Genomic DNA, 57,401 nt, shown 5'->3' with positions numbered 1-57,401 from the left:
TTCAGATTTCGGACCATAGTGGCCAGACCATGCAAAACCAGATTGTGGCGGATATCGACATTATCAAATTCTTGCTGAATATAAGGAGCGACAACTTTAGAAGCTCCCCCTGCAAGAAGAATTTTAGGGGTTGCTCCTATTCCTTCCATCTCTCTTACTGCTCTTTCAATAAGACCTAGTTGAGAGTCAACAATTCCGGTTGTAATAGCATCGATAGTATTGGTGGGAAAATCCGTTCTTCTTCCGAATGCTCGTGGCAGATGAGATGTCCCTCTTGCCAAACCTTCGCGCATCATTGCAGGCCCCGGAGCAATTCTTCCCCCTAAAAACACATACTCACCGACGCCGGTCGGAATGACACTATCAATAGTACTGGCAGTCCCTAAATGGCAAACTAAAAGAGGTTCGTCTTTATGAAGCGCGACAGAGCCAATGGCAGCAAACCACCTATCTGCGCCTAAGAGTTCCGGATGGTCGTAGTTGCTCTTAAGAATAAAGTCCCCTCTAAATTCTTTTTTGGCTGTAAACCATGTGCATTGCGCCCCGATGCTGCTAAGAAAGTTCTTTGTACTATGAGCAATCCAGTCGGAAGCAACCGTACAACCGTAGGCATTCTTTACACCGAGTTCTTGCCACTTATCTTTGATTTTTTCATCGAGAATACCTGAGGACTCGTGGACGTAAGTAAATGGATTTTCAGGATCATCTAACAGGGACCACTTTAAAGCCGAGTTACCAAGATCAATAAGAATAGATGCCATCTTACCTTCGCCTTTTTTCTAGATAGAAACCAACTACAAGAAAAACTAAAAGAGCCTCAATTATGTACCTAGAACTTCAAAAAAATACTCGGACACATTTGAAGGTGCTCGATTTTGATCTTTTTCGTTAAAAATCCTGTCCACCACGACCATTTTTAAGAATTTCTCCTGAATTAAACTTTCTTAAAGAATCGTCAATGATCAGCTGAATTTCTCCGTCTGAACTAATTCCATTCTCAGTTCCTTCAACAATTTCTTGTGAAGGAAGTCGAAAACTCAACGTTTTTTGATAGAAATAGTCAAACTTCTGCCATCTTTCCGAGAGAGAAGTATCTTGTAACCCGATACTTTGATTCATTATTTTGAGTACAGAATCCGCCAAAATTCTAATAATTTCCTCCCTTTTGGCCTCCTTATCAGAATGCTCCTCAAAAAGGAATGCAATATTCCGGTTGATTTGTTCTTCTAGTTCGCAATTGGGAAATAAATTAACACCGATACCAAAAACTAGATAGACTCTGCCTGCATACTTAACCGTCTCGATAAGTATTCCGCTTAATTTTCCTTCCGAAGTCATCAAATCATTAGGCCATTTAACCTTGACCTTTGAATTAAGTTTCGAAAACTCTTCAGCAATATTTACGGCCAAGAGAGGGCTCAAAGTCATTAGGTCTCGAGTACTTCCCGTATGTTCCACAACCATAGAGAACTTCAGACAGCTCTCCGAATCATCCACCCAGGCTCTTCCCTTCGTGCCTTTTCCTTTGACTTGCCTCTCGGCCACAACCACATAAGGAGCGCACACCGCTCCATCAAGAACTTTCCTCTTGAGGTACTCATTGGTCGAATCAACTTCCGGAAGAAACTCAAAAGTGATGTCTTGCTTAGACAGCTTTTTAGAAACGGATTCAATTGAAAGGTAATCAGACATTTTTGGAACTAAACATTTCAGCAGAATTTCTAATTTATTTGAAGTTACATGCTTCGGTAAAATGGGGGGTTCGAACCATCGAGGAAAAAATGGCCGTAAAAGAGATAGAAATGACCGTTCGAGGGAAAAGTGGAAATCTGGAAACCAGACTTTCCATCCCCGGTTGCGCCCCTAAGGGAATTGCATTTCTTTCTCATCCCCATCCTCTCTTCGGTGGAAACATGAATAATAAAGTTATCCATGCTCTAAATAAATCTTTCCTCCAGGAAAATTGGATCACTGTCCGTCATAACTTCCGCGGAGTCGGTAAAAGTCAGGGAGTTTATGACAACGGCGCAGGAGAAACAGAGGATCTTTTAGCCTTGGTACAGTTTTATTTGGAGCTGCCGGAAATCAAAGCACTCTTTTCTTCTAAACCGAAAACTTGCTTTTCGGGATTCTCCTTTGGCACTTATGTGAGCTGCAAGGCAGCTTCTTCTAATGCCCCGGATTTCTTGCTTCTGCTCGGAACTGCCGCGGAAAAATGGAAGTTCGATTTACCTGCTGTTCCGACATTTCTAATACACGGAGAAAAGGATGAAGTGATCCCCTTGAAGGATGCGCTGGAATGGGCCGGACATTTCGGCCAAGCTGTCACCGTTATTCCTAATACCGATCATTTCTTCTCAAAACAAATACCTCTGCTGCAGACCATGATAAAGCGGGCTATTACATGGATGAATCACTATGACCCCCTATAAATTTCTCACTGTAGTATCTTTGACTGCTGCTTTGGCTCTCGGCTCATCTCCTGCCTGGTGCAATAAGGCACCTGCCAAATCCGGAGCTCTCGAACAAGAACACAAGTTGATGTCAGAGGAGCCTTCTTTTGTCTCCTTTGATTTACTCAGCGGTAATTCTTTTGAGACGAATCTTTCCAAACTTGAGATAGACAATATCGAACTTCTTTCTGACCTATTGTCGACTTACGGATTGATTCATTTAATACAAGAAAAGAAAATTGATCCGGCTAAAGAGATAGAACTGACTTCGGCACCGACAACTAAGGCATCTCTGCGTTTGGATCCTGAAAAGAAAATAAAGATCAAAGAACTAGTTACCGCTCTTCTGTTTCTCAAATCACCTGATGCCAGACTGACTTTGCAAAAAATCCTAACTGATCACTTTGTCGATGCAAAGATTAAAGTAGGTGAAAATGGAGTATTCGATTTAAAAACTTCAAAAATCGACTGCTCGGTTGAAGACTTAACCAATGCTCTGAGCACCGTATTTTTCGAGCTCGAAAAAATGGGCGTCAATCCCTTTGATGAAAAATTCGTCATCGGTGACATTAGCTACCCTTCTCAGCTAAAAGCCAGCAGAGGGGAAAAGACGAACATTGTTATGCTCATCGACAAGGACACGAAAGCAGTCCTCTCCTTAGCCCGCATTGACCATCCTAAAAAGAAGAATGCCAGAAAGGAACCCGGTTCTCTCGTCATCAATACTGCAAGCAATCCTCTGCCTGCCGGCCAAATCATTAAGCGTTCTTCAAATTTGCTCTCTGATGCCGCTAATAATTTTGAGACCTTGAAAATCATCTCCAAAGGTAAAATCATCTCTACCGTAGATTTGAAAGGCACGGATAAAAAACAGGTAGTGATGATTGCTCCGGACGATATTTTTATCTCTTTAAAAAAAATCGACCTGCAAGAGCTTAGGCACAATAAAGTTGAACTCCTAATCGAAAGAGATGAACCAATGAAGCTGCCGATTATTTCCGGTTCTCAAATTGGTACCTTACGCATTGTATTTAACGGCCAAACCCTTAAGAATGTACCATTGATGGCCAATGAAAACGTCTATCCTAGCGTGAAACAGAAAGTCATCGACAAGTTAAATGCCATAATAGATTAGATTGAGGAGTCATCAAAATGTCTGAAGACGTCAAAAAACAAGAACAATTAGAAGAAGAGCTTCCTGCAAAGCTGCTTCAATTCCCATGTGATTTTCCTCTCAAGATCGTCGGTATCAAAGCTGATGACTACAAAGATAGAATTGTTGAAGTCATTAAGAAATACGACCCGGATTACAATCCTGCTGAAGCAAATTTGAAAGAATCTGCTAAGGGCAACTATCTCTCTTTGGGTGTCGTGGTCAGAGCTACCTCTCAAGACCAACTCGACGACTTATACAAAGCGTTAGTTGATCATGAATATACGAAATTTGTTTTGTAACTTTGAATCAGCTTTTATTTCGTCATCTAGGCCTTGTTGATTATCTGGAAACCTGGCAAAAAATGAAAAATTTCGTCCAAGATCGCACAGCCGATTTGGACGAAATTTGGTTTTGCGAGCATCCTTCTGTATTTACGGTAGGCAGACAAGGCAGTCCGAGTCACCTTTTAAATCCGCAGGATGTACCGGTTGTCTATACGGATCGAGGCGGTGAAGTTACTTACCATGGTCCGGGACAAATCGTTGTCTATCCACTCATTCATTTACGTAAAAGAGGATTGCTCCCCAAAGCCTATCTGGAAACTTTAGAAAGCGCGGTTATCGACACATTGAAAGAAGTCAGCATTACCGGCTTCTTAGTCCCCGGAGCTCCCGGCGTTTACGTACCAGGACCCGATTGTACCGGTCCATTCAACGGTGCGCAGAAGATTTGCTCTATAGGCATTCGAATCTCCAATGACTGCACATACCACGGCCTTTCTTTAAATTTCGATGCAGACCTGTCTTTCTTTGAAAGAATCAATCCTTGCGGATACAAAGGATTAAAGACGGCCAATATTAAGTCGTTAAACTCAGCTTGTTCTAAACAAGAAATAATTAAAATTCTTGAGAGAAAATTATCGGAGTACTTGATTGAAAAAAGACATTAAACCGCATTCCTTAGAAGCTTGGCTTGCATTTTTCCGCCCTAAGACCTTGTGGATAGCTGCTGCTCCGGTTTTAGTGGGGACAGGATTAGCTTTAGCTTTTGACGGTAAATTTAATTTTTGGATTTTCCTTCTGACATTGTTAGGTGCGATGACCATTCAAGCTATGTCAAATATGGTCAATGACTATGCTTACAACGTCAGAAAAGCCGAACGCTCCGATCGCGTCGGTATTCCGAGAGCCACCACGGAAGGCTGGATTTCCATGGACGCTGCTAAAAAAATGATTGGAGCCATGATAGTTCTTGCCTGCCTATTTGGTATTGCTCTTATCGTCATCGGCGGCTGGGCTATTGCGCTAATCGCTTTTCTCTCTATTCTTTGCGGGTACTGCTACATGGGTGGTCCAAAACCAATTGCCTACACGCCGTTCGGAGAATTTTTAGTTTTTCTTTTCTACGGATTATTTGCAGTCGGCGGTACATTCTGGCTGCAGACTTTAAGCTTCAATATTCTGGTTCTTATTCCCGGCACTGCTTTGGGTTTAATTGGTGCTGCCGTGCTCTTTATCAATAACTACCGTGATGTTGAGCATGATTTATCGGTCGGCCGCAGAACGCTTGCAGCGGTTATAGGTAAAAAAGTCGGGGTGTTCGTCTACTCCTGCATGATTTATATCCCGTTTATCATCGTTGGCTGGTTAAGTATTGCTAACCATTCTTATTGGCCGTTCTTGTTTGTTTTGCTTGCTCTTCCTAGAGCCAGTTTCTTGCCCTCCATTCTGAAGAAAACACAGCAGGCTGACATAACCTTCTTGATGCTTAGAACCATCAAACTCGAAGTTCTTTTTGCTCTCTTGCTTACAATCGCGGGAATTGGCGTGTTTTACTTAACATGGCCTCTCGGCAGTCTTTCTGCCTCCACGATTTTTGCTATTCCTTTTTAAGACAGGATTCTAATGACGGACTTTATTCCCAAGGAACAGAGGACAACTAAAAAAATAAAGCAGCATGAAGTTTATCGTTTAAATGAAGTGAAGCTGCCTAAACCTTCCTGGCTTAAAGTCCGGATTCCTGCCAATGCTCTCAAAGTTAAAGAAGTCAGGGAATTATTAGCTAACAAAGGCATGCATACTGTTTGCCAGGAAGCAAACTGCCCTAACCTAAATGAGTGCTTCAATAAGAAACGTGCTACCTTTTTACTAATGGGACAGATTTGTACCCGAAGATGTCCTTTCTGCGATGTAGCGCACGGTAAACCTTTGCCTCTCGATCCGGAAGAAGCCGACCATATCGTCGAAAGCATCAAACGTTTAGGCATTAAATTCGCCGTTCTTACCAGCGTGGACAGGGATGATCTGAAAGACGGCGGTGCTTCTCACTTTGTACATTGCGTAAAAAAAATTCAGACTGAAACTGATGCAAAGGTAGAAATCCTGATTCCTGATTTCCGAGGAAGATTAGAGCGCGCTCTTGAAACATTAAAAGAAGTAAAGCCCGATGTGCTCAACCACAATATTGAAACGGTTCCTCGTTTATATCGTGAAGTTAAGCCGGGCGGCAGCTACGAGCATTCTTTAAGTCTATTGAAGAAGTGGTCGGAGATTTATCCGGATTGTCCGACAAAGAGCGGCTTGATGGTGGGTCTCGGAGAAACCGATGAAGAAATCATACAAGTCCTTAAGGACTTAAGAGCCAACAATGTTCAGATGGTCACGATCGGCCAGTACTTAGCACCTAGCAAGTATCACTATCCTGTGCAAAGGTATGTCCATCCGGACACATTTAAAAAATATGCACAGACTGCTAAAGAACTTGGCTTTAGCAGCTGTGCAAGCGGTGTATTAATCAGATCAAGTTACGGAGCTGCCGAGCAGGCTTCCGAATTCAATCAATTACTTAATGACGGTCAGAACATCTGATAAATTCTCAACGGACCAAACTTTTTCCGCAAGATTCTTTTTCAGATCTTCCCAATGCCTGAGTCCTTCCGGCGTCAGATTTTCTTTTTTGAAATTTCTGCCGGTCTGAATAAAGTCGTCATCAATCACTCCCGGTTTGAGTGCGACCTTAACAGTTTTGTCTCTTAAAGAAATTTCGAAGTACATATGGCCGTAAACGCCTTCAGGAGCGCACGAAGGAGCCTCCTTAAGTACTTCATACCTTCCGGCGGTAACGGCCCTAGAAATCATTTCTACGGCGTCTCTGAGCCCCGGACCCGGAAAAGCAGTTTTGAAGCTGATATCTTCTCTTCTCGGAATTTCTCCGTCTTCAGAAAGATAGTTAAGAGCCCAGTACATCAAGCGATAGCCTAAGGACAAACCGCCGATGCTGTCTTTTCCGTGGTAAAGAACGCAAGCATGGAACGGGATGTCTAATTCAACACCCTTTTCAACAACCTTGACGATTTCTTTATTCATCATTTCTGCATTGCCATTGGTAAGACGAGATCTTTAACGTTGACGGTTTTCTCCATCATGCCGTTTTCCTTAAGGAACTTCTGGTCAGCTTCCAAGCCTTTGATATCTTCGTCAGTCAAAGTATCGTAGTAGTTGCTCCAGTTCTTTAAAGTTTCTGCGTCTTTAAGAGAGATACCGTGTTCTTTAGCACCGATTTCTAAGGCTTCTTTCGGATTGGCCTTAATCCAAGCGAGAGCGTCTCTGTTGACTTTAACAATTCTCTTCAAGATTTCAGGATTTTCATCGGCAAACTTCTTAGAAGCTGTCATGACGAGGTTCGGTTCTGTGTAGCCGTCGGCTGTAGCAATAGTTTTTGCTCCGTTTGCATTTGCCTTGATAACGCCGCCGGCAGCCAAGAGAGCTGCGTCAACTTTACCGGCCATCATGGCTGTCATGCCCTTTGGAATATCCATGGAGATGAAGTTAACATCTTTCGGATCGATGCCGTTCTTTGTCAAAGCAGCAACTAATGTCTGATGAAGAACTGTGCCTTTCGGACCGACAACAGTCTTACCCTTCAAGTCTTTGACCGTCATCTGCGGGCCCGGTTTGCCGACGATAGCAAAAACTTTTGTCGGGTGAGCTACGCCTGTTGCGACGACAACAGGATTACCGGCAGAGTTAGCCATTAATAATGAAGCTGTGTTCATTGTGGCGCTGACGTCCAAAGAACCGGCTGCCATAGCCTGAGTCTGTTTAGCACCGGAAGTGATGTCGTGCCATTTGATTTTGATACCGTCTTTCTTGAACTCGTTCTCGAGCATGTTGTTATGCTTCATCACCATGTTCTGCAGATTGAACGGGGCCTTCACATAAGCAATATTGATTTCTGAAGGAGCCGCAAATACGCTGGCAGCAGCCATGGAAAGTACGAGAGCAGAGAGTACTGATTTCAGTTTCATTATTAATAATCCTTATTTAAAAACAGAGTGTAGGAGGTAATTTTGGTAGTTCAAAAGACGAGAATCTCCAATTTGCCGTGGGGTTTCTACGTCGATTTTTAAATCTTTTTCGGCTTTCCCATGATTCAGATAGATAACTCGATGACTAAGAAAAACAGCTTCATTTATGTCATGAGTGATCATCAGCATCGTCATCGATAGTTCTTTTTGCAGTCTGGAGAAATCAGACTGTAACTTAGTTCTGGTCATAAAATCCAGAGCACTAAAAGGTTCATCTAATAGGAGAATATCCGGTTTAGATATCACCCCGCGGGCCAAACCAACACGTTGAGCCATCCCCCCGGAAAGTTCACTTGGGTACAAGTCCTGAATATCACCGAGACAAACTAACTCGAGAGCTTCCTTAACAAGTTTTTTTCTAATTGTTTCTTCTTCATGACGAATGGGAAGCTCAAGATTCTGTCCTACCGTTTTCCAGGGCAGGAGCCGAGCTTCTTGAAACACATAAGAAATTCTCGGTTCTTTAATTTCTTGTCCGTCTTTGTCATAAAAAATGACCCTTCCTTCGTCGGCCTCTTCAATGCCGCTGATGAGCTTTAAAAGGGTTGTCTTACCGCAGCCGCTTTTACCGATAACGGTTGTAAGTTCATTGGCAGAAATATCCAAAGAGAAATTATCAATTGGAGTGATAATGCCTTTAGCAGAGTTAAAACTTTTCTTTAAGTTTTCTATTTTGATTCCGGAAGCCATTATTTCTTCATCCAAGGAGAAAATTTATGAGTAATCCATACAAATAACTGATCTCCCAAAATGCCGAGAATGGCAATACTGAAAATGCCCACAAACACTTTATCGGTTTGGGACATTTCGCTCGCGTCTCCAATCAGATATCCGAGTCCGGACGATGCGGCAATCAACTCGGCACCGACCAACGCTCTCCAGGAATAACCGAATCCCAAACGAAGTCCGGTAAGAACGCTGGGAAGGGATCCGGGAAGCTCTACATGGAAAAATTTTTCTTTTTTATTAAGACGTAAAACGGTAGCCAGCTCAGTGAAATTCTTATCTATCTGTCTGAAACCTGATAAGGCATTGAAGTAGATAGGAAAGAAACTAGCCAAAATTACGATAGCGACTTTTGAAGCCTCTCCGATGCCGAGCCAAAGAATAAGCAAAGGAACCAATGAGAGAGGCGGGATGAATCGCAGGGCTTCCATTACTAACTTCAATCTGCTCTCGGTTTTAGTCGAGTAATAGCAAATATAAGCAGTCGGAAGCGCTATTAAAGCTGCGATGCAGAAACCGCCCAAAGATCTCATGGAACTCGCCAAAATATGGGTTCCTAAGGTCCCATCTTTGATGAGCTGTCCAAAACTTTCTAAGACCTGCTCCGGAGGAGGAAGCAAGAATGAGTTAAAAATGCCTAAATGTGCAACGAAAGCCCAGACGATCAAAATCACCGCCGGAACAATCAGCAAATTAAAAGCATTTTTACTCACTTGGAATCCTCAAAAATTTTTGTTATTTTAAATGAGAATTATTATCAATTCACTATTTTAATTTATAGGAATTGTTTCTGCTCCGGTCTGGACTTCCGTTTTTTCAGTGACTGCGGAGGGGTTCTCTTTGATTAACTTTCTTCTCTCCAATTCTTCCGGCGTAATGATTTCCATGAGGGTCACCACTTTGACAACTCCGGGGACTTTAGCGGCCACTGCAGTGATGATATCTGCCTCGCGCTGAGTTACCGTTCCCATCAAATAAGCGATTCCTCGGTCGACGGTTACTTTCAGAGAAGTTAACGTAACATCCTTATTATCTAGAAGAGCTGCTCTGACTTTACTTGCTGTTAACGAGTCGTTCATTCTTGTAGTAAAAGGAACGTTATTCATTACTGCCAGTTCGTTATAGACGTTAGTTACACCGTTAATAGACTTAACGATTTCACCGGCCTTTTCTTTGTCATCTTCAGAACCGACTTCGCCGGTCAGCAATACTCTCCCTTCGTAGGCCGTAACCGTAATATGACTGGAGGAGAAATTTGCTTGAGCCAACTGGACGCTAGCCTTTGTTTCAATTACTCCGTCATTAGTTACGTCACCAACGCTGCGTCTATCGACTGCAACGGCTGTTCCACCTACGGCAGCTGAACCGATAAGTACCGGGGCACAGCCGCTAAGGACCAAAGAAGAGGTTAAACATGTCAATACTAAAAGTTTTTTCATCAATAACCTTTTTTACTTTGTGTAGAAAACATTTTATTCACTTAACACTTGGTAACTTTACTCGATTATTTCCTTTTTGGATTGTCTGATTTCAATTATTGGAAGTGGTGAAGAACCGATTTAGGCGAAAAAAACTCTCAACTTATGTCAGTAATTTGTTGACAATATTTGAGTAACTTATAAATTTTGTGGATAAGTGCACTTTAAAAAAGTTATCCACAATTCGTCTACATTGATTTCTTATAAATATCCACAATGCAAATTAATATTAACTTATTGTTATTAAATAATTTTTATAAGTTATCAACGAAAAATTCAAACACTTCTATATCTATTTAATAGATAATATATACATAGGAGATAAAGAAGCTGCCTTCCGAAATGTGTAAAAGAAAAGACAACTATCTTTGAGCAAATCTCGATCAAGACCTAATCAATAATTCTTTTCTTCCTTGCTGCTTCTTGAGAATTAAGCTCACTGAAGATTTTGAGCTAAATTTTTTAACTGTTATTTAGCTATCAAAACCCACAAATATTGTTAATTCTTTGATTTAATAAAAGATTTTCTTTATAGAAATCCATCAAAATACAACCTGTCTTCCTGGTTAAGATTTTGTATTGCACCGGTAGCAAAGAGGCGGAAAGAAATAGCTTATAGCCGGCAATAATAACTGGAAGAGAAACTTGCCGAAAATCTGATTCCTATATAGTCTGTTTGAAGCCAGAATAATCCACAAAAATCTGTGGATAACGGTTGGCTTTCTTGTGGATATTAAGATTACAAAACTTTTGCCTGAGTTATTCACACACTCTCTACCAAGTTATTAGTTTGATTTCAACACTCACAACATTTATAACTCTTTGAAAATAATCAAACAAATTAAGTTATCCACAAAAAAGAATATGTCTACTATTACATCTCCATAAAAATTATACAAATGACAAGATATAAGTAGTTCAAGCTAAATAAGTGAATAACAACGGAGTTACTATTTGGGTAAGAAGATCGCTAGAAGCGGGACCCCGCTCCGGTGAGGACGCAGACATAAGTCTGCGGTAGTTCACAAGCGATCCGTCAAATGAAGCTTGATTCGCAGATTCTCTTGATACTTCATCTTTGTCAGATCGCGTTATCTATCCTTAATTTAGAGAAGAGTTTATTTGTTGTTGAAAAAATCTCTATTGAGGCGAGTCTCTAATACTTTCGCCAAAATCTCTAATTGCTTTTTGTACTCGGGAGCGGTGTTCTTCGGACTTTGGTCGTTGACGAAGCGTCCCATATTAGTTGCGCCCCAAAAACCTGCGGTGTCATCATCAACAACCTTATAAGCATTCAAGTACTTATCCCATACTTTATCCAATTTTCCGATACCATCTCCCACTGTACCTTGGCCGCCTCCAAGCCAACCAGCATTCATAATGGTATAGATGCCTTTTCCTTTGAGCATTCCTTCTAAGCCTTTGGGAGTGTCCTTATAAGCGAACTGCTTAGAAAAAACTCTCTCCATATAACCTTTAGTGATTGCATTTGGGCTATCGTGCCAATTTGGATAACAGAAGATAATGTAGTCAGCTTGAGAAACAAATTTTTGCTCAGGAACAATGTCTTGTGGCGTAGGACCAAAGCCGTCTTTGGCGTGGTAAAAAGTTTCCGGAGAGAGAACCGGATTGAATTTAAGTTTGTATAAGTCTCTTACTTCAACCTCATATCCTTTTTGTTTAAAAAAATTGATAGCCGAATTAACCAAAAAACCTTCTAAAGAGCTCTCGAAACGCGGATCTCCAACAACAAATAAAACTTTCTTGGCTTTACTGTCAGTAAATCCTGTAGAAATGGCTCTAACACGAAGAGATTCGGGAACAATCGTAGCAGATGTTACTGCATCAATGCTTTTATTTTCTGTCGTCGGCTTCGGAATAGACGCTGAAGAAACGGCATCAGCAGCATGAACCGAAAATGAAATAGCAGAGAGGATGGAAAGAAGAAGAGTCGTTGACTTAACCATAGATAGCTCCATTTAGCATTGCCTCAGGAATCGGATCATTTACGCGACGCCTAGAGGCGAAGATTAAAAGATCACGACGACGGCGAAACGTTAAAGGAGGCACAGAGTGCTACCTAGCCATGACTGTAGCTTTGTAAAAGCGTTTTTCATTTTAGCTCGACAGAGAGAAGGCTTAAAGCCGGGAAATTCCCGGATACTACTTGGTAGTCAACTCACAACTTTGTGGTTGTGAAAAATTTCATCAATAAAATTGACTGCTAATAATCCACAAAAAGATGTGAATTGTTGTTTGATTCTTTGTGAATATCTTTTGGCTTCAGAGAAAAAGAAAATTATTCACAAAACACATACCAAGTTATCAGGGATTTTTTAACAGAGTAAACAATTCTAATAGTTTGAAAATATTGAATTATTTAGAATTATCCACAGAAAATAGTTTTCCTTCTACTATTACTTTATTAAGATCTTAATTTTTAAAAAGATCTACGTAGTTCAAAGAATTTCCGTGGATAAACAAAATGCTGCCTTAAAGAAAATCCAGGCGGACAAATCAATAAAGGCAGCTTAGGCGTTTTTAAATATTAACGATTTCAGTCTTAACGATATCTTTCATTTCAGAATTCAATACGGCATCATAAAGTTTTCCTTTAAAGCCAATCCATACCTCAGTTTCTTCTTCATTAGCAGTGCCCGTATAGAACTTTCTACCAGCCTTTAAGAATTCAGGTGTGATTACTCCTTCCTTGGCCGTAATTTTCATTACTTTGGAGCCATATCCAATCTCAAAATAGAGTTTTCCAAAGATGCATTCCGGAGCATCAATAAATTCGTCTGGAAGAACTAAGAAACGTTTTCTTGTAACGCACCTTCCGATCATTTCTGCAGAATCAGTAATACCAGGACCGGCAAAAGCAGTTTTGAACGTAATGAGATTTCTCCGAGCTACTTCTCCTTCAGGAACCAATTCATCTAAAGCCATTTTCAGCATACGGAAGCACAATGCTAGACCGCCGCATCTTTTTAGGCCATGGTATTTTTCGCAATCTTCCAACGTAAACGTGGTGATTGTTTTTCCATTTTCGGTAACTTTGATTTCTTCAGTTTGCATTTCAGTTCTCAATAAAAAAGTAAAACGTTATTCAAAGGCAACGGGAAGAATGAGGTTGGCTGTATCGACATCCTTTCTCATCATGTTGTTTTCTTTCAAAAACTTTTTATTGACCTCGAGATCTTTAATATCTTGAGGCGTCATCGCAGAGAAGTAGTGACTTCTAGAGATTAGCGTCTTTGAATTTTCTACAGAAATGCCGTGCTCTTTAGCTCCCATTTCTGCAGTTTTTTCAGGATTCTTATTCATCCAGTCAAGAGCCTGTTTATAGACTTTGTTTACGCGGGCTACGATATCCGGATGTTCTTTCGCAAATTTTTCTGTTGTTGTCATGACTAATGTCGGCTGCACTAAACCTTCAGCAGAGACGATGGTTGGTGCACCCGCTTTGTTGGCTTTAATTAGTGCACTACTTGCGACCAAAGCAGCATCGGCTTGACCTGCCAGAATTGTACTGAGTGCTTTGGGAATGCCCATACTTACGAACTCAACGTCTTTTTCTGTAAGACCTTCTTTTTCTAAAGCAGCGACTAAAAGCTGATGAAGGAATGTTCCTTTAGGGCCAACAACTTTCTTTCCTTTTAAGTCTTTGATGGAGAGGTTGGTACCAGGCTTAGAGACAAGCGCGAAATTCGAGGTTGGCCTTGCTAAACCTGTCACTACTCGAATCGGCAGTCCTTCCGCATTAATCATCAACAAAGCGGCTGTATTCATGTTTCCGGCAATATCAAGAGCGCCGGCACCCATCGCACGAGCAGCTTCCGGACTAGTTCCCATGTTATGCCAATTGACTTTGATGCCGTCTTTTTCGAATTCTTTCTCTAACAGCTTGTGGTCCTTCAAGACTAAAAGCTGAAGAACAAACGGTGGTTTAACATAACTGATGTTTAGTTCAGAGATAGGTGCCGAGGCAAAAGAAATTGAAGAAAAGAAGAGAGCCGCTGAGGCCGTAAGAACCTTGAACTTCACGAAATTCTCCTTGGAAAATCAACGAGTTTCTGACTCAAAAATGAGAAAAAGAAAAATAAAAGATAATGAGAATTATAATCATTTATTAACACTTTCTTAACATACAAAATAAGAAAATGCTTTTTGAGCCAAAGGTTTTGTTATTTTTTTATTGTAATTGTTTGATTCATATATTTAATTTGAAATTAAAATTCCAATTTTCTTTCAAGAAAATCACCCTATTTTATGAGTCCTATAATTTTGTTACCGAAGAAAAATTCCTTTGTTACAGAAGTACTATGAGACACAATAGTCAAAGGATAATGTAACACTATAGTTTTATTGTTTAAGTATCTGGCCAAGAAGCCTTCGGTTTAGTTACTTCCTATTTTTTACTAGTTAGACGGTTTTAGACGGCCATAGTGAAGGAGAGGATTTGTTGGGAGGCAAGTAATCAAAGAAAAAGCCCGACGGCTTGCATCGGGCTTATAAAGGAAATATACAGACTAGGTATCAATATTTCCGGCAAGAAGAGCATTGTCTTCAATAAACTTTCTTCTCGGTTCCACTTCATCGCCCATCAGCTTGGTAAATGTCTGATCGGCAAGAATTGCATCGGAGATTTCTACTTTAAGAAGTTTTCTGTGGCCCGGCATTAAAGTCGTTTCTGCCAGCTCTTCTTTGTTCATTTCACCGAGGCCTTTGAATCGGGACATACCTTTCAAATTAGAACGCCCTTCTTCTAAGACTTTAGTCAAGGCTTGGCTGAAGTTCTGGACTGGTTGAATATTGTCTTTATTGCCTTTTTTGCTGACAACGCAGGCACCTGGCTTCAGCAAAGTGCCGAAGACCTTACCGGCTTCTTCGAGCTTTCTGAAGTCGTCTGTGGAAACAAAGGACGGAAGAATCTTGGTTTCAATTATCTTATTGAAGCTCTTTCTCTGAATAAGAATGTAAGGTGTTCCTTCAGAGTCTTTCTGAACGGAAATCGAGACAGCCGGATCAAAAACTCTCTGTCTTAAAGCTTGCACGGATTCATTGACTTTTTCATCATCGGAAAACTCAACGGAGGCACCGGCAGCGATGGCTTCCAAAGCAGTCGGATCAATAAATCTGGAGAAGTGACTGATGACGGTCTGGGCTTCGCTGTACTCCAAGAAGAGTTTCTTCAGCTCTTCTCCTTCGATAGGCTGATTAGCTGCTCTGGCCTCTTCAGAAACATAGAGAACGGAGTTCTTGATACCAAGATTGACCAAGAATGTATTCAGCTGAACATCGTCTTGCAGATAGATCTTGATATCCCTGCCTTTGTCTTTCTTGGTAACAACGCCGTTGTCGCCGTCCTCGCCGTTTCCGTCCTCGTCGGCTCCCTTAGGAATTTCAACGCCGCTCAGTTTGCTTGGAGGCAATGTAACTTTGTAAAGAGGAGGCTGTGCAATGAAAATATGTCCCTGCTCAATAAGTTGCGGAACTTGTCTGTAGAACAACGTTAAAAGAAGCGTTCTAATGTGGGCACCGTCAACGTCCGCATCGGTCATGATAATGACGCGGTTGTAGCGAAGGTTGTTGATGTTGAAATCTTCTCCGATACCGGTTCCTAAAGCAGTAATTAGCGTTGTAATCTGTTCGCTGCTGAGAAGCTTCTCTAAACGGGCTTTCTCAACGTTCAAGACTTTGCCTCGAAGCGGGAGAATAGCCTGGAATCTTCTGTCTCGTCCTTGTTTGGCGGAGCCTCCGGCGGAGTCTCCCTCCACCAGGAATACCTCGCAGAGAGCACGGTCTCGTTCGGAGCAGTCTGCTAACTTACCCGGGAGACCCGCAGTATTGAGGAGACCTTTTCGACGAGTGTTTTCTCTGGCTTTTCTTGCAGCATCGCGGGCGCGTCCGGCGTCAATAATCTTCTGACAGATAATCTTGGCGTCTTTCGGATTTTCTTGAAGGAAGCTTTCTAAACCGGCTCTGACGATTTGTTCAACCGCTGGTCTAGCCTCTGAAGAAACAAGCTTATCTTTTGTCTGAGAGCTGAACTTCGGCTCAGGCATCTTGACGGACAATACACAAGTCAGACCTTCACGAGTGTCTTCACCGGACAGCTCGATCTTGTCTTTCTCTTTCTTGTTCGGATTCATCTCGTTGATGTAGTTCTTTAAAACGCTTGTCATCGCGCTTCTCAAACCATTAACGTGAGTACCGCCGTCTTTCTGAGGAATGTTGTTGGTGTAAGCCAAGAAATTCTCAGAATAGCTGTCTGTCCACTGCATGGAGACTTCTACATTAATCACTTCACCCGGATTGATCTCGATGGACTTGTTGATGTAGAAGATGTTGTCATGAATCTTGGTCTTACCTTGGTTGATAAATTCAACAAAGCCTTGAACACCGCCGGCATATTGGAAAATTTCATCTTTTCCTGTTCTCATATCAGCAAGATGAATCTTCACGCCGTTATTTAAGAAAGAAAGCTCTCTTAGACGGGTAGAAAGTGTTTCATAAGAGAATTCAACTTTTCCGAATATCTCTGCGTCCGGTAAGAAGCAGACTTCCGTTCCTCTTCTTTCGGTTTCTCCGGAAGTGTGCATCGGAGAAACTTCAACTTCTCCGTTAGCTGTTTGAACTTTTTCAATCAAGCGGTCTTGAAGAACGCCTCTCTTAAAGTCCAAATAACGTTCTTTCCCTTCTCTGCGGACAATTAGGCGAAGCCAGGTGGACAGTGCGTTTACGCAGGAGACGCCGACACCGTGAAGACCGCCGGAAACTTTGTAGCTGTTTTGGTTAAACTTACCCCCGGCATGTAGCTCGGTCAAAGCAATTTCCGCAGCGCTTCTCTTCGGTTCATGCTTGTCATCGAGTTTTACATCCGTAGGAATGCCGCGCCCGTTGTCAACGACAGAAATAGAATTGTCAGAATTAATTGTCACGTTGACGGAATCAGCAAAACCTGCCAAGGCCTCGTCAATAGAGTTGTCCACAACCTCGAAGACTAAGTGGTGCAGACCGGTACCATCCGAAGTATCTCCAATGTACATACCCGGTCTTTTTCTGACCGCTTCTAAGCCCTCTAAAACCTGAATGGAATCACTTCCATAGGCCTCAGCTGAGTTTGTTTGTTCTACGTCGCTCATTACTACTTTACCTACTTACTGAATTTATTTTTGCTGCATTAGATCCTGACGGGCATGACGACAAACTTGAAGTTTTCGCTGTCAGGAACGCGAACCAACCCTGAGCTGAGAGGTCCGCTTAAAGAGAATCTGATCTTTTCTGTCTTGACTACTGCCAACATATCAAGGAGATAGGAAATATTGAAGATAATTTCCATTGGCTCGCCTTTGTAGTCGATTTCAATTTCGTCGATGGCTTCTTCCATATCGGCATTAGTGGTAGCAAGGACCAGACGATTTTCGGAGAGAGTCCAGCGGACATTTCTAACCTTGTCCATAGAAAGAATTGCCACTCTCTGCAATGTCTTAATCAACTGTTCTCTGTCAACCATGAATTCTTTATCGTTCTTAGTCGGGATAACACGTTCGTAATCCGGATATTTACCTTCAATTAGTTTGGAAAGAATATCAATATTGGCAAAATGAACTTTAATCTGTTTTTCGGAAATGCTGATTTTGAGCATTTCTTCTGTATCAGGAATCAAACGGAGAAGCTCTCTTGCTGTTTTCTTCGGAAGAATAGCTTCGCATTTTCCAGCAAACGGCTCATCCAATTCGTTTTGGAACAAAGAGAGTCTGTGACCGTCTGTACCAACTGTTCGTACGATATTGTTTTCAGCAGAAACATAGACGCCGTTTAAGAAATAGCGGACATTGTTGACTGCGGCGGCAAACTGAACCATAGCCAGCATGTTTTTAAACTTCATGCATGGCATAGAGAAGGAATACTGGAATTCCATCTGCTCTTTCATAATCGGATACTGATCAGCATCGATAGTCTGCAGATCAAATTTGGTTCTTCCGGATTTGATAATGACGTGATTATCAGAGTAGAAGATGGAGACTTCTGCGTCATCGGCGATAGTAGAGAGAATGCCGCAGAGTTTGGCTGCAGAAACGGTAGTGGCAAAATCTTCATCGCCAACTCCGATGGCTGCATCGGACGTTACTTCAATCTGTTCATCGGAACCGGTGAAGGTGACTTTCTGTCCTGTTTTGCGAATCAAAATATTTGCCAGGATTGGAATGGTATTTTTCTTCTCTACTGCTCCGCTGACTGCCATAATCGGTTTGGCGACTTCAGCTTTAAAACCCTTGATAATCAAATTGTCTGCCATTTCTAATTTCCTTTAATAGTATTTTTTACGCCCAGTTCTTCAAGGACTGCTCAATGAGATGGAGAGTATGGTTCAGCTCCGGATCAGCAGCTCTTTCTTTAGATATTTTCCTCACGGCATTCAATACCGTAGTGTGGTCTCTGCCTCCGAAGGAACTACCAATATCCATAAGAGATTTTTGAGTCAATTCCTTGGCTAAGTACATAGCAATCATTCTGGGTTTGACAATGCTCGCCTTTCTGGAGGATGAATACATATCAGCAATCTTGATGTTGAAATGCTGAGCCGTTTCTTTTTGAATGTTTTCCAGAGAGATCGGACCGGTAGATGTCATACCGCGAAGAGCACGTGTAGCAAGTTCAACAGTGATTGGAGCGTTGTAAACCTTTGCATTCATGATGACGGTATTAAGCGCGCCTTCGAGTTCTCGAATGTTGGTATTCATTCGTCTGGCAATGTAATAAGCCACATCTTCAGGAAGTTCCAATCCTTGCTGTTTTGCCTTTTCAAACAAGATGGCCGCTCTCAGTTCGAATTCAGCAGGCTCAATACCGACGGATAATCCTTTTGTCAGTCTTGAAATCAGTCGATCATCAAAGTCGGAAAGCTGACGTGCATATGTATCGCAAGTCATAATGATCTGCTTATTGTTAGGCAGAAGACTTTCGAAAATGCCGAATAAGTGATTCTGGGTACCGCCTTTCTTAGCTAACAGCTGCACATCGTCCATCAGCAGAACGTCTAAAGTTCTGTAGGTTTCATCGAACTTCTTAATCTTTGCATCGGAAAAAGTACCTCCACTGGAAAGATCAACGACCTCTCTGACGAAAACGTCAGCAGAAACACAGCGAATCTTTGCCTTCGGATTGTTTTCTAAAATCCTGCGTCCGATTGCATGCATTAGATGAGTTTTGCCTAAGCCGACTCCGCCGTAAATGAAAAATGGATTGAATTGAGTACCCGGCTGGGAGCTCACAATTTCAGCACTGCTTCTGGCAACTTCGTTAGCTTTACCTGTAACGAATGTCTCAAAGGTTAGTCCGCGGTGAAGTCCGCACTGTTCTGCCAGCTGGTCGATCGAAATTTCAGGCTTAACCTCCTCACCCGGTGGATCGAACAAAGGAAGTTCGATTTCTGTCGGAATGATCGGATTGACAGTTTGGGCAACCAAAAATTTTATGGTTATAGGTTGTCCCGCAACTTGAGAAGCAAGAGACTGGAGACGGTCTGCCCAGTTTTTTCTCAAATACTGAAGATGAGGCTGAGAGGGTACAGTCAGAGTGAGCTTACCTTCCGCTTCTTCAGGGGACTGGTGATAATCAATCTTCTTAAACCAGGTCGCATAAATGTCAGACGAGACATTTCCCCGAAGCTCTGTTAAAACTTTTTCCCAAATATTCTTCATTTACAAAGGGTTATAAAAGAAAATAAATAATCCGGATCAGAATAAAGACAATCCCGGACAATCCGACATTTTACCTTTATTTGAACGCTTCTTCTTGTACTTAAAGAGGTAGTCCTCGCGGATTGTCAGGAAAATTTATTGCTGTAGCGCAACAGGAATCTGCCTTGAGACAAGCCGAGAAAAAATCGTAAGAAATTTTGAGTGCAGAAGACTCGTATTTACAGGCCTACCCATATGTTTTTACCCAGCGCTCTAAGCTCATTTATGAAGCGCAATTGCTAGAGGGGGAATTTAGATATTTTGATTTTAAATTCAATAGTATTTTGTTGTAACAATTTCTTTTAAGGAGAAATTTGACACCGACTACCCAATTGGAGCTTATAATACTGAACTTTTATTTTACGACACCTGTCTCTTATGCACAGGTAATTGATTTTTGAGTTTAACGCAACTAAGCAAACTCATTTAAAGGATTTTGAGATGGCAACAAAACGTACATACCAACCTTCTAAAGTTAAACGTGCTCGTACACACGGCTTCTTGGTTCGCAGCAGAACACGTCACGGCCGCAAGGTTTTAGCTGCACGCCGTCGTAAAGGACGTCACGTTTTAGCTCTCTAATTTTGCTGGAGATGACGAAGCTGAAAGATTCGTCGCTAGGGCCTGAGAAAAGGATAAAAAGTTCCTCAGAATTTTTAAGAATTCTACAGGCTAGATTTCCTGAAGCCACAAAGTGCTACTCTGAGTGGTTTGAGGCGAAAGCCCTATTTAAATCCGAGCATGCTCGGGTTAGGTACGGCTTTACTGTAGGAAAAAAATTTGCTGTTCGCTCAGTAGATAGGAATCTTGTTAAGAGACTGTTGAGAGAGTCGGCCAGAAGTAATTCAGCTGCTTTTGAGGCGTTGGCTGAAGAGAAAAAGGTCGGCTTGGACATCAACTTGAGATTGAAGAAAAAATACGTTTTTCCGGCTCAATCTTTGAAGTCTCTTAAACAAGAAATTCGTGCTGATGCAGATCTTTTAATGAAGAACCTGTACGACAAAGTGACTCAGTGTTGCAAAGGCGGGTCGTAATGCTTAAGACCATCCTTATTGCCGCAGTGAAGTCCTACAGGTTCCTTTTCTCACCCTGGGTTGGGCATAACTGTAAGTTTCTGCCTACCTGTTCTCAATACTCACTGACAGCTCTGGAAAAATATGGAGCAATCAAAGGTACTTATCTGACGGTCTGCCGTTTGCTTCGGTGTAGTCCTTTTACTAAGGGCGGCATTGATGAAGTGCCCGAAAAATTTAAATGGAATTGCTGGTGTAACGATTGCACATCCGGCAAAAATAATCCCTCGTTCTTGCAATCAACTATAGAGCAATCCAATCATGGGAAGTGACATTCAAAGAGCCCTCTTATGGATTTTATTCGGCTTGTCTGCGTTCATGCTTTATGACCGTTGGCAGGTCTATAACGGACATCCATCATTAATTGGAGCGGACACTGAACAGACTGCTCCAGCTAATACTGCCTCTAATGCTTCTGTAACTCCGCCGACTGCAACCGGTTCCGGCGTGGTCCCTCAGGAAGCAGCTCCAGCTGTTAAGAAAGCAGATCTGATTACCGTCGAGACAGATTTAGTGAAGTTGTCTATCGATCCTAACGGGGCCGTTATTGCTGGTTCTCAACTCTTAAAAGAAAAGCAGCAGGTACCTTGGACTGATGTCGGCTTGGTCGGAATGATTCTTGGCAATAAGCCTGAACCGGCCAAAGATGTCGAGCTCTTTACTGATAAGGGCAAAAAGATTTATGTTGCCCAGACAGGGTTGATTGGCGGTGCCTTCCCTACTCACAAGACAGAGTTCAAATTAGTTCCCGGTCCTTTGAAGTTGGAAGATGGTAAGAACACTCTTGAAGTTAAATTCGAAGGTGAAGCAGGCGGAGTAAAAGTTGTTAAGACCTATACTTTCGAGCGCAACCACTATGGCATCAAGGTTTCTCATCAAGTATTCAATAATACCGGTCATGAAATCAAACCTTCCGTTTATTACCAGTTGACTAGAGACGGTGATAAACCTGAAGGTGAAAGCACTATGGTCAATGCTTACACCGGTACAGCTGTTTACACGGAAAAAGAAAAATTCCAGAAAGTTTCCTTTGGTGACATAGCTGACGGCGACAGAGATTACCAAGTTAACGCTGACAACGGTTGGATTGGAATTATTCAGCACTACTTCGTTTCCGCTTGGGTTCCGACTCAAGGTGTAAACAGAGAGAACTACACGCGTAAGTTGGCTGATAACCTCTACTCTATCGGTTCTATTGCTGAAATGAATGCAATTGCTCCGGGAGCAAATGCAACTGCCGAAGCAGTTCTTTATTCCGGTCCGCAGGATCAGGAACGTTTGGAACAAATCGCTCCGGGACTTTCCTTGGTTGTCGACTATGGATGGCTTACATTCCTAGCCAAGCCGATCTACTGGCTCCTTTCCTTCCTCCACTCTATCGTTGGAAACTGGGGCTGGGATATCGTACTCTTGACATGTATCGTTAAAGCAATTCTTTACCCGCTTTCTTTGGCAGGCTACCGTTCTATGGCCAAGATGAAAGATCTTGCTCCAAGAATGAAAGCTTTGAAAGAAAAATATGGAGACGACAAACAACGCCTTAACATGGCCATGATGGAAATGTATAAGACCGAGAAGATCAATCCGGTCGGCGGATGTCTTCCTATTCTTCTTCAATTGCCGGTTTTCTTGGCCTTGTACTGGGTACTTTTGGCTTCCGTTGAGTTAAGAGACGCTCCTTGGATTCTTTGGGTAACAGACTTAGCTGCTCCGGATCCATGGTTCATTCTTCCTGTTCTGATGATCATTTCTATGGTTATTCAGTTCAAACTTAACCCGACTCCTCCGGATCCAATGCAAGCAAAAATGATGGCCTTCATGCCGTTCATCTTCGGTGCAATGTTCATCTTCTTTGCTTCCGGTTTGGTTCTTTACTGGCTTGTCAACAACATTCTCTCTATTGTTCAGCAATATGCGGTAAACAAGCAGATTGAAAGAGACAGGCTAAAAAGGCAATCAAACTAGCCATTAAATAAAAACCTATTCCCGCTCCAAGAGCGGGAATATTTTGGTTCTGATGATTTACCCCTCTTTTACGAGGGGTTTGCTTTTTTTATTTGCTCACAAAACTCATTGAAAATCAAGTATTTTTTCTTTCGCATATTGAGTTCGCGCACTCGTATCTTTCTTGGTTCAACCTTTAGAATGTCGTCAGTTTAAAAATTAAATTACTGATGAATACCGCCTATCTTGTTTTTGTTTTAGGAATGCTTTCGGCCTTTGGGCCATTTGTCATCGATATGTATTTACCGGCACTGCCGGAGATGACACAAGTATTTGATTGTTCCACAGCTTCTGTTCAGCTTGGCCTTACCTTTTGTATGGTCGGTTTAGCCGTTGGCCAGCTCTTTTTAGGACCTATGAGCGATAAGTACGGCCGCAAGCCTGTGCTCTACCTTTCTCTGTTGCTATACATTGCCGCTACGCTACTTTGCTGTCTTTCTGAAGGTATTGAATTCTTTACTTTTGCTAGATTCCTCCAGGGTCTTGGAGGTTCGGGTGCTATCGTCTACTCCCGCTCGTGTCCGACCGATCTTTACTCCGGTAGACAATTAGCCAAAATGATCGCGATTGTTGGCGCGGTTAACGGTATCGCACCGGTCGCAGCACCTGTCATTGGCGGTTTTTGCGCAAAATTCATAGGATGGAGAGGAATTTTTTATGTCTTGCTCGGAATCGGCATTGTCATTACCGCAATGGTGATCCCTGTTAAAGAAACGCTGCCAAAATCAAAAAGAATTCAAGGTTCACTCCTCACTTCTTTTAAAGGTTTTCTCTCGGTGTATGAGGCCCCCGGCTTCGGGATTTATAGCACCGTATTCGGTCTCTCAATGGCAGCTCTTTTTGCTTATATTTCCTCTACTCCTTTTATCCTTCAGGACTTTTTCGGTGTATCTCAACTGACTTTTTCGCTTATCTTCGCGCTCAACGCCGTAGGAATTGCCATTGGAGCGATGCTTGCACTAAAAGTCTCTACTACACAAAAGGCAAGTTTTATCGGAAGCCTTATCGGTTTTCTTTGTGCTGCCGCCGGCCTCTGTATCTGCTACTTCTACCAAGATATATACATCTATGAGGCTTCTGTCTTTTTAATGCTCTTTTTCTGCGGTTTTATTTTTACGGGAGCGACAGCTACTGCGATGAATGCCGGACGTAAATACGCAGGAGCTGCTTCTGCCGTGATCGGTGCTGTGGGATTTATTTTCGGAGGACTTGTTTCTCCGATTGTGAGCTGGGGAACTATCCTTTTCACGAGCTTCATCATCTGCACTATTGCTTTGGGATTAAGCACATTGCTTCTGCTTGTAGGCGGTGAAAAAAAACACGGTGTGCCTGTTTCAACAGCTAAAACGCAATAAAAGCCGAGTTCATGTGCTTTGTTTGAACACGGCCTTTTGAGCATCTTATAAAAACGAAAGCCGAGATCCTAAGAGGATCTCAGCCTTCGTTTCCCAAGGAGAAAAACTAATTATTCAACCTTAACTGCAACAGTTTCCGGATCAAGATTCTTTAAGAATTCGACAGAGTTATTGACGTCATCTGTAAAGATTCTGTCTTCGCTGACAAAAGGTACAACCTTGCGGTATTGAGTCAAGAGTTTTTGTGTACCTTCACCTAACTTATAACCTTGCTCTTTCTGACGCATTTCAGCACCTTGCAAGTGATGCATCAATTCAAAAGCAAAGATTTCGTAGCCGACGTTTGTCATCTGGCGAAGTCTATCGGCAGTTTGAGCAACGTTATTGAACGTATCGTCGATATAAATGGAAGTCGGAAGTCCGTAGATAGTGACGTTGTTTGTTAAGCCCATGGCTTCGGCATAAAGACCGGAGACAGCCTGAGCAACGTTAGCAAAACAATCTCCGCCTACGTTTTCTTTAGCAACCAAGTACTTCTTCATCTTGGTTCTCTTATCATCAACGATTTGAACCATACGCCATGCGGAGTTATGCAAAACGTGAGCCATGGCTTTGGTCAAAGCTTCAACTTCAAGAGCCATTTGAGTGTAGTCGAAGTTAGCAACGGAGTTGATGTAGCGGCCTTTGTCATCGATGGCAAGAAGTTTTACAGCAGGAAGCTGGCTGTACCAAAGATCGTTTCTGCCGTTAATAGCAATAGCTGGGTTGGTGGAGCTGTGGTTCAAAGATGTGTTGACAATGTCTTTGAGGTTATCCAAGGCGCGTTCGGCAGCAGCTAGTGTCCATTGTGCACTTCTGAAAGAGAGCGGATCCTGAAGCTCGCGCTTGTCGTTTACGTCCCAAAGGTAGGAGCCTTTGAGCTGGGCAAGAATACTTTCCGAGACTTCATGGGCTTTCGGCCAACCTTTGGTTTCAATTGAGTGCCAAAGGAATGGAGAGACGTTTCCGTTCAAAGCATCTAAGCCGGCAGCTACGATTGCTGGGGACATCTTCAAAAGATGTTCTGCTCTCTTTAAAGAGTCAATCACAATGGCTTCGGAGACGTTGCCGTTGGACAAAATGGCAATACCGTCAAGACCGAACGGTTCGTATTTTTTCATGCCGATAATCTTATGAACTTCTTTTGAAGGCATGCGCTGACCATTGTAAATTACGTCCCACTCTTCCTGAAGAGCCAACCCGATGTGTGTAGGCCAGTTCAAGTCATTGACACCTTGAGAGCCGCGGCTGGGAATAAGCGGATAGACATCATTGTTGATGTAATTCATGTATGCATTCGCGGCCTCTTTTGTCATACCGGTGATGCCGGAAGCCATCTGGTTCAAGCGAATGATCATGCTCATTTTTACCAGACGGTTATCAAGCCATGGTTTGAGACCGGCAGCTTGAATTCTCATCTGACGTTCATTGAATTTAATAGAAGCAGAACGGTTCGGTTCTTTTTCTACGTCGCCGGTAACGACTTTCTGGTGTTTTAAGTCCCCGAAGTTAACAGAAACGCCATAAACGGAAATGCCGTTCTTTGTTGCATCCAGAATGGCCTGGTAGGACTTGTTGATGCGATCCCAGCCTTCCGGCGAAATTGTGACTTTCTCTCCGGGTTTTGACATTTCCCATAGAGTGTCAACGGTAAGGTCATTACCGGTTAGGACGTGCGTTGCGGCCCAGGTAGGAAAAGCAACAAGAACGCCTAAAGCTAAAAAGGACATTTTTAAGGTGCGCAGCTTCATTAGTTTCTCCATTGAAGATGAATATTGAGGTGGTTCGTAAAAGTTAGAGCTGATCAGTGAGGCGGAGAGCTCCAGGGAAGGCTCGAACCTTAGCCTTCAAATTTAATAAATATACCGTCCAGACGGTTTAGCAATAAAGTTAAAAAAAACTAAATTCCCACAATTTCAAATTTAGAGCTTAAAAGGCGTTCTGTTGTTTTCTTGATTCGGGAGGAACTGGCCTATCTATTTGATAGGGAGTTTTTTGAACTTGTTCTCTGTCCTCCCGATTCTATTTATTAATCTAGTTGGCGCCGAAGGATTTCAGGAATTGGACGCCGTTGTTTACATCGGGTGTAAAGACTCGGTCTTTATCGACAAAAGGAACGGCTTTACGATAGGACTGAAGGAATGCTCCGGTGCCCTCTCCCATCTTCTTGCCTTCTTCTTTTCTCATGTCCATGGCTTGAGCGTTGTGAAGCATCTCGTAAGAGTAGATATCGTAGCCTACGTCGACGGCTTTGGAGAGACGATCAGCAGTGAGATTGACGTTAGAGAATGTCTCTTCAATTCCGATTGATGTTGGTACACCGTATCCCAGGACACTATTAGTTAAACCCATGGCTTCCGCATAGAGGCCGGACATTGATTGAGCGATATTGGCAAAGCCGTCGCCGCCTTTATTCTGATTAGCAACCAAATAGGTTGGCAGTCCAGTTCTATGGTTGTCGACTAACTGAGTAGTTCTCCAAGCTGAAGTATGCATAACCTGAACCAATGCTTTAGTTAACGATTCAAGCTGGAGAGCAAGCTGAGTGTTGTCAAAATTAGCGCAGGAATTTACAAACACGTTGGGTTTCCCGGCTCTCATTTCATCAAGAACTTCAGCCTTGCTGTACCAAAGATCATTTTTTGCTTCGGTGTTGACGATTGGGTTATCGGTTGTATGATTGATTGCCGAATTCAGAAGATCCTTAGCCTGACGCAGTTCTTCCTGAGCAGCTGCGAGAATGTAGCCGGCGGATCTAAAGCTCAAAGGATCCTGAAGATAACGCTTGCTGTCTTTCTGCCAGAGATAAGATCCTTTAAGGTTAGCTAGAACGGCTTCGGCTGCTTCATGTCCTTGAGGCCAGCCTTTGGTTTCGACGGTATGCCAAAGGTACGGAGAAACGTTGCCGTTTAAAGCTTCCAAGCTTGTAGCAATCATGACCGGGCTAAGTTTGACCAGATAGTGTTCAGCTTTTTTAACGGATGCAACAGATTGGGCTTCTGCCACATTACTGTTGGAGAGAATGGAAATACCGTCCATACCGAAAGGATGGTAATCGGCTAACTTAAGTTCTTTGCGAACCTGTGCAGCCGGAACTCTCTTGCCCTTGTAGTTAACGTCCCATTCGCCCATCAGAGCTAAGCCGATATGGGTTGCCATGCTCAGGTCATTAGCGCCTTCCGATCCTCTTGAAGGAATAAGAGGATTGACGTCATTGTTAATGTATTCCATGTAAGCTTTTGCGGCCGCTTCGCTCATGCCGGTAAAACCTGCTGCCATTTGATTGACACGGATAACCATTGCCATTTTAGAGACGCGGTCATCGAAAAATGGTTCCATTCCAGCAGCCTGGATTCTCATCTGACGTTCATTAAACTTAATAGACGCAGAGCGATTTGGTTCGTCCTCGACAGTGGCTCCGGCTACTTTTTTCTCTTTAAGAGCGCCATAGTTGACTGTTAAACCGTAGATGTCTCTTCCGTCTGTTGCGGCATCAATCGGAGCTTTATAGGAGGCTTTAATACGTTTCCAGCCGTCTTCAGAAACCGATACAGTCTCTCCCGGTTTAGAAATTTCCCAAAGTTCATCGACGGTCAATGTTTTTCCGTCAAGAACATGCATAGCTGCAAATGCAGGAGCTGTAAGCATAAAACCGAATGCTAATGGAAGAAGATGCTTGAAATTCATGATGTTCTCCTTGGTTCAATCTAGTTGTGTATTCAAGTTGTTTAGCGGAAATTTTGCCATTCGACCTTGTGACAATTGCTGCAAAGGTCTTTACTCTGTTTATGCTCTGAGTGGCATACAGAGCACTCTACGGTATCCCCATAGTGTGCAGACTGATGAGGCTTTTTACCCTGGGGATTGTCCTTTGTTTGGATGTTTTCCATCGGACCGTGGCACGCAATGCATTGTGTGCTCGCCGGCTTTGTGAACGATTCTTGGCTGCCGTGACATGTAGCGCATTGCATCTGTGCAGCCATTTTGTGCTTCATGGGCATTCCGGCTAAGTTCTCGGCAAATGCAGCGTTCATTCCCATACAAGCGAAAACAGTAAGTGCAAAAAGAATTTTTCTCATTTTTTTACTCCTTTGCTCCGACGAGCGCGGCAGCATTTTTTCCGGCTTCAAGGCCAAAGACTAAACAATCTACTGAAGAGCAGCCTCCGAGGCGATCCATCCCATGAACGCCGCCTGTAACTTCGCCTGCAGCATACAAACCGGGAATCGGTTTTAATGTTTCAACGGAAATGACCTCGGCTTTCGGCGTAATTGCAATACCGCCCATGCAGTAATGAAGTTTCGGTGTGAGTCTCATTGAGTAGAACGGAGCTTCAAGCTTCTGTTTCACATCCAGAGGCTTTTCAAACGGATCTTTTCTCTTGCCGGCAACAATTTCGTTGTACTCTGCAATTTGCTGTTTTAATGCAGCCAGAGGGATTCCGTAGTCTTTTGCCAAGTCTTCAACAGTGGCGTGTCTAAAGACGCAGCCGTCACGGTAAGCAGCCTTAAATCCTTCGGCATGCTCAGTGGTCTTCTCAGAGCAGAATGCGATCGGATAATTGATTTTGTCTTTTTCGCTTTCACCTAAAACCTTGAGTTCGGCTTCAGCTCTGGTTCTGCGGTCGGCAAGCTCGTTCATGTAACGGCGGCCGGTTTTCGGATTAATAGAAATGCCTTCGGCAAATGCATAATCGGCAAAGAAGCTTCCCGGACCGGCACCCTTTTCATCAGGAGAAGCCCATGGGCCGAGCTGATACATGTCAAGCATTGTTGGAAGTGCTCCGGCTTTTAATAAACCTCGCAGCATCTCAGCGGTAGCACCCGGCTGAGAAGTACATTCCAAAAGTGCATAGGCGGGCATTGTTGTCTTAATAAAGTCATTGTCCTGGCCCCATCCCCCTGTACATACGACAACAGCACTGCGTGTGCCGATACGGGCAGTTTTGGCGGACGTTCCGTCGTTCCAGTTGTAGCCGACATTGCACTGTACGCCTTTAACCTTACCATCTGAAAGTACAAGTTCGGTTACCTGAGTTCGATTTTGGAATTTAACGCCGTGTGCTTTGAGCCATTTATGAATTGGAATTACGATGCCGCCGCCGGAAGCAGCTTCCGGGACCAAGGCGCGAGGAGCGCTGTGACCGCCTAAACGAATAACTTTATCTTTAAGCTGAACCCCGCATTCATCGAGCATGGCACAAACACCGGGAGCGTCAGATGCAAACTTACGAGCTAATTCCGGATGGTTAAAGCCTCTTCCTGCTTTATACATATCTGCCATCATCATTTCGACAGAGTCCTTAATTCCTTTTGATTTTTGTTTAGGACTCAACGGCAGAGACATAAGGCCTCCGCAAAGGCAGGAATTACCGCCGAAAGCTTCCATCTTTTCAAGAATTAAGATGTCTTTTAATCCGGCTTTTACTGCTGAGTAAGCGGTGGCCAATCCGGCAAATCCGCTGCCGACAATAACGATGTCATGGATCTCATCAAAACCATTTACTTCAGCTGCGTTAGAGGGACCGGAGAAAGCAGCGGCTAAACCGCCTGCAACGAACCCTTGAAGCAAACTGCGCCTTTTCACTAAATTTGAGTTATTCATGTTTTCTCCTTACTATACCGTCTGGACGGTTAATATATTAGGACGCAAAAAGATTGTTTGAAATTGGTAATTACACTTAGGTTAAAATTCAAATACTTAGTTGAGAAGCATTATTAGAATGGGTTTTAAGAATGAATCAAAAAAATGAGAAAACCGCTAAGAGGAGTGCGGCTGAAACAAAAAAAATAATTCTTGCTGCAGCCAGAAAAATTGCCGTTAAAGACGGCGTAGCACAGCTTACTATTGAGGCCGTAGCCAAACAGGCCGGAGTCAGCAAAGGCGGTGTGCTCTATCACTATCCGAGCAAGAAAAAACTGATTATGGCCTTAATGGATCAATATGTGGCCCACTTAAATCAGGAATTAGAAACGGCTCTTGAGAAAAACCAAGACAAGCCATATGCTCTTGTCCATGCTTTCATAGATTGGTTTAAGAGAAGAGATGGTATTGCGCCTGAAAATCGAGACTGGGGCGCCGCGATTTTTACAGTTCAGTCTTTTGATATGTCTTTGATGGAGCCGCTGCATCAGTGGTATCGAAATCTTTTCCAAAAAATCCGTGAATCTGTGGAAGATAACGCTAAAACCACATTGGGAGTGATCGCTCTAGAGGGCTTTTTTATGCTCTCTCTATACAACTTAGACTATTCCACTCCGGAAGAAAGAGAAAAAGTGCTAGGACTAATTAAAGAATTATTGCGTCAGTAAAGCGCATTTGTTAGATGCCGTTTTTGAAGTCAGTATAGGAGCTGAAAAACCAGACGTTTACTTGAGAAGGACGTTTCAAAAAATACCTTGAAAGAGTGGAACGCTTATTTGAGAAATTTGCGGCACATTAATTTGATAAATGACAGCGTGTGTAGGCTCTTCTTAGTTTCTGCCTGGAAACGTAGAGAGCCTTTAAATAAGGATCATTTCTCAGAAGTCAGGCTCAGAATTGACAAATGTTAATTTCGGAAGCTGAGAATTAAGACAGAGAACTCTACAGAGCATCGAGAAAGGAATTATCTTTGTTTACGTTTAGAGAAATAGACCAATAAAAGAAGAGGCCAAAGCCAAGTACTGATAACCCATAAAAAGAAGAATCTTGACGTGGTCTTTTCGGGTGCCTTTTTGCTGACGTAACCAATCGCAAACGCACCTGCAACCACCCATGCGAGGATTAAAATATAAACTGTTGATCTTGCTTGATAAGTATCACCGAATATAGAACCAAAAAAGGCTGCGACAGGAATGGCCAACAAAACAGCGGTTGCGCCACCTATTAAGTTAGAGCCTATTTGGTTATTTTGTTTTAGAGACATAGCTAGCCCGAAAATTTATGAATGATAATTTTAACGACCCTATCGTAGCTTTGGCTACCGGGACAGGTAATTCAGGAATAGGAATCATCCGCCTTTCCGGTAAAGACGAGATAATCCAAGAAATAGCAAAATTAGTTTTGCCTAAGTTCAAGCCTGAAAATAGAAAGGCTCAGTTGCTCTCTTTTGTTGATCAAAATCAAGAACAAGTCGACAAAGTCATCACTCTCTATTTCAAGGCGCCAAATTCATACACAGGGGAAACAGTCCTTGAAGTCCAGTCTCATGGTGGACAAGTTCTTCTTACGTGGATTCTTGAGATTCTTTTAGAAGTTGGCAAGAAGTATTCGTTGAGATTGGCAGAGCCAGGAGAATTTACTGAGAGAGCGTTTTTGAACGGGAAAATGGATTTAGTCCAAGCCGAAGCTGTTGCTGATTTGATTGATGCCAGCTCGAGAAATGCTGTGCGTGCGGCCTCCCTCTCCTTAAAAGGCGAATTTTCTAAATATGTTCATGAAGTCTCGGAATTGCTTATTCGTCTTCGTATTGAAGTTGAAGCAATTCTCGATTTTCCTGAAGAGGAAATCGATTTTATTACTGAGTACAACTGCAAAGAAAGACTTGAAGAAATTATCCGAGATATCAAACAAACCTTAGAAATTGCACAGCAAGGAGAAACTCTTCGAGATGGTTTTAAAGTTGCTCTAGTTGGTCAGACAAATGCCGGCAAATCCAGTATTTTGAACCGACTGGCCGGAGATGAAATTGCCATTGTGTCCGATGTTGCCGGAACAACTAGAGATAAAATTCAAACTTTGATACATCTGAATGGCATTCCTTTCCATATCACCGACACCGCTGGTATTAGAGAAACCTCCGACAAAGTAGAAAAAATCGGTATAGAAAGAGCTAAAAATGAGATTTCTAAGTCCGACATAGTTGTCAGAGTCCTTGATGGAGGCGATCCGGAAAAATCAAAGAATGATGAAAAGATTCTAAGTTTGGTTAAACAATTAACTCACGAAGACATTCCAATACTCACAGTCTTGAATAAGTCTGACCTTCTTTCTGAGGATAGTGTTTCACGTGAAACAGAAATTAAAACGTCTGCTCTGACAGGAGAAGGAATTAATGATCTAAGAAATGCGTTGTTAAAGGCTGCGGGTTGGAAACCTAAAGAATCTGTCTTTATTGCTCGGAAACGTCACCTAGACAGTTTGAATTCTGCCTTAGCTCATCTTGAACTGGCGCAAGAGCTAATTTCTTATAACGACATGAAATTGGAACTGTTTGCGGAGGAGTTGAGATTAGCGAACGATGATTTGGGAAGTATCGTCGGAAAGACAACAAGTGATGATCTTTTAGGGCTTATCTTTAAAGGTTTTTGTATTGGTAAATAAACTTGTTTCACGTGAAACAACATACTAGGAAAGAATAAAAAATGGAGTTTTATCCGAAAAGCTACGATGTAGTTGTTGTAGGCGGAGGAAATGCAGGTATTGAAGCTGCTGCTGCAAGTGCAAGAATGGGGGCAAAAACTCTTCTTATCACGCATAATTTCGATACTTTAGGTCAACAGTCCTGCAATCCGTCTATCGGTGGAATTGGTAAAAGTCATTTGGTAAGAGAATTGGATGCTTTAGATGGAGTTATGGCTAAAGTCACTGATCTCTCAGGTATTCAGTTCAGGCTGTTGAATGCTTCAAAAGGTGCAGCAGTACGGGCAACTCGTGCCCAGATAGATAGAACGCTATATAAGAATCATATGAGAAAGATTGTGGAAAATATTCCAAATCTTTCACTTATGGAAGCCGCTGTAGACAATGTAATTGTTGAAAATGGAAAAGCTATCGGCGTTATTCTTGATTCACAGATTGCAATCCGCTGCAGAGCCGTCGTTCTGTCAGCCGGAACTTTCTTGAACGGAAAGATATTTGTTGGTTTGTCAGCATATGCTGGCGGCAGAGTCGGGGATCCTTCTGCAATTGCTTTAGGAAATGATTTAATGAGTTTGGGTCTTCCTAAGGGCAGACTTAAAACCGGAACCCCGGCACGTTTGGATGGAAGAACAATCGATTTTTCTAAGTGCACTATTCAATATGGAGATTCTGAACCGACACCGGTATTTTCGTTTTTAGGTTCGGCAGATCAACATCCTGAACAGATTCCCTGTTGGATTACAAATACCAACACAACTACTCATGACATTATTCGAAACGGTTTAGATCGTTCACCGCTCTACACCGGAATCATTGAAGGTATCGGACCCAGATACTGCCCTTCTATTGAAGATAAAATCCATCGTTTTGCCTCCAAAGATTCTCATCATGTATTTTTGGAGCCGGAAGGTTTAAATACTCATGTTTATTATCCGAACGGTATTTCAACCAGTCTTCCTTTTGATGTTCAAATCAAATTTATTCACTCTATTCCGGGACTGGAAAATGTAGAAATTTTGAGACCGGGATACGCTATTGAATATGACTACTATGATCCTCGTTCTCTGAAATCTACTTTAGAAAGTAAAGATATTGAAGGATTATTTATGGCCGGTCAGGTAAACGGCACAACCGGATATGAAGAGGCTGCCGCTCAGGGTATTTTTGCCGGCATCAATGCAGTTCTTTATACACGTGACCAAGAGCCGTTCCATCTAAGACGTGATCAAGCTTATCTAGGAGTGATGGTCGATGATTTGATTACAAAAGGTGTTAATGAGCCTTATAGAATGTTCACTTCTCGAGCTGAATATCGCCTCAGTCTAAGGGAAGATAACGCTGACCAAAGGCTTACGGAAATCGGTTATAAGCTTGGTGTGGTTGGACAAGAAAGATGGGAAGCTTTCTCTAGAAAGATGGATATTCTTCAGAAGGAAGAAGAGAAATTAAAGTCTACTTGGGTCAATCCCGGTGTTATAGAGCCGAATATTGAGAAGGAAATTCTCGGTAAGGAGTTGGTAAAAGAAAGCTTGTTGTATTCCTTATTGAAGCGGCCGGAAATGAATTATTCAAAGCTGACTCAACTTGTCGATAAGGAAGGAAATCCGCTTTTGAAAGATCCGATTCAAGACAAGGAACTTTCTTCTCTTTTGGAAACTCAAGTTAAATATTCCGGATATATTGATCGCCAGCAAGCCGAGGTTCAGAACAATCTGAATAAGATGGAAATCGTTATTCCAAATGATTTCAACTACGACGATGTTAAGGGTTTGTCTTTTGAGATTTGTCAGAAACTTAAAAATGTCAGACCGGAAACTATCGGACAAGCGTTAGCAATTTCCGGGGTGACCCCGGCGGCTATCTCTATTTTGTTGGTCTACTTAAAACGCTACGAGCTGCAGAAAGGTAAAAATGTCAAAGGATCTTAGATCGCTGCTTGAATCAGGATTGTCAGATTTAGGTTTGACGTTTGATGAAGTACAGGTAAAAAAGTTGCTTCAATATTCAGATTTGATTTTGAAGTGGAACAAAACTTATAACTTGACGGCAATCAAGACAAGTGAGGAGGTGATCGTCAAACACCTTCTAGATTCTCTGTCCGTTTGCAAAATTCTTCAAAAATTAGCTGAAAAAGGCAATAAAAAGGTCTTGGATGTCGGATGCGGTGCAGGGCTGCCAAGCCTGCCCTGCTCTATGTTCTCGCCGGATCTGAGCTTTACTTTGGTGGATTCTGTTGGCAAAAAGATTATGTTTGTGACCCAAGTATGCACACTTTTAGGTTTAAAACACGTCTTTCCGAAGCACGAACGTATAGAAGATGAACCCCGGAGTAATAAGTTTTCAGTTATCACATCGCGTGCTTTCACTTCCTTAGAAAATTTTGTTGAGCTCACCAGAGATCTTTTGGAAGAAGATGGAAAATGGTTGGCCTTGAAAGCAAAATTGGAAAAGAGTGAAATTGCTGCAATTCCTGAAGACGTAGAAATTGAAGAAGTCGTAGATTTGAAAGTTCCTTTCCTAAACGAGACACGATGCATTGTAATTCTCAAAAAGAAAAGGCCTTGATTAAATCAGATTTGAGTTAAACAGTATTTATAGAGGAAAGGTTTATGCCGATCCTCTTTCTTTTTGTCCGTCCAGAGAGAGGGTCGTCTCTCTATAGACCAAATCGCGAATCCTTCCTATAGGAGCTGATGGCATTAAAAACAGCCTCCGAGTTCTGACAGCTTATCTTTTTACTGGATTGAAGTATCAAAAATATTCGATGGCTCCTAAAAACTACTTCTGTTTTGAAGAATCATCGGTCGGAGCAAAGAGGTAGGTCGAAATAAATCCTGTCGCGAGGATGAAAACAGCCGAGATAATAATGGACGATATTGAGAAATTAGAAAGAAAATAAGGAAAGAAAAAAGCACTGAGCCCGGAAATAAAACGCGTTACACAAGTAAGAATGCCAATGGCCTGCTCTCTTATTTTTACATCGAATATTTCGTTCGGATACACATAATCTAGAGTTGTCTGGAGCCCGTATGAAGCTGCATAACCAATAAATGCAAAGACGATAATCCATAAAGACACAGAGTCGGCCCAAAGGAGCGGTATAAGACAAAGCGCCATGAGAGCGAAGGTTATTAAGGCTAAAAATTTTCTGGTGAACTTATCGATAATCAAGTAAGAGCAAGAACTTCCGATGAAGAAAAAAATATAAGTAACGCCCAATTGGAAAAAACTTCCGCTTCCTGAAAAACCTAAAGCTTCCATGATAGAAGGACCGAAAAGAAGTATGACGGTCACAGGAATGCATTGACAAGTCCAGAACACACAAAGAAAGCCTAGGTTCAACAAAGATTCTTTAGACCAATGTTCACTTATTGGAGAGGAAAAGTCGTCTCTAGAGCCTTTTTCAGAGGTTTTAGACGTATTGCTGAAATAAGGAAGCCTTGTTAAAAGGACAACCAACGGAATTAAGGCCGGTGCAGCTAAAAGAATTTCCGGCGAAACCGAGAACAAACTAGCAAGCCAGAAAACTAAAATGGCAAAAATTGCGCCCCAATACCAGCTAGACATTAATAGTGTAAGTCCTTTAGCTTTAAAGGTTGTATGGCATTGGCTGGAGAAAAAGACTTGAGAGATTGGGTAGTCGCTGCCGATAAAGAATCCGAACAAGAAGCGAGCAGCCAGCAGATAGAGAAAGCTATCAAAGAAAATTTGAGAAAGAAGCAGAATAAAGACGCCCAAAGGGCTCAAAAAATAAATGTTTTCGGTTTTGAGTTTTTTGCTGCCGGCACTAACCAGAAAAGATCCTGCCATTACTCCGAAAAGGTAACTGGTTCCATAGGCACCTGCGGTCCAAGCGCTTAAATTAAATTGAGGTGCTAAAGAAAGAAGCAGAAATCCGCCGGAAACGGTAAAAAAAGCATCCAAGAAAGGAGTTCCGCTGGCGCCTAAACAAAGAAGATACTGATTCCGCATCGAGACCTCGTCATCAGTAATGGATATTGAGTTTTTTTAGTTTGCTTCTTAATGTATTCGGATGCATTTTTGCAATTTCAGCGGCTCCCCCTGGCCCCGAAATTTTGCCTTTTACGTGATGAAGCAAAGATAAAAAATACTGTCGGACAGTATCTTCATAAGAAGTTGAGGCGCACCCATTATTTCCTTCCTTTGCACGAATTGCAGAAGAATTGAATAAAACTTGCTTAAGTTCAATTTGTGAACTCTGACTGGATAACACTGCTCGTTCTAATGAGTTTTCTAATTCACGGACATTCCCGGGCCAAGCGTAATTGCGAAGGAATTCAATAGAATGCGAAGAAAGTACAGGCTTGATTTTTAATCCGTATTTATCTTTAAGTTTTCCTAAAAACAGCTCTGAAAGAAGCACGGCATCCTCTCCTCTTTCACGAAGCGGTGGTATTGAGATTGGATAAACGTTTAAACGAAACCAAAGATCTTCTCTGAAAGTTCCGTCTTTTACCATCTGCTGAAGATTGCGGTGAGTCGCGGCAACAACACGCACATTAACTTGAATTTCTTTAGTGCCCCCTACTCGGATGATTGTTTTTTGCTGTAAGGTTCTAAGTAAGCGTACTTGCGCACTAGGCGTTAGTTCACCTATTTCATCAAGGAATAAAGTACCGCTATCTGCTTGCTCAAAGAATCCTTTTCTTGTTTGCTTTGCATCAGTGAACGCGCCTTTTTCATAGCCGAATAGTTCTGAGTCAAGAAGATTGTCGGAGATGGCGCCGCAATTAATTTTGACTAGAGGTCCATTGGAGCGGGACGACATAGAGTGAATTAAATCTGCGATTACTTCTTTGCCCGTTCCCGTCTCTCCAAGTACTAAAACGGTGGCCTCTGTGGGTGCAATCTTTTCTATTTGTTCGGCAATGCTCGAAAGTGAAGGAGAATGCTTTAAGAAATTAACGATAGGCTTTCTTTTTTCTATTTCCAGACTCTCTAGCAGCTTGGATTTCTCCTTTCCTAACTGGTTATTTTCTTTAAGAAGAAAGGTGTTCAGCGCATTGCATGTGACTAAAGCCAAAGGATCATGAAGACGTTGGAGAAGTTCGGCTTGTTTTTCGCAGAAGTGATGACCGAATTGGCTGTAGAAGCAAACCACACCTAAATGTTTTTCGTCTTTAAAAAGGTCTAGCATCAAGAAAGACTTAACCTCCGGGATGGCCTGAGATAAGACGTATTGAGTGAAAGGATCATCCGTAATTTCTTGGATACACAGAACTGCGCCTCTTTCTTTTTTTAACTTTTGGAAGAAATAGCTTGGGACTTTGATTGGAGCCGGAAGCGGTTGAATGCCGGCCCTACTAATATGTCCTAGAAAAGAGACGGCTTGCTTGGATCTATCGAAAAAATTAATGAAAACGCCGTCAGCATCAAGTTTCTGATTCAGAACAGTAAAAAGCCGAAAAAGAGATTTTTCCAGACTGAGGCTGGAACAGAGGACTTCAACCAAATGAGATATGTCTTCCATGGTTCTCACTAAATATCGTAATTCACGAAATATCGTAAAAAAATTATACGAAATTTCGTGAATTATTCTGATTAGGATTTCTATCTATCCTGGGAAATATAAATAAAACAATCGGTTAACAGCAATAGATACAATTGGCATAGAGCTTGCAATAAATAATTCAAACCCAATAATCAAGGAGCAAAAATGCAAGCTTTGGAGTCTTCACGAAGAAATTTTATCAAGGCCGGTTTGGCTGCTATCGGTGCTTTAAGTGCCGGAGGAGTCACCGCTCAAGGAAAAGTTAACCATAAATTTGACAAGATTGTTGACGTAATCGTTGTCGGTAGTGGATTTGCAGGATTAGCTGCCGCTCTCGAAGCAGCAGAAAAAGGAGCATCTGTTCTTCTTCTAGAGAAGATGCCGGTTTTTGGGGGTAACTCAGCAATTAACGGCGGTGCTTTCGCCGTGGCCGGTTCTCCTCTTCAAGAGAAAGAAGGCATCAAAGATTCTCCTGAACTAATGCTTCAGGACATGATTAAGTCAGGACGTGGTTTAAGTCATGTGGATTTATTAAAGAACATTGTTTACGGAACACGGCCTGCTTTTGATTTCACGGTTAAATACGGCGTGAAATACAAACCGTTTGTTCAACATTTTGGCGGGCACAGTGTCCCGAGAATTATGCAGACTGTTGAAAGTACAGGCGGCGGTATCACACGTCCGTTAGTCGAAGCAGCCCGTAAACAAGGTGTGGATCTTCACACTAGTGCAGCAATGGAAGACTTTATTCGAGATGAAAACGGTCGGGTAATTGGTTTAGTTGTGAGAGAAAAATTTAATTTTCCGCAAAAAGATTCAGGTCTGGTTCTGAACTATGGTGCAAGAAAAGGGATAGTGATTGCGTCCGGCGGTTTTTCTCAAAATGTTCAGTTTAGAAAGGCTATCGACCCGTCATTAGATGAAAAACTCGAGTCAACTAACCATCCCGGGGCAACCGGAGAATGTCTGATGGCTATGCTTGCATTGGGAGCCATGCCTATCCAGCTAGATCAGATTCAGCTTGGCCCATGGTCTAGTCCCGATGAAAGAGGTTTCGGTCTTGTTTCTCAGTTCAATACTATTGCAGGTTTTCCAAAAGGCATTATGGTTGATCGCCGGACCGGACGTCGGTTTGTTGATGAACTGGCCGATCGCAAGGCTAGATCCGATGCAATCTTGAGTCAAATTGATGAAAACGGAAAGCCTGTGTATCCGATTTGTTTTGTAGATAGTGAAGGCGTCAAATTAGCTCAAACTTTAAAGAACGGATTGAAGTACGGCGTAATTAAGAAATTTGATTCGTTGGAAGAGCTGGCTAAAGCGTATGACATCCCTGCGGATAACTTGATTAAGCAGGTAAATGAATTTAATGAGTATGTTCGAAATGACAAAGATGAGCAGTTCAATCGTCCGTTAGCGCTAGCTGTTGAGATTGCCAAGGCACCTTTCTACGCCGCTCGAGTATGGCCGAAGGTTCATTACTGCATGGGAGGTGTAGCAATCAACAATAAGGCGCAGGTCCTTAGCGTCAGAGATCTTAAACCGATTCCCGGACTTTATGCAGCCGGGGAAGTCACAGGAGGGACACACGGAGCTTCTCGTTTAGGTGGCTGTGCTATTGCTGACGGCCTGGTCACGGGCAGAACCGCAGGTGCACAAGTTGCTGCCGAACCTTCACAGAATCTCAGCTAATCCAAGGAATAGATATGAAAACGATTAAAGCCTTACTCATTGTTTGTTTAACAGTATTAACAGTCTCAGTTTCTGCGCAGCAAATGAAGACGCATCATCAAATAATTAAAGATTGCTCTGTCTGCCATACAAAAGAAAATGCCGTAAAAGGGAACGAATTTGTTAAACCGAACAATGCTTCTTGTCAGTCCTGTCATGGAAGTTATGAGGACCTGGGTAAGTTGGTCCAAAACAAAATTAAGGGAGAACCTAATCCTCATACTAGCGCTCACTATGGTTCTGGAATTGAATGCACGGCTTGCCATAAAGAACATAAGCCCAGCGTTGTTTACTGCAACAACTGTCATGAGTTTAAGTACCAAATGAAATGACCTATAGACAGAAAACCTTGAATAAAATGAAGGACAAGATAATGAAACACTCAATACTTTCAATTATGGTTATGTTGGCGGCAACGGCACAAGCAGGCGTAGTTACTTTGGATGGTCATCATCTGACTCAAGAGCAAGCCTGGTCCATCGCTGAAGGAAAAGATACGGTTGAAATATCTCCCGAAGCTTATGAACGGCTAGAGAGATCTCATCAACTTGTGGAATTAGCTGCTAAAGGTGGCACTCCTGTTTACGGATTAACCGTTGGAGTAGGCCTTAATAAAGACAAGCCTCTTTTTTCGGCCAATGGAGAATTATCTCAAGAGGTTCGAGAAGCCTCCAAGGCATTCAATAGGAATGCTTTGAGAAGCCATTCTGCCGGAATTGGTCCAATGGCTGAAGATGTGATTGCTCGACTGCAGCTGGTTATCCGCCTCAATACATTGTTGGCCGGTCAGACTGGGGCGCAGCCTAAAGTTGCTGAACTGTATCGCGACTTTCTAAATAAAGGGATCACGCCGCAAATTCCAGCTCGAGGATCGGTCGGAGAAGCTGATATTACGCTGTCCTCTCATGTAGGAGCAGTGATGATGGGAGAATGGAAAGCTAAAGTGGATGGAAAAGTTGTTAGCGGGGCTGAAGCTTTGAAACTTAAAGGAGTTTCTCCGCTTGATCCTCAAGGAAAAGATGCGCTGGCAATTCTCTCAACCAATGCAATGGCTGTTGCTCAGGTAATGAAAGCAAGGAAGGATGCAAAGGCCTTAGCTGATTTTTCTCCTGCGTTGTTTGCACTAAGCTTGGAAGGATTAAATGGAAATATTGCGCCTGTATTACCGCAGGCAGTTTCTGTCCATCCTTTTAACGGATTAGAAAAAGAAGCCTCTAGGATAAGAGATGCATTAGACGGCTCATATTTATGGAAGAAGAATGAGGAGCGTGCACTGCAGGATCCGCTTTCTTTCCGAACCTCAGTTTATGTTTTGCGTGAAGTTAATCAAGCACTTAACCATTTAGATGAAGAGCTGCAGGTGCAGTTGAACTCTTCCGATGATAATCCCGGAACAATTTTGAATGCGGATAAGAAATACAGTGAGCAAGACCAAGTAGCCATGTATTTTGTCGAAGGAAAGGATGTAAAAGGGGCAATCGTTCCTACGGCTAATTTTGAACCCTTGCCAGTAGCAATCGCCGCACAAAGACTTGGGATCGCTCTTACGCATCTTAGCCACAACAGTGTCCGGAGAACTATTCATTTGTCGGATGATCATTTTACTGGGCTCACCCGCTTTTTGTCGGATCCGAAAAACAAAGGACACGCATTCGGCGCTATTCAGAAGCCGTTTGTAGCTCTGCATAGTGAGAATCAAACTTTGGCAAATCCTGTTTCTTTCTTGGGAACTCCGGTCGCCGGAGATATTGAAGATACCTTCACAAATCTTCCTTTGGTTGCTGAAAGGTTAGCAAAAATTGCGGATAACACTGCCTATATCTATAGCCTGGAATTGCTCCATGCAGCCCAAGCAGTAGATTTGAGAACTAAGCTGAAAGGACAGTTTGCAATGGGCAAAGATTCACAAGAGTTATATAAGCGGTATCGACAGGCAGTTAAGTATGTCGGTGAAGATCGGATTTTTACTGATGATATAGAGAACGGTAAAAATCTGATTATGAATAACTCAAAATAGAAAGTTATAACAATGAGAGGAGATGTCGAATTAGAGACTCTCCTCTTTCGCATTTGACCGAAGAGTGACTTGTGCTGCCGGTACCGACTGAAAACATATCTGAGGAATTAGAAGATATTTTTTTGAACTATTGTTTAACAATATAGTTTGCAAAGAGACCTGATAACCGGTTAGAAGACACGTAGCGTTTTCTGCATTCTCAGAGGATGAACATCGTCTCCTACCTGCCTAATTGAGTATAAAAGTGAGAAAAACTAAAGGCCTTTTTCATACGTGAAGAGGATAATGTTCTTTGATTCTGCCGTTGTAGAACACCACTGAAGAAAGAATAGTTAAAACTCCGCAGGCAATAAGAATTGAGACGCCTAAAGCAAAGGGCATGCCGGATGTAATTCTGCGGAGGTAAAGGTTGTAGGCCGATATAAACCATTCAATACCGAAGCCGATAAGACTTAATTGCCAAAGCCAGCAAACCGGACGGAAAGGAATAATCAGCAGGATAAGTAAGATAACCGGAACAGCTAGCCAAAAATAACTACCCCAAAAATATAAATGGGCCGCAAATAGAATTGCTCCCAAAATCGGAAAAATCAGTCGCCACATATCAGTATTTGTTTGTGAGGCCAGAATCACTACCTCTGCCCTTCTTGGTTCTGTCCGGTTTTATTAAAAAGAATTCCCCAAAGTTTAAAGAGGATCTTTGAGGTTTGCAGGAACAAACTCCTTCTTTTGAGAAATGTTACTCACTCCAAAGTTATGGAATTTCCTGATCTGTTTATCCACAGCTAATTTTTCTAAGTTTTAGACTAACGTAAACATTGGATAAAAAGAAAAATGGAACTCGAACTCCTCTCCCAGTTTCTCTTTCAGTTTGAAAGAAGTTCGCCGTTGTTTCTGCTGATCTTCTTAGGATTTGCTTTAGCTAAATGGTTTGGTTTTAGTAAAGCGGCTGGAAATATCTTGGCTCGGTTTGCTTTCAATATCGCGTTGCCGGCAATGTTGTTTCGCCTTCTTTCAGACCTCTTCACTAAAGAGAACCACGCCGATTTAAGGCTGCTTTTGGCATATTTCGGAGCTTGCATTATCTTATTTTTTATTGGGCGCTTTGTCGCCAAGAGAGTCCTTTCAATGCCTCCGGTAGATTCCGCTATTTTCGGTACCGGATGTGTATTTTCTAATAATGGACTGCTTGGACTTCCATTGGCTATTGCCATGCTGGGAGAAATTGTAACGCCTTCAATTTCCGCAGTTCTGTCGATGAATGCCATGATTTTGTGGACTCTGGTTTCTATTGCTGTGGAGTTTGCTCAACAGACCGGTCATTTAACCGTGAAGAGCTTCCTTAAGACGTTGCTGACCGTTTTCAAGAATCCTCTCATTATCTCCATCTTCTCGGGTGTTTTGTGGAGCTGTACAGGTCTGAAGATTCCATATGTGATCGATGAGCCTTTGCGTCTTATCGGTAATTCAGCAACGGCCATCAGCTTAATTGTTGTGGGAATGGGTTTAGCTGAATATGGCCTTGGAAGCGGTATTCGTAAAAGTATTGTTTTAAGCGGAATAAAGCTCTTTGTGCATCCGGCTTTAATTTTCTGTTTGGCTTGGTTAATAGGCCTTGGACCGGTGGAAACGACTGCCGTAGTGTTCCTTGGCTGCTTACCGATTGGTGTCAATGTCTATTTGATGTGCAAGCAATTCCATGCTGCAGCTGACATTATTGCCAATGCCATGATAATTACGACTGTGATGTGCTCCTTCACTATTCCGTTAGCCGTAACCGTGCTAAGACATTTCTTTCCTATGACCTAACGAAAAAGGCCTCTGAATCGAGAATTCAGAAGCCTTCTAAAGGAAAGAACAAAAAGTTTACTCGGGCATTTCAGCCATGAGTTCAACCTCAAGTTTGTAACCGAAATGAAGTTCCTTTACAGGAACGACAACGCGCGCAGGACGATGGTTTCCAAACGCTTTAGCATAGAGCTCATTAATACGGGGCCAATCGTTGATATCCGCAACGTAGACGCGGCAATTAACAACGTCTTGAAGAGATACGCCGGTGAACCCTAAAACCTCTCTAATGACCTTGAAAACAGCTTCAAATTGATCGTCTAATGAGTCCTGCGGCTTTACCAAGTTCGGCAGAATTCCGGACATATAGAGCTGTCCTTTGGAAATTACGGCATGAGAGTAGTGACCGTTCGGAGGTGGCAAATTGGGAACAATAATTTCACGCATGAGGTTTATTTCCTAATAATGACTCCGGCTTGCGGAACAAAAGATGCTTCCCGTTCGAGACCTACGTCTAAAATCTTCATGCCCGGTAAGAAAGGAATGCCCATGGAATAAGTCTTGTCGGTAATGCCTTGAACTTGAACGTGATAGTCAATCTTGTCTCCTTCAAAGAGAGTATTCACGATCTTTACCGGAATAGCATTCTCAGAGCCGGAGGCAAAAGAAAGATTTTCCGGACGAACAACCAATAAAGCTTCTTTGCCGACTTCCGGAGGATTTTGCTTTCCTAGACGGGCTTGAATATTTCTGCCGTTAACGTTGAAAATGCCGTAGTCTCCGTTCTTGCTGACGAGAGTGCCGGGGATGAGGTTGGCCTGACCAATGAAATCCGCAACAAAAGGAGAAGCCGGATCGTCATAGAGGTCAAACGGAGAACCTAACTGTTCAATGTGACCGCGCTGCATAACCATGATGCGGTCGGACATGGTCAGAGCTTCTTTCTGATCGTGGGTAACGTAGAGGCAAGTCAGAGAAAGATCTTTCTGGATGCGTCTGATCTCAGTTCTCATGTGCAGTCTTAACTTAGCGTCCAAGTTAGAAAGCGGTTCATCCATGAGAATGATTTTTGGTCTGAGAACCAATACACGAGCTAAAGCAACGCGCTGCTGTTCGCCCCCTGAAAGCTGGTTAGGATAGTTCCCTTCTGCGTTTTCAAGGCCGACCATTGCTAAGGCTTCATGGACTTTTTTCTTGATGGAGTCAGTGGTCTCGCGTCTGATCTTCAGGCCGTAGGCAACGTTGTCAAAAATCTTCATATGCGGAAAGAGCGCATAGTTCTGGAATACGAATCCCATGTCTCTTTCATTTGCCGGAACTTTAGTGATGTTCTCACCGTCCAATAAAATTTCACCGCTGGAGGGCGTCTCAAAGCCGGCGATCATTCTAAGAGTCGTCGTTTTTCCGCATCCCGACGGCCCGAGGAATGTTAAGAATTCACCGGTCTGAACTTCCAAATCAACCGAAGAGACCGCCGTAAAATCTTTTCCGTCTTTAATGTAATGGCGGGAGATATTTTGTAAACAAAGGGCAACTGACATTTAGCGGAGACCTCCGGTTGAATTACCTACAGGGCAGACAGTCTTCGCAATTAAAGACATAACGCCTGAAGCAATGAAAACAATAATAATGAGAACGATAGAGAATGCACAGGCCTGAGCAAATTGCAGCTCAGTCATACATTCAAGAATGCGGGTCGTGATAAGAGACCAGTGAACCGAGACCAAGAAGATGGTCGCGCTGATGGCGGTCATGGAGTGGATGAACAAATACTTCATACCTGCCATTACTGCCGGCAATACCAAAGGAACGGTAATTCTCCAGAACGTATAGGCTGAAGAGGCGCCTAAGCTGGTGGAAGCTTCTTCAATGGATGGATCAATCTGAGTAAGAGAAGCAATCACGTTGCGGATACCGGCTGATGAATAACGGAACACATAGGCTGCGATAAGAATATAGACGGTACCTGTTAACACGATTGGTTTGTCGTTAAAAGCAATAATGTAAGCAATACCGACGACCGTACCCGGAAGCGTGTAGTTCAGCAGGGAAATCGTTTCTAATGTCTTATGGCCTTTAACTTTAAGCCACTTAGTGACATAGCCGATTAATACGGCAAGCAGTCCGCCGATCGGAGTGCCGACGCAGGCAATAATCAAAGTATCTTTAATCGCCTTGCTGCCGAAGGTAAAGACGTAATGGTAGTTCTCGAATGTCAGAGAGTTATCCACACCCCAAACCTTGATGAGCGAACCGATGAGAATAATGGAATAAAGATACAGAACAAAAGCCGAAATAAAGGTCACGGTGCCGAGAACGACGCCAGTAATAAGCGCACCCGGGCCTTTGATGGAGCTTCTTCCGCCTGCTTTACCGGTAACGGTAACGAAGCTTCTGCGGCTGACCCAGAAATTCTGCAGACCGTAAACAATCAAAGCGGGAATAATGAGCAGGAAGGACAATGCAGCACCGCCCTTGAAGTCATACATACCGGTAATCTGCAAGTAAGCTTGTGTCGGCAGAACCGGGAATGAGTGACCGCCTAAAACCTGCGGTGTGGCGAAGTCTGCCAGTGAGCAGGAGAATACGAGCAGGAAGGCGTTGGCTAAACCGGGAGCTGCTAATGGGAATGTAACTGTTCTAAAGACATTAAATGGAGAAGAGCCTAATGAATATGCTGCATCTTCCAAGTTCGGATCAATTCTTAAAAGAATTGTCGTCAGTGTCATGAAGGCAATCGGGAAATAAGTCAGAGTTTCTGAAATATAGGTGCCCCAAAAGCCGTAGAAATTAAAGTTGTCCAGGCCGAAGAATTGAAGCAAGATGCCGTTTGGGCCTAAGGAGAGAGTTAAAGCGATGGAACTGGTGAAGGGAGGTGAAATAAGCGGAAGAAGTGTTACCGCTGAAATCGCGAATTTTAACCAGCCCGGCATGGAAAGCCGAGTCACCGCAAAAGCAAAAATAAAACCGATGATGGTTCCGGTCAGACCGACTGCTGTCGCTAAAACAATACTGTTGACGATGGCCCTTCTGTCGTACCAGTTGTCCAAGAAGGGTTTTAAGTTGTCAAAGGTAAAGTGTCCGTCAACCCAGAAAGTAACCCCTAATAAGCGGACTAATGGGTAGACGACAAAGACACCCATGGCCATCCATAAGGCAAAAACAGTAAATTTGGTTACCAGATCATTTTTTTCAGAGCTTTTGACCATGGGTTTGCTGCCTATGTTTAAGGGCCCCCGAAGGGGCCTTAGTTTTAAGAATTAAGTAAATCAATATGTTGATTACTTAATGACTTCGTTGATCCAGCGGTTTGTATATTCTTTTCTCTTTTCGCCTTTCCAAGTTGTGTCAACGTCTTTGAGGTTGATCTTGGAGAGGTCAAGAAGCGGATTGGAAGTCTTAACGTCGTTGCGTGTAGGAACGTAGTTGATCTTGTTGGCAACGATGAAGTCTGCGAATTTCTTGCTGGCAGCCCAGTCAACGAACTTCTTAGCGGCGTCCAGGTTCTTAGCACCCTTGACGATACCTGTTGCTTCGATACCGTAGGAGACACCGTCTTCCGGATAGGTGATAACAACCGGATAACCCTGTTGCTTAATATCTAAAGCGTCAACAATGTAGAAGATACCGGAAGCGCATTGACCGGTAGCGATTGGCATGGCACCGCCCGCACCGCTCTTGGTGTACATCTGGATGTTGCCGTTAAGTTTCTTCTGATATTCAAAGGCAGGATCTTCGCCTTTAACCTTAACTAAAGAGTAGATGCGTTCTGTAGCGGTTCCGGAAGTTCTGGCATCGGCCATCTGAAGGTTGTTTTTGTACTTCGGATCAAGGAGGTCATCCCACTTTGTAGGAGCCTGCATCTTGTTCTTTTCCAAGAACTTAGTATTAGTTAAGAAGCACAGAGGAATAATACCGATACCGGTCCAGCGATTGTCTTTGTCTCTAAGATTTGCAGGGATAGCATCGGAATCTTTTGGTCTGTAAGATTCGAAAATCTGATCTTTAGCGCCTGCAGCATATGTATCGGCAGGACCGCCAAGCATAACGTCAACCTGAGGGTTGCCCTTTTCAGCTGTCAATCTTGCCAAGGCTTCCCCTGAGGAGAAACGCAGGAAGTTAACTTTGATTCCGGTATCTTTAGTGAATTCAGCAAATACCTTGGATGCGTACTTCTCAGGCATGATGGAATAAGCGTTGAGAGTTTCTGCTGCGCTGACAGAACCAGCAAGGAAGCAAACAGACAACGCTGCTACACTAAATAATTTCATATTGAAGCCTCTTTAAGAGTTGAAAAAAAGCAGAATGTCACAAACTGTTATTCTATAGTCACTTCCATGCCTACAAAAGAGGGAGAACCTTGTCGGCTCAGTATTTTTGAGAATTTTTTTTGCTTTTTACGAACTTGGAGAATTCTTTTGTTGCCTCCAAACAAAACTCTTTATGTTTTGGTTTCGTCTAGTGGCTGAATAAAAATTTATTTCTATAACTCATATAAAAAGGCCGTTCAACCGAAAATTGAGCGGCCAAGATGATTATTAGGCATTACTTGATGAATTTATGGTTCAAGTCTTGGGTGAGCTTCTCGAATAAGTTGTTAAAGCCAACTGAGTAGCTTTTGATCAACGCGGGGATGCTTTCCTGCTCGATCGGGGTGACTATCCGATAGTGTTTGTTGAATACCAGTTTGTCATTTGAAGCTCTCGTTACTGATACATCCATCGAAATAACTGTATCTCCCGGCTGCTGAACTGAAGCATTGGCAAAAAGTTCAGAGATATAGATAGTCATCTGATAGTCCGGAGATGCAAGACTGTTTGGAGCTAAAACCATACTCCAGGGACCTGTCTTATCGAGCCATTGCCTTAGGTCATCACCGATAATATCGTTGGGAGAAGCCACTAAGCGATTGATATTAGTTGCATAAAAGCGGTTGTCTTTGCCCTTGATGTACAGCTTAGGACTGTTGTAAGGCGTTGCAATATCCGGCAGGTTGACTCTGACGGATGCAGGAAGCTTCTTAGAAGAAATAACAGTCGCAGGAGGAGTCAAAATTGAAAAATCGTAATAATTCAAAGGAGGTCTGTCCGGAAGAATCGAACATCCGGCAAGAAAAGCAAAACTGGCAGCTAAAGTTAATTTCTTAATCATTTTCTTATTTCTCCCCTGTTCTTAACACTTTTTCTGTAGAGCTCTTCGGAGGGACAAAGAGAGCACTTGGGTCATTGACCAACTCACGGCTCAGACTTTGAAGATTTTGAGTAATTCGGTTGATATTGGCAATAATCTGCTGAACTTCGTACTGATTATTGCCGACCAAGCCGTTAAGCCGTTGAGAAAGTTGCGTAAGGCTATCGACGAGTTTGCGTGTATTGGTCTTCTGAGCCATAGTTCCGAAATTCTTGGCGGCAGCGTCTAATTGACCAATAAGTTCGTTCAGACTTTGAATGTCGATTTCTGAAATCTTGGTATCAGTGTTCGTCAGTAAAGTATTTAAGTTGGTTCCGATGTCTTGAACGGTAGAAGCATTGATGCTTTCTGCAATTCTGTTCAAATTGACTATAAGAGAATTAATTGCCGGTAACGTGTTGGAAACATACTTCTCGATATCCATCTCATCTAAGCCTGCAAGGAAATTTTTAACGTTTTCAATAACTTCATTGCTTAAGCTCGGAGCCGATGGGATGTATGGATATTCAGGGTGCCAGGTAAAAGAAATGCTGTCAGCAGGATACTTTTCAGGATCTAAAAATTCCAAGGAAATATACAGAGAGCCTGTGATACCGGCTAACTGAGTTTGGGCTCGCAGCCCCTCTTTTATATAGGTGTTTAGTTCTTGATGGACACTGTCGGACGGCAAATTAAGCTGCATTCTGACTACGGCCACTGAGTTCAGATTAGAGATTACATCTTGTGCTGACTTCGGGTACGCTTCCGTGGATAGAAGAATCTCTTTCACCTCGCCTACTTGGATGCCGCGAAATTTAACCGGAGAGCCGACTTCTAATCCGCTGATAGAGTATTTAAAGTAAGTTTCAGTGATGGTCTTGGGTTTAGTAAGAGAAGGACCTACAAGAACGACTACAGCGGCAATAATCAAAAGGACAGCGGCGATAACAAACAACCCTAATCTAAATAATTTTGTATTGTTATTCATAGATTATTCCTCACCGTCCGGTTGTGCGTTAAAGAACTGGCGAACTCTCGGATTGGGAGAGTGCTCCCTCAATTCTTCAGGAGAACCGTCGGCAATGATGGATTTGCTGACAGGATCCAGCATGAGGCAGCGGTCGGCAATCCGGAAAATACTTTTCAGCTCGTGGCTGACTATTACAAATGTACAGTTCAAATTTTTTCTTAACCTAAGAATTGTTTCATCAAGGTTGGCAGCAGTAATAGGGTCCAGACCTGCGCTCGGCTCGTCCAGAAGCAGAATTGTGGCTCCTAGCGCAAGCGCTCTGGCAATACCAGCCCTTTTGATCATGCCCCCTGAAAGTTCCCCAGGCATCAGGTTGGCGGCATGAGGCATTTCCAGAGCGGCTAAAAGCATCTGAGAAGTCAGGTTCTTGGCCGCCATTGGAAGCTTTGTAAATTGGTCCAGCGGAAAACGGACGTTTTCTAAAACCGTTAGCGAACCAAACAAAGCTCCGCTCTGATACATGATCCCCAGACCTCTTTGGATTTCAGCTATCTTTTCTTGATCAGAGTGAATGATGCTTTCCCCTCTGATTAGGATGTCGCCAGCCATCGGTGGGTTAAGACCGATAATTGTTTTCATCAAAGTGGATTTACCGCAGCCGGAGCCTCCCATGATAAAAACGATTTCATTTTGCAGAATATCGAAGCTGACGTTCTCCAACAGAATCTTCCCCGGCCACCCCATGGTCAGGTTTTCGACCCGAATAACTGATTTTTTATTGTTTTCTATCATCATCAGAAACCTAGTCTGTTTGCCAACAAAGCCGCAACGCCGTCAATGACGACAATCCATACAATGCTGCGAACCACAGCTTTGGTGGTCGAGATACCGACTGCAGCTGCGCCTGCTCCCGTATTCATCCCGCATTCGCATCCGATTAAGGCAATTACATAGCCGAAAATAACAGCTTTACCCAAACCAAAGAAGATGTCCCCGAGAGTCATCGAGCCTACCAACTGTACGTAGAACTGCATCGGCGTAATGTCGTATAGACCCATGACCAACGCTCCCCCGAGAATCCCGGTAAGTGAAGCAAAAACTGATAATAGGGGTACTACCACGGAGGATGCTAATAAGCGGGGGACCACTAAAAAGTGCATTGGGTCTAACCCAAATGTGGTTAAGGCATTGAGTTCTTCATTAACCTTTTGGGTTCCTAACTGAGCAGCGAAGGCGGAGCCTGAGCGGCCGGCAAATAAAATGGCAGTCATTAGAGGGCCGAGCTCGCGGGTAACGGCAATGCCGATTCCGTTGACCACAAAAATAACGGCACCGAAAATCTGAGCGACCAAAGCAGTTTCAAAGGCAATAATCACACCCATTAAAAAGCCGATTAGGCACACAATCCCGACAGCGTTGCTTCCGGTGTCGTCGCTGACGCTGAGAATTTCTTTTAGCCGGAAGCGCTGAGGATGGATAAATAGAGAGCAGATGGCGCAAAGACTCTCTCCCAAGAAAGTTAAGCTAGCTTTGGTTCCTTGAAGGAAAGTATTTAGCCAGGCACCGCAGGCAACGATAAAGCCTTCTCTTTGCTTAGGAGCTGGAGGTTGAGCCGTAAGATTTTTAGTCATCGTGACATACACTTGCTGTATGTCTTGAGGAGTGTTAATCAGCTTGACGTTGGGGCCGGCGTGGTTAATTTGAAATAATAGAGCGATGCCGGACTCGTCACAAATCTTGACATTTTGAGCGTTGAATACAACAGGTTTAGAAGAAGGGGAAATAACTTTGCTCCAATATTGGTTAGAGCAAGCCGCTGTCAGTTCGGCAGGCAGCATAATCTCTGCTGACGCTTGCGTGCTGCCGTTTGAATTAGCGAGTGTCTGATCCATTTTCTTACCGTTCTCGAACAAGTATTGAGTTCTCAAAATATTCGAATCGTAATACTTGCCTCCTGCGAGTTTTCTAAATTAACTTAAAATAGCCGTGCATAAACAGTACACTAAATAATTTCAGATTGCGGGACGTCGTCCCCAACTAGGTCATAAACAAGGTCAGGAAGAGGTAAATGGCAAAGATTTATAGCGTCGCTAACCAAAAAGGCGGCGTCGGAAAAACAACTACAACCGTCAACCTAGCCGGCGCACTTGGCAAGCTAGGTTACAAAGTCTTGCTTGTTGATTTGGACCCGCAAGGAAATGCAACAACCGGGAGTGGCTTAGAAAAAAATACCTTAAATCTTTCTGTTTATGACGTTCTGAATGAAGATGCCTCTATCTCGGATGCAATTCAATATTCGGAAGCTGCGGGGTACTCTGTTTTAGGTGCAAATAGAAGATTAGCCGGTGCGGAAGAAGAGTTGCTTCAGTGTTCTGACAAAGAACTCAAGCTTCGGAAAGGATTAGAGCAAATTCAAGATCAGTACGATGTGATTTTGATTGATTGCCCTCCTACCCTTTCTATTTTGACGATCAATGCCTTCTGCGCTTCCAACGGTTTGATTATTCCGATGACTTGCGAATATTTCTCTTTAGAGGGGGTCTCTGACCTGGTCATCAGTGTGAAAGCCGTGAGAGAACAGGTTAATAGTGACTTAGTAATTACCGGTCTTCTTAGAGTGAAGTTTGATCCTAGAGTCACGCTCCAGAAAGAAGTAAGTGAAGAGCTTATTAACTTTTTTGGAAAACGAGTCTACGGTACCGTTATTCCAACAAATGTCAGACTTGCCGAAGCTCCAGGTTACGGTTTGCCCGGAGTTCTGTACGAACCGAGTTCTAGAGGCGCACAGGCTTATACTAGTTTTGCGGAAGAATTCGCAAAGAAAGAGAATTTGAAAAAGAGAAAAGCTTTAAAGAAGAAGGAAGCTTGAGATGACACCTAGGAAAACAAAAGGGCTTGGTAAGGGCCTCCCTAGTATGTTTGGGGTGAAATCCGTTGCAGATGTTTTAGAACCCAAAACTCCTAACGGAGATGTTCAGAAACTTCCTTTAGCAAAACTTCATCCTGGTAAATATCAGGCAAGAAAGATTTTGTCTGAAGAAAGCATTCAAGAATTGGCTCATTCCATTCAGGAAAAAGGAATTATTAATCCGATTGTTGTTCGTAAGGTAGAAGAGAACTCTTACGAGATTCTTGCCGGAGAAAGAAGATTTAGAGCTGCTACTCTGATCGGTCTAAAAGAAGTGCCGGTCTCTATATTGGAGGTAGGTGATGAGGATGCCTTAATTATCGGTCTTATCGAAAACCTTCAAAGAGAAGATCTCAATGTAATCGATGCAGCTTGGGGTGTCCAGAGACTGATCCAAGAATTCAATTTCAGCCATGAACAAGCTGCTCAAGCAGTCGGCCGTTCCCGATCAGCCGTTTCCAACTTAATTCGTCTTCTTAGTCTGCCGGAAGAAATTCAAACTTACCTAAAAAACGGGGAGCTGGATATGGGACATGCGCGTGCCCTGCTTCCTCTAGAAAAAGTAGAACAAATTGAGCTGGCTGAAGAAATCATTAAAAAAGGTTTATCGGTAAGGCAGGTCGAAGCCTTAGTAGAGAAAATCAAGAAGCAGAAGGAAGAGCCCGAAACACCAGCCGAAGAAGGGGAAATCATACTTCCGGACTTCACAAAATTCGAAAAACAGCTAGGAAAGCTCTACGGAACTCCGGTTAAATTGTCAGCAAATGCAAAAGGAAAAGGCAAAATTGTCTTGAATTTCGCCAATAAAGAAGAGCTTATGGCTTTATTGAAAAAGTTAAATAAGAAATAATCTGAGCTAGTAGGGCTGACGAAATCTGAAAGAGACAGCCAATTTGTCCCTCTCTTAAGATTCTAAAAATCTTCTAAAGTCCAAGGGATATATAAAGTTTGGAACGACCCCTCTGGGGTAAATAATGACGGCTATGAAAAAGAGATTTTAGGGACAGATTTATTTAGTCCACAAAATTTTAAGTATTTTTCACTAGGTCATTTTCCAAGAGGTCATTAAAACGGATGATATGCCGCTTTTCTAGGTTGCCTAACTGAATTGGGTTCATTACAATGCGCACAAATGAAAAATAGCGTAACTGAATTAATTGAAATTTCTGCCAAATGTTTGCTTTAAGGCGTGTTGTATTTTGGCAGTTTTTTGTATGCCTTTCTTGTTCGTTACTTTTCTGGATCTTCTCGGGAAGAAATAGTGGGTTATCTGCTTTATGCGGAGGGGCGGTTTGTGCGTTCCCTTCGTTACTTGTGATCCTGATGATGTGGGTCACGAGAAATGCGAAAGCCTCTCCTTTCGGGATTTTCTTGTATGAGTTTTTTAAAGTCACGATGATTATCTTCGGATTTTTGATTGTGGCGATGTTTTATAAGAATTTGGACTGGCTCTCGTTCATTATCAGCAGCGGAGCGGTTCTTTTAAGTCATGTTTTTGCTTTAGCTAGCAGAAAGTAATTGAAGGATTGATAACCATGGCAGGCTCGGCTACCGAATATATCCAGCACCATTTAACCCATCTATCCACTGTCAAGCAGCAAAGTATTGTTGACTTCTCCGTCTTCAACTTTGACACCGCAGTATTTTCTATTTTGATGATGGCGTTAGCACTCGGTTTACTCTATATGGCTGCCCGTAAGGCAACTCCAGGAGTCCCGGGCAAATTCCAATGCGCAGTAGAAATGCTTGTTGACATGGTTTCTGAACAAGCCAAGTCCATTGTCCATGGAGACAGAACCTTTATTGCTCCTTTAGCCTTGACAGTTTTTGTCTGGGTAGCATTTATGAATGCGATTGACTTGATTCCGGTTGACTTGTTCCCGTCTATCGCCAGTGCATTCGGTATCCATTATCTCCGTCCGCTTCCAACCGCTGACCTTAACGGCTCTTTAGGCATTGCCTGCGGTGTATTGATTTTGATGATCTATTATGGAATCAAGGTCAAGGGACTCAAGGGCTTTAACAAAGAGCTCTTCACAGCTCCATTCGGAAATCATCCGCTTTTGTGGCCATTTAACTTCCTTCTGAATTTGATCGAATACTTAGCCAAAACAGTCTCTCTCGGCATGCGACTTTTTGGAAACATGTATGCCGGTGAGTTAGTTTTCTTCCTTATCGCTTTGCTTGGCGGTTTGTGGGCAGGTTTTGACGGGTTAAGTATTTTCGGTGTGGTTGGACACTTCATTGCCGGTTTGTGCTGGCTGCTCTTCCACATTTTGATTGTTTTGCTTCAAGCCTTCATTATGATGATGTTGACCTTGGTCTACATTGGTCAGGCCCATGAAGGACATTAATTTTCTTTTCTTTCTTTTGATTTGTTTACGTCATATTTAACAAGGAGTTCGTTATGACAAACGTCGCTTATGTTGCCTTAGCTTGTGGCCTTATCATTGGCTTCGGTGCTTTTGGTGCTTGTATCGGTATCGCTATCATGGGTAGCAAGTACCTCGAAGCTTCTGCTCGCCAGCCAGAGCTTATCAACACATTGCAGACCAAGATGTTCCTTCTCGCTGGTCTTATCGACGCCGCCTTCTTGATCGGTGTTGGTATCGCCATGATGTTCGCTTTCGCAAATCCTTTTGTCGGCTAACCAGCTTTACTTTGCGCTTAGGTTTTCCAGACAAACTGCAGTTCTGTAAAAGAATTGCTTAAAGGGATCGAAAAATGAACATTAATGCAACACTGTTCGTACAGATGGCTGTGTTTTTCGTTGGTGCTTGGATCACCATGAAATACATTTGGCCACCGCTCAATCGAGCAATCGAAGAGCGGCAGAAAAAGATTGCCGATGGTCTTGCAGCAGCCGATCGCGGTGAGCATGCTCTCGAAGAAGCCAAGAAACAAGGCGCTTCTATCGAAGCTACAGCGCGCCAACAATCTCAAGTGATCGTTGCTCAAGGCGAAAAACGCGGTCAGGCAATCATTGACGAAGCTAAAGCTCAGGCACAGGTTGAAGCCGACAAGATCATTGCTGCTGCCAGAGCCCAAGCTGCTCAAGAAATTCAACAAGCCCGCGAGCAATTGAAGGACCAAGTTGCGCATTTAGCAGTTACCGGTGCTTCTCAGATTTTAGGTAAAGAAGTCGATGCTAAGGCTCATCAGCAATTGCTAGACCAACTTAAGGCGAAACTGTAATCATGGCTGAAATCTCAACTATTGCACGTCCCTATGCAGAAGCTCTTAATGCAGCTGTTATGGACAGTAAGGAAGAGGGTCTGGCTGATAAAGTCTTGCTTGCTCTAGAAACTCTCGATCAGATAGTTGTTGATCCAGCATTGCAAGATTTAATCAATGACCCTCAGGTGGGTTCTGAACAAATCTACAGTTTATTGCGCGGCATGCTGCCTAAAGAGATTCCCTCTGAAGCTATCCGGCTTTTGAAACTCTTGATAGAGAATGGCAGACTTGAGGCGTTACCGTCTATTACCGAGCAATTCAAAAACCTTCTTCATCAAGACAGATCTGAAGCAGAAGTATTGATCGAAACTCCTTTCCCATTAAGTCAGGAAGAGGTCGATTCTTTAGTTAAAGCCTTGGGCAACAAGTTCCCTGGTTTGAAATTGCTTCCAAAGATCGAGATTGACAAGTCTCTTATTGGTGGAGTGAAAATCTCTGTCGGAGATAAGGTACTTGACGGAACAGTTAAGGCTCGTCTTGCAGAAATGCATGCAGCCCTCACAAGTTAATAACGGAGTTTTAAGCTATGCAACTCAATCCGAGTGAAATTAGCGAGCTGCTAAAGCAGCGAATCGAAGGGATGGGTCTTAATACCAACCTTCGTACGGAAGGCACAGTTGTTTCTGTGACTGACGGTATTTGCCGTGTTCACGGTCTTTCTGACGTGATGCAAGGCGAAATGCTTGAATTCCCAAATAACACTTACGGTCTTGCTCTTAACTTAGAAAGAGATTCAGTCGGTGCTGTTATTCTGGGTAGCTATGAACATATTTCTGAAGGCGACATCGTTAAGACAACAGGTCGCATTCTTCAGGTTCCGGTCGGCCCGGCTTTGATTGGCCGCGTTGTCAACGCTCTTGGTCAGCCAATCGACGGCAAAGGCCCAATCGTTACCGACGAGTACGACGTTGTAGAAAAAGTTGCCCCTGGCGTTATCGACAGACAGTCCGTTAGCCAGCCGGTTCAGACAGGTTTGAAGTCAGTTGACTCCATGGTTCCAATCGGACGCGGCCAACGTGAGTTGATCATTGGTGACCGTCAGACTGGTAAGACAGCCGTTGCTATCGATACCATCATCAACCAGAAGGGTAAAGACCTTATCTGTATTTATGTTGCTATCGGTCAGAAGGCTTCTACTATCGCCAACGTAGTACGTAAATTGGAAGAATACGGCGCAATGGATTACACCATCGTCGTTGCCGCTTCTGCATCCGAATCTGCTGCTATGCAGTACATTGCTCCGTACTCCGGCGCAACAATGGGTGAATACTTCAGAGACCGCGGTCAGGATTCCTTGATTGTTTATGATGACTTGACCAAGCAGGCTTGG

55 protein-coding genes and 1 pseudogene (1 of these 56 running past the window's edge) are annotated in these 57,401 nt (G+C 43.0%); 27 read left to right on the top strand and 29 right to left on the bottom strand.

Features of this window, described 5'->3' with window-relative positions; genetic code table 11:
• Together RDK53_RS05205 and RDK53_RS05200 are read right to left on the bottom strand one after the other, a co-directional pair.
• A protein-coding gene (locus tag RDK53_RS05205) for a type III pantothenate kinase (protein WP_308513602.1) crosses the window boundary here: on the bottom strand, positions 1–761 show its 5' portion. Its footprint begins 7 nt before the window's first position; 761 of the gene's 768 nt are visible here — the first part of the coding sequence; the start codon lies at positions 759–761; its stop codon lies off the left edge, out of view.
• Positions 762–888: 127 nt separating this feature from the next.
• Positions 889–1,692 (bottom strand): biotin--[acetyl-CoA-carboxylase] ligase, encoded by an 804-nt coding sequence (locus RDK53_RS05200; RefSeq protein ID WP_308513601.1) that lies wholly within the window; start codon positions 1,690–1,692, stop codon positions 889–891.
• Between the two features lie 89 nt (positions 1,693–1,781).
• On the opposite strand from RDK53_RS05200, the gene RDK53_RS05195 reads away from it, so the two are divergent.
• The 6 genes from RDK53_RS05195 to lipA are packed head-to-tail and all read left to right on the top strand — an operon-like array spanning position 1,782 to position 6,476.
• Positions 1,782–2,432 carry an alpha/beta hydrolase gene (locus tag RDK53_RS05195; protein WP_308513600.1) on the top strand — a complete coding sequence of 217 codons (651 nt, stop codon included), beginning with the start codon at positions 1,782–1,784 and terminating at the stop codon, positions 2,430–2,432.
• Positions 2,419–3,588, top strand: a complete 1,170-nt coding sequence (locus RDK53_RS05190; protein ID WP_308513599.1) for a hypothetical protein — start codon at positions 2,419–2,421, stop codon at positions 3,586–3,588. The genes RDK53_RS05195 and RDK53_RS05190 overlap by 14 nt, the downstream gene beginning before the upstream one ends.
• A gap of 17 nt (positions 3,589–3,605) precedes the next feature.
• Positions 3,606–3,908, top strand: a complete 303-nt coding sequence (locus RDK53_RS05185) for a DUF493 domain-containing protein (RefSeq protein WP_308513598.1) — start codon at positions 3,606–3,608, stop codon at positions 3,906–3,908.
• 2 nt (positions 3,909–3,910) lie between these two features.
• On the top strand, positions 3,911–4,558 hold the full coding sequence (lipB, locus tag RDK53_RS05180) for a lipoyl(octanoyl) transferase LipB (protein WP_308513597.1): 648 nt from the start codon (positions 3,911–3,913) through the stop codon (positions 4,556–4,558).
• Positions 4,542–5,501 carry a 1,4-dihydroxy-2-naphthoate octaprenyltransferase gene (menA, locus tag RDK53_RS05175; protein ID WP_308513596.1) on the top strand — a complete coding sequence of 320 codons (960 nt, stop codon included), beginning with the start codon at positions 4,542–4,544 and terminating at the stop codon, positions 5,499–5,501. The genes lipB and menA overlap by 17 nt, the downstream gene beginning before the upstream one ends.
• A gap of 12 nt (positions 5,502–5,513) precedes the next feature.
• On the top strand, positions 5,514–6,476 hold the full coding sequence (lipA, locus tag RDK53_RS05170) for a lipoyl synthase (protein WP_308513595.1): 963 nt from the start codon (positions 5,514–5,516) through the stop codon (positions 6,474–6,476).
• Here lipA and RDK53_RS05165 read toward each other — a convergent pair.
• From RDK53_RS05165 to dnaA, 11 genes are all read right to left on the bottom strand, one after another.
• Positions 6,450–6,977 carry a hypothetical protein gene (locus RDK53_RS05165; RefSeq protein WP_308513594.1) on the bottom strand — a complete coding sequence of 176 codons (528 nt, stop codon included), beginning with the start codon at positions 6,975–6,977 and terminating at the stop codon, positions 6,450–6,452. The genes lipA and RDK53_RS05165 overlap by 27 nt on opposite strands.
• On the bottom strand, positions 6,974–7,915 hold the full coding sequence (locus tag RDK53_RS05160; protein WP_308513593.1) for an NrtA/SsuA/CpmA family ABC transporter substrate-binding protein: 942 nt from the start codon (positions 7,913–7,915) through the stop codon (positions 6,974–6,976). The genes RDK53_RS05165 and RDK53_RS05160 overlap by 4 nt, the downstream gene beginning before the upstream one ends.
• A gap of 12 nt (positions 7,916–7,927) precedes the next feature.
• The gene (locus RDK53_RS05155) at positions 7,928–8,665 is read right to left on the bottom strand and encodes an ATP-binding cassette domain-containing protein (protein ID WP_308513592.1); all 738 of its coding nucleotides are present in this window, start codon (positions 8,663–8,665) and stop codon (positions 7,928–7,930) included.
• On the bottom strand, positions 8,665–9,414 hold the full coding sequence (locus RDK53_RS05150; protein ID WP_308513591.1) for an ABC transporter permease: 750 nt from the start codon (positions 9,412–9,414) through the stop codon (positions 8,665–8,667). Before RDK53_RS05150 ends, RDK53_RS05155 begins: the two co-directional genes overlap by 1 nt.
• Before the next feature lie 57 nt (positions 9,415–9,471).
• On the bottom strand, positions 9,472–10,140 hold the full coding sequence (locus RDK53_RS05145; RefSeq protein ID WP_308513590.1) for a BON domain-containing protein: 669 nt from the start codon (positions 10,138–10,140) through the stop codon (positions 9,472–9,474).
• Positions 10,141–11,297: 1,157 nt separating this feature from the next.
• Positions 11,298–12,146 carry an NAD(P)H-dependent oxidoreductase gene (locus RDK53_RS05140; protein WP_308513589.1) on the bottom strand — a complete coding sequence of 283 codons (849 nt, stop codon included), beginning with the start codon at positions 12,144–12,146 and terminating at the stop codon, positions 11,298–11,300.
• 574 nt (positions 12,147–12,720) lie between these two features.
• Positions 12,721–13,254 carry a hypothetical protein gene (locus RDK53_RS05135; protein WP_308513588.1) on the bottom strand — a complete coding sequence of 178 codons (534 nt, stop codon included), beginning with the start codon at positions 13,252–13,254 and terminating at the stop codon, positions 12,721–12,723.
• A 27-nt stretch (positions 13,255–13,281) separates the two neighbouring features.
• Positions 13,282–14,223: an ABC transporter substrate-binding protein gene (locus RDK53_RS05130; protein ID WP_308513587.1), complete on the bottom strand. Its 942-nt coding sequence runs from the start codon at positions 14,221–14,223 to the stop codon at positions 13,282–13,284.
• Between the two features lie 485 nt (positions 14,224–14,708).
• Positions 14,709–17,324 (bottom strand): DNA gyrase subunit B, encoded by a 2,616-nt coding sequence (locus RDK53_RS05125; RefSeq protein WP_308513586.1) that lies wholly within the window; start codon positions 17,322–17,324, stop codon positions 14,709–14,711.
• Between the two features lie 38 nt (positions 17,325–17,362).
• Complete coding sequence (dnaN, locus tag RDK53_RS05120; RefSeq protein WP_308513585.1) at positions 17,363–18,481, bottom strand: DNA polymerase III subunit beta; 1,119 nt, start codon at positions 18,479–18,481, stop codon at positions 17,363–17,365.
• A gap of 25 nt (positions 18,482–18,506) precedes the next feature.
• Positions 18,507–19,886 (bottom strand): chromosomal replication initiator protein DnaA, encoded by a 1,380-nt coding sequence (dnaA, locus tag RDK53_RS05115; protein ID WP_308513584.1) that lies wholly within the window; start codon positions 19,884–19,886, stop codon positions 18,507–18,509.
• Positions 19,887–20,366: 480 nt separating this feature from the next.
• Between dnaA and rpmH the strand changes: the two genes are divergently transcribed.
• The 5 genes from rpmH to RDK53_RS05090 all read left to right on the top strand — a co-directional run bounded on the left by rpmH (position 20,367) and on the right by RDK53_RS05090 (position 24,357).
• The gene (rpmH, locus tag RDK53_RS05110; protein ID WP_066594663.1) at positions 20,367–20,507 is read left to right on the top strand and encodes a 50S ribosomal protein L34; all 141 of its coding nucleotides are present in this window, start codon (positions 20,367–20,369) and stop codon (positions 20,505–20,507) included.
• Between the two features lie 11 nt (positions 20,508–20,518).
• A complete protein-coding gene (locus RDK53_RS05105) occupies positions 20,519–20,959 on the top strand; it encodes a ribonuclease P protein component (protein WP_308513583.1) in 441 nt (146 codons plus the stop codon).
• Entirely contained in the window at positions 20,959–21,270 is a 312-nt protein-coding gene (gene yidD / locus RDK53_RS05100) for a membrane protein insertion efficiency factor YidD (RefSeq protein WP_066594667.1), read from the top strand. Before RDK53_RS05105 ends, yidD begins: the two co-directional genes overlap by 1 nt.
• Positions 21,260–22,963: a membrane protein insertase YidC gene (gene yidC, locus RDK53_RS05095; protein WP_308513582.1), complete on the top strand. Its 1,704-nt coding sequence runs from the start codon at positions 21,260–21,262 to the stop codon at positions 22,961–22,963. The genes yidD and yidC overlap by 11 nt, the downstream gene beginning before the upstream one ends.
• Positions 22,964–23,172: 209 nt before the next feature.
• A complete protein-coding gene (locus tag RDK53_RS05090) occupies positions 23,173–24,357 on the top strand; it encodes a multidrug effflux MFS transporter (protein ID WP_308513581.1) in 1,185 nt (394 codons plus the stop codon).
• Positions 24,358–24,467: 110 nt separating this feature from the next.
• On the opposite strand, the gene RDK53_RS05085 is transcribed toward RDK53_RS05090, so the two are convergent.
• The 4 genes from RDK53_RS05085 to RDK53_RS05070 all read right to left on the bottom strand — a co-directional run bounded on the left by RDK53_RS05085 (position 24,468) and on the right by RDK53_RS05070 (position 30,000).
• Entirely contained in the window at positions 24,468–26,147 is a 1,680-nt protein-coding gene (locus RDK53_RS05085) for an aromatic amino acid ammonia-lyase (protein ID WP_308513580.1), read from the bottom strand.
• A 283-nt stretch (positions 26,148–26,430) separates the two neighbouring features.
• Positions 26,431–28,083, bottom strand: coding sequence for an aromatic amino acid ammonia-lyase (locus RDK53_RS05080; protein ID WP_308513579.1), 1,653 nt, complete (start codon positions 28,081–28,083; stop codon positions 26,431–26,433).
• Positions 28,084–28,124: 41 nt separating this feature from the next.
• The gene (locus RDK53_RS05075; protein WP_308513578.1) at positions 28,125–28,475 is read right to left on the bottom strand and encodes a cytochrome c3 family protein; all 351 of its coding nucleotides are present in this window, start codon (positions 28,473–28,475) and stop codon (positions 28,125–28,127) included.
• Positions 28,476–28,479: 4 nt separating this feature from the next.
• Positions 28,480–30,000, bottom strand: a complete 1,521-nt coding sequence (locus tag RDK53_RS05070; RefSeq protein ID WP_308513577.1) for a flavocytochrome c — start codon at positions 29,998–30,000, stop codon at positions 28,480–28,482.
• 131 nt (positions 30,001–30,131) lie between these two features.
• Here RDK53_RS05070 and RDK53_RS05065 point away from each other — a divergent pair, with 131 nt between their 5' ends.
• On the top strand, positions 30,132–30,707 hold the full coding sequence (locus RDK53_RS05065; RefSeq protein WP_066594680.1) for a TetR/AcrR family transcriptional regulator: 576 nt from the start codon (positions 30,132–30,134) through the stop codon (positions 30,705–30,707).
• Between the two features lie 296 nt (positions 30,708–31,003).
• Here the strand turns inward: RDK53_RS05065 and RDK53_RS05060 are convergent, their stop codons facing one another.
• The gene (locus RDK53_RS05060) at positions 31,004–31,303 is read right to left on the bottom strand and encodes a hypothetical protein (RefSeq protein ID WP_308513576.1); all 300 of its coding nucleotides are present in this window, start codon (positions 31,301–31,303) and stop codon (positions 31,004–31,006) included.
• Positions 31,304–31,320: 17 nt separating this feature from the next.
• Between RDK53_RS05060 and mnmE the strand changes: the two genes are divergently transcribed.
• The 3 genes from mnmE to rsmG are packed head-to-tail and all read left to right on the top strand — an operon-like array spanning position 31,321 to position 35,304.
• On the top strand, positions 31,321–32,700 hold the full coding sequence (gene mnmE / locus RDK53_RS05055; protein ID WP_308513575.1) for a tRNA uridine-5-carboxymethylaminomethyl(34) synthesis GTPase MnmE: 1,380 nt from the start codon (positions 31,321–31,323) through the stop codon (positions 32,698–32,700).
• Positions 32,701–32,741: 41 nt separating this feature from the next.
• A complete protein-coding gene (gene mnmG, locus RDK53_RS05050; RefSeq protein WP_308513574.1) occupies positions 32,742–34,667 on the top strand; it encodes a tRNA uridine-5-carboxymethylaminomethyl(34) synthesis enzyme MnmG in 1,926 nt (641 codons plus the stop codon).
• Positions 34,651–35,304 carry a 16S rRNA (guanine(527)-N(7))-methyltransferase RsmG gene (gene rsmG, locus RDK53_RS05045; RefSeq protein ID WP_308513573.1) on the top strand — a complete coding sequence of 218 codons (654 nt, stop codon included), beginning with the start codon at positions 34,651–34,653 and terminating at the stop codon, positions 35,302–35,304. Before mnmG ends, rsmG begins: the two co-directional genes overlap by 17 nt.
• 213 nt (positions 35,305–35,517) lie before the next feature.
• On the opposite strand, the gene RDK53_RS05040 is transcribed toward rsmG, so the two are convergent.
• Positions 35,518–36,711 carry an MFS transporter gene (locus RDK53_RS05040; protein WP_308513572.1) on the bottom strand — a complete coding sequence of 398 codons (1,194 nt, stop codon included), beginning with the start codon at positions 36,709–36,711 and terminating at the stop codon, positions 35,518–35,520.
• A 13-nt stretch (positions 36,712–36,724) separates the two neighbouring features.
• Positions 36,725–38,230 (bottom strand): sigma-54-dependent Fis family transcriptional regulator, encoded by a 1,506-nt coding sequence (locus RDK53_RS05035; RefSeq protein WP_308513571.1) that lies wholly within the window; start codon positions 38,228–38,230, stop codon positions 36,725–36,727.
• A 186-nt stretch (positions 38,231–38,416) separates the two neighbouring features.
• On the opposite strand from RDK53_RS05035, the gene RDK53_RS05030 reads away from it, so the two are divergent.
• Genes RDK53_RS05030 through RDK53_RS05020 form a run of 3 tightly spaced genes read left to right on the top strand, consistent with a single transcriptional unit; the run spans position 38,417 to position 41,999 of the window.
• The gene (locus RDK53_RS05030; RefSeq protein ID WP_308513570.1) at positions 38,417–39,943 is read left to right on the top strand and encodes a flavocytochrome c; all 1,527 of its coding nucleotides are present in this window, start codon (positions 38,417–38,419) and stop codon (positions 39,941–39,943) included.
• A gap of 14 nt (positions 39,944–39,957) precedes the next feature.
• Positions 39,958–40,314 carry a cytochrome c3 family protein gene (locus RDK53_RS05025; protein WP_308513569.1) on the top strand — a complete coding sequence of 119 codons (357 nt, stop codon included), beginning with the start codon at positions 39,958–39,960 and terminating at the stop codon, positions 40,312–40,314.
• 41 nt (positions 40,315–40,355) lie between these two features.
• On the top strand, positions 40,356–41,999 hold the full coding sequence (locus RDK53_RS05020) for an aromatic amino acid ammonia-lyase (protein WP_308513568.1): 1,644 nt from the start codon (positions 40,356–40,358) through the stop codon (positions 41,997–41,999).
• 267 nt (positions 42,000–42,266) lie between these two features.
• On the opposite strand, the gene RDK53_RS05015 is transcribed toward RDK53_RS05020, so the two are convergent.
• Positions 42,267–42,632 carry a hypothetical protein gene (locus tag RDK53_RS05015; RefSeq protein WP_308513567.1) on the bottom strand — a complete coding sequence of 122 codons (366 nt, stop codon included), beginning with the start codon at positions 42,630–42,632 and terminating at the stop codon, positions 42,267–42,269.
• A 201-nt stretch (positions 42,633–42,833) separates the two neighbouring features.
• Between RDK53_RS05015 and RDK53_RS05010 the strand changes: the two genes are divergently transcribed.
• Positions 42,834–43,808: an AEC family transporter gene (locus RDK53_RS05010; protein WP_308513566.1), complete on the top strand. Its 975-nt coding sequence runs from the start codon at positions 42,834–42,836 to the stop codon at positions 43,806–43,808.
• A 57-nt stretch (positions 43,809–43,865) separates the two neighbouring features.
• Here the strand turns inward: RDK53_RS05010 and RDK53_RS05005 are convergent, their stop codons facing one another.
• The 8 genes from RDK53_RS05005 to RDK53_RS04970 form a co-directional block, all read right to left on the bottom strand.
• Complete coding sequence (locus tag RDK53_RS05005; protein ID WP_308513565.1) at positions 43,866–44,234, bottom strand: RidA family protein; 369 nt, start codon at positions 44,232–44,234, stop codon at positions 43,866–43,868.
• Positions 44,235–44,239: 5 nt separating this feature from the next.
• On the bottom strand, positions 44,240–45,328 hold the full coding sequence (locus tag RDK53_RS05000; RefSeq protein ID WP_308513564.1) for an ABC transporter ATP-binding protein: 1,089 nt from the start codon (positions 45,326–45,328) through the stop codon (positions 44,240–44,242).
• Complete coding sequence (locus tag RDK53_RS04995; RefSeq protein ID WP_308513563.1) at positions 45,329–46,996, bottom strand: iron ABC transporter permease; 1,668 nt, start codon at positions 46,994–46,996, stop codon at positions 45,329–45,331. It abuts the gene before it with no gap.
• Positions 46,997–47,068: 72 nt separating this feature from the next.
• Positions 47,069–48,058, bottom strand: coding sequence for an ABC transporter substrate-binding protein (locus tag RDK53_RS04990; protein WP_277036267.1), 990 nt, complete (start codon positions 48,056–48,058; stop codon positions 47,069–47,071).
• 274 nt (positions 48,059–48,332) lie between these two features.
• Positions 48,333–48,938 (bottom strand): ABC-type transport auxiliary lipoprotein family protein, encoded by a 606-nt coding sequence (locus tag RDK53_RS04985; RefSeq protein WP_308513562.1) that lies wholly within the window; start codon positions 48,936–48,938, stop codon positions 48,333–48,335.
• Positions 48,939–48,942: 4 nt separating this feature from the next.
• Positions 48,943–49,944, bottom strand: a complete 1,002-nt coding sequence (locus tag RDK53_RS04980; RefSeq protein ID WP_308513561.1) for an MlaD family protein — start codon at positions 49,942–49,944, stop codon at positions 48,943–48,945.
• Between the two features lie 3 nt (positions 49,945–49,947).
• Positions 49,948–50,721: an ATP-binding cassette domain-containing protein gene (locus RDK53_RS04975; RefSeq protein WP_308513560.1), complete on the bottom strand. Its 774-nt coding sequence runs from the start codon at positions 50,719–50,721 to the stop codon at positions 49,948–49,950.
• Entirely contained in the window at positions 50,721–51,818 is a 1,098-nt protein-coding gene (locus RDK53_RS04970) for an ABC transporter permease (RefSeq protein ID WP_308513559.1), read from the bottom strand. The genes RDK53_RS04975 and RDK53_RS04970 overlap by 1 nt, the downstream gene beginning before the upstream one ends.
• 176 nt (positions 51,819–51,994) lie before the next feature.
• Here RDK53_RS04970 and RDK53_RS04965 point away from each other — a divergent pair, with 176 nt between their 5' ends.
• The 8 genes and pseudogenes from RDK53_RS04965 to RDK53_RS04930 form a co-directional block, all read left to right on the top strand.
• The gene (locus tag RDK53_RS04965; RefSeq protein ID WP_308513558.1) at positions 51,995–52,795 is read left to right on the top strand and encodes a ParA family protein; all 801 of its coding nucleotides are present in this window, start codon (positions 51,995–51,997) and stop codon (positions 52,793–52,795) included.
• A gap of 1 nt (position 52,796) precedes the next feature.
• A complete protein-coding gene (locus tag RDK53_RS04960; RefSeq protein ID WP_308513557.1) occupies positions 52,797–53,684 on the top strand; it encodes a ParB/RepB/Spo0J family partition protein in 888 nt (295 codons plus the stop codon).
• Positions 53,685–54,007: 323 nt separating this feature from the next.
• Positions 54,008–54,352, top strand: a complete 345-nt coding sequence (locus RDK53_RS04955; RefSeq protein WP_308513556.1) for an ATP synthase subunit I — start codon at positions 54,008–54,010, stop codon at positions 54,350–54,352.
• 17 nt (positions 54,353–54,369) lie between these two features.
• Entirely contained in the window at positions 54,370–55,188 is an 819-nt protein-coding gene (gene atpB, locus RDK53_RS04950) for a F0F1 ATP synthase subunit A (protein WP_308513555.1), read from the top strand.
• 53 nt (positions 55,189–55,241) lie between these two features.
• Positions 55,242–55,484, top strand: a complete 243-nt coding sequence (atpE, locus tag RDK53_RS04945) for a F0F1 ATP synthase subunit C (protein ID WP_008810358.1) — start codon at positions 55,242–55,244, stop codon at positions 55,482–55,484.
• Between the two features lie 74 nt (positions 55,485–55,558).
• Positions 55,559–56,029: a F0F1 ATP synthase subunit B gene (locus RDK53_RS04940; protein WP_066594719.1), complete on the top strand. Its 471-nt coding sequence runs from the start codon at positions 55,559–55,561 to the stop codon at positions 56,027–56,029.
• A gap of 2 nt (positions 56,030–56,031) precedes the next feature.
• Positions 56,032–56,580 carry a F0F1 ATP synthase subunit delta gene (locus RDK53_RS04935; RefSeq protein ID WP_066594720.1) on the top strand — a complete coding sequence of 183 codons (549 nt, stop codon included), beginning with the start codon at positions 56,032–56,034 and terminating at the stop codon, positions 56,578–56,580.
• Between the two features lie 17 nt (positions 56,581–56,597).
• Positions 56,598–57,401, top strand: a pseudogene (locus tag RDK53_RS04930) (F0F1 ATP synthase subunit alpha); the annotation flags it as partial.

Source organism: uncultured Turicimonas sp., from assembly GCF_902477955.1.
Lineage (GTDB): Bacteria > Pseudomonadota > Gammaproteobacteria > Burkholderiales > Burkholderiaceae_F > Turicimonas.
Note: the sequence above shows the minus strand (reverse complement) of the source record. Positions and strands in the feature narration are given on the sequence as shown.

Excerpts from the sequence above, each read along its gene's own strand:
- RDK53_RS05145 (WP_308513590.1), bottom strand. The coding sequence starts at position 10,140 with ATGAAAAAACTTTTAGTATTGACATGTTTAACCTCTTCTTTGGTCCTT.
- yidD (WP_066594667.1), top strand. The coding sequence starts at position 20,959 with ATGCTTAAGACCATCCTTATTGCCGCAGTGAAGTCCTACAGGTTCCTT.
- RDK53_RS04940 (WP_066594719.1), top strand. The coding sequence starts at position 55,559 with ATGAACATTAATGCAACACTGTTCGTACAGATGGCTGTGTTTTTCGTT.
- RDK53_RS05020 (WP_308513568.1), top strand. The coding sequence starts at position 40,356 with ATGAAACACTCAATACTTTCAATTATGGTTATGTTGGCGGCAACGGCA.
- RDK53_RS04975 (WP_308513560.1), bottom strand. The coding sequence starts at position 50,721 with ATGATGATAGAAAACAATAAAAAATCAGTTATTCGGGTCGAAAACCTG.
- lipA (WP_308513595.1), top strand. The coding sequence starts at position 5,514 with ATGACGGACTTTATTCCCAAGGAACAGAGGACAACTAAAAAAATAAAG.
- RDK53_RS05030 (WP_308513570.1), top strand. The coding sequence starts at position 38,417 with ATGCAAGCTTTGGAGTCTTCACGAAGAAATTTTATCAAGGCCGGTTTG.
- RDK53_RS05135 (WP_308513588.1), bottom strand. The coding sequence starts at position 13,254 with ATGCAAACTGAAGAAATCAAAGTTACCGAAAATGGAAAAACAATCACC.
- RDK53_RS05105 (WP_308513583.1), top strand. The coding sequence starts at position 20,519 with ATGACGAAGCTGAAAGATTCGTCGCTAGGGCCTGAGAAAAGGATAAAA.
- RDK53_RS05160 (WP_308513593.1), bottom strand. The coding sequence starts at position 7,915 with ATGAAACTGAAATCAGTACTCTCTGCTCTCGTACTTTCCATGGCTGCT.
- dnaA (WP_308513584.1), bottom strand. The coding sequence starts at position 19,886 with ATGAAGAATATTTGGGAAAAAGTTTTAACAGAGCTTCGGGGAAATGTC.
- RDK53_RS04990 (WP_277036267.1), bottom strand. The coding sequence starts at position 48,058 with ATGAAATTATTTAGTGTAGCAGCGTTGTCTGTTTGCTTCCTTGCTGGT.
- RDK53_RS05085 (WP_308513580.1), bottom strand. The coding sequence starts at position 26,147 with ATGAAGCTGCGCACCTTAAAAATGTCCTTTTTAGCTTTAGGCGTTCTT.
- mnmE (WP_308513575.1), top strand. The coding sequence starts at position 31,321 with ATGAATGATAATTTTAACGACCCTATCGTAGCTTTGGCTACCGGGACA.
- RDK53_RS04995 (WP_308513563.1), bottom strand. The coding sequence starts at position 46,996 with ATGGTCAAAAGCTCTGAAAAAAATGATCTGGTAACCAAATTTACTGTT.
- mnmG (WP_308513574.1), top strand. The coding sequence starts at position 32,742 with ATGGAGTTTTATCCGAAAAGCTACGATGTAGTTGTTGTAGGCGGAGGA.
- RDK53_RS04935 (WP_066594720.1), top strand. The coding sequence starts at position 56,032 with ATGGCTGAAATCTCAACTATTGCACGTCCCTATGCAGAAGCTCTTAAT.
- RDK53_RS05035 (WP_308513571.1), bottom strand. The coding sequence starts at position 38,230 with ATGGAAGACATATCTCATTTGGTTGAAGTCCTCTGTTCCAGCCTCAGT.
- dnaN (WP_308513585.1), bottom strand. The coding sequence starts at position 18,481 with ATGGCAGACAATTTGATTATCAAGGGTTTTAAAGCTGAAGTCGCCAAA.
- RDK53_RS05080 (WP_308513579.1), bottom strand. The coding sequence starts at position 28,083 with ATGAATTTCAAGCATCTTCTTCCATTAGCATTCGGTTTTATGCTTACA.
- RDK53_RS05040 (WP_308513572.1), bottom strand. The coding sequence starts at position 36,711 with ATGCGGAATCAGTATCTTCTTTGTTTAGGCGCCAGCGGAACTCCTTTC.
- RDK53_RS05140 (WP_308513589.1), bottom strand. The coding sequence starts at position 12,146 with ATGGTTAAGTCAACGACTCTTCTTCTTTCCATCCTCTCTGCTATTTCA.
- rpmH (WP_066594663.1), top strand. The coding sequence starts at position 20,367 with ATGGCAACAAAACGTACATACCAACCTTCTAAAGTTAAACGTGCTCGT.
- RDK53_RS05025 (WP_308513569.1), top strand. The coding sequence starts at position 39,958 with ATGAAAACGATTAAAGCCTTACTCATTGTTTGTTTAACAGTATTAACA.
- RDK53_RS04970 (WP_308513559.1), bottom strand. The coding sequence starts at position 51,818 with ATGGATCAGACACTCGCTAATTCAAACGGCAGCACGCAAGCGTCAGCA.
- RDK53_RS05060 (WP_308513576.1), bottom strand. The coding sequence starts at position 31,303 with ATGTCTCTAAAACAAAATAACCAAATAGGCTCTAACTTAATAGGTGGC.
- RDK53_RS05155 (WP_308513592.1), bottom strand. The coding sequence starts at position 8,665 with ATGGCTTCCGGAATCAAAATAGAAAACTTAAAGAAAAGTTTTAACTCT.
- RDK53_RS05005 (WP_308513565.1), bottom strand. The coding sequence starts at position 44,234 with ATGCGTGAAATTATTGTTCCCAATTTGCCACCTCCGAACGGTCACTAC.
- RDK53_RS05075 (WP_308513578.1), bottom strand. The coding sequence starts at position 28,475 with ATGAGAAAAATTCTTTTTGCACTTACTGTTTTCGCTTGTATGGGAATG.
- RDK53_RS05000 (WP_308513564.1), bottom strand. The coding sequence starts at position 45,328 with ATGTCAGTTGCCCTTTGTTTACAAAATATCTCCCGCCATTACATTAAA.
- RDK53_RS05200 (WP_308513601.1), bottom strand. The coding sequence starts at position 1,692 with ATGTCTGATTACCTTTCAATTGAATCCGTTTCTAAAAAGCTGTCTAAG.
- RDK53_RS04955 (WP_308513556.1), top strand. The coding sequence starts at position 54,008 with ATGTTTGCTTTAAGGCGTGTTGTATTTTGGCAGTTTTTTGTATGCCTT.
- RDK53_RS05195 (WP_308513600.1), top strand. The coding sequence starts at position 1,782 with ATGGCCGTAAAAGAGATAGAAATGACCGTTCGAGGGAAAAGTGGAAAT.
- RDK53_RS04985 (WP_308513562.1), bottom strand. The coding sequence starts at position 48,938 with ATGATTAAGAAATTAACTTTAGCTGCCAGTTTTGCTTTTCTTGCCGGA.
- RDK53_RS05190 (WP_308513599.1), top strand. The coding sequence starts at position 2,419 with ATGACCCCCTATAAATTTCTCACTGTAGTATCTTTGACTGCTGCTTTG.
- yidC (WP_308513582.1), top strand. The coding sequence starts at position 21,260 with ATGGGAAGTGACATTCAAAGAGCCCTCTTATGGATTTTATTCGGCTTG.
- RDK53_RS05165 (WP_308513594.1), bottom strand. The coding sequence starts at position 6,977 with ATGATGAATAAAGAAATCGTCAAGGTTGTTGAAAAGGGTGTTGAATTA.
- RDK53_RS05185 (WP_308513598.1), top strand. The coding sequence starts at position 3,606 with ATGTCTGAAGACGTCAAAAAACAAGAACAATTAGAAGAAGAGCTTCCT.
- RDK53_RS05090 (WP_308513581.1), top strand. The coding sequence starts at position 23,173 with ATGAATACCGCCTATCTTGTTTTTGTTTTAGGAATGCTTTCGGCCTTT.
- RDK53_RS05065 (WP_066594680.1), top strand. The coding sequence starts at position 30,132 with ATGAATCAAAAAAATGAGAAAACCGCTAAGAGGAGTGCGGCTGAAACA.
- RDK53_RS05010 (WP_308513566.1), top strand. The coding sequence starts at position 42,834 with ATGGAACTCGAACTCCTCTCCCAGTTTCTCTTTCAGTTTGAAAGAAGT.
- RDK53_RS04980 (WP_308513561.1), bottom strand. The coding sequence starts at position 49,944 with ATGAATAACAATACAAAATTATTTAGATTAGGGTTGTTTGTTATCGCC.
- atpB (WP_308513555.1), top strand. The coding sequence starts at position 54,370 with ATGGCAGGCTCGGCTACCGAATATATCCAGCACCATTTAACCCATCTA.
- RDK53_RS04965 (WP_308513558.1), top strand. The coding sequence starts at position 51,995 with ATGGCAAAGATTTATAGCGTCGCTAACCAAAAAGGCGGCGTCGGAAAA.
- RDK53_RS05125 (WP_308513586.1), bottom strand. The coding sequence starts at position 17,324 with ATGAGCGACGTAGAACAAACAAACTCAGCTGAGGCCTATGGAAGTGAT.
- RDK53_RS05070 (WP_308513577.1), bottom strand. The coding sequence starts at position 30,000 with ATGAATAACTCAAATTTAGTGAAAAGGCGCAGTTTGCTTCAAGGGTTC.
- atpE (WP_008810358.1), top strand. The coding sequence starts at position 55,242 with ATGACAAACGTCGCTTATGTTGCCTTAGCTTGTGGCCTTATCATTGGC.
- RDK53_RS04960 (WP_308513557.1), top strand. The coding sequence starts at position 52,797 with ATGACACCTAGGAAAACAAAAGGGCTTGGTAAGGGCCTCCCTAGTATG.
- rsmG (WP_308513573.1), top strand. The coding sequence starts at position 34,651 with ATGTCAAAGGATCTTAGATCGCTGCTTGAATCAGGATTGTCAGATTTA.